Origin of the sequence: Ethanoligenens sp. (genome assembly GCF_047718355.1) — a bacterium.
Lineage (GTDB): Bacteria > Bacillota > Clostridia > Oscillospirales > Ethanoligenentaceae > Ethanoligenens.
In genome coordinates, this window is the sequence record NZ_JBDNLG010000012.1 from 1 (window position 1) to 45,509 (window position 45,509).

General features: G+C 50.8%; 41 protein-coding genes. 10 read left to right on the forward strand and 31 right to left on the reverse strand.

The window, feature by feature from the left end; genetic code table 11:
• The 6 genes from ABF463_RS03225 to rlmD form a co-directional block, all read right to left on the reverse strand.
• Positions 1-618 (reverse strand): (deoxy)nucleoside triphosphate pyrophosphohydrolase (locus tag ABF463_RS03225; RefSeq protein ID WP_415532109.1); only part of this gene is annotated, 618 nt, incomplete at its 3' end.
• Positions 611-1,381 (reverse strand): hypothetical protein, encoded by a 771-nt coding sequence (locus ABF463_RS03230; RefSeq protein WP_415532110.1) that lies wholly within the window; start codon positions 1,379-1,381, stop codon positions 611-613. The genes ABF463_RS03225 and ABF463_RS03230, both read right to left, overlap by 8 nt.
• Positions 1,382-1,963: 582 nt before the next feature.
• Positions 1,964-2,518 carry a GNAT family N-acetyltransferase gene (locus tag ABF463_RS03235; protein ID WP_415532111.1) on the reverse strand — a complete coding sequence of 185 codons (555 nt, stop codon included), beginning with the start codon at positions 2,516-2,518 and terminating at the stop codon, positions 1,964-1,966.
• Between the two features lie 27 nt (positions 2,519-2,545).
• Positions 2,546-3,466: a recombinase family protein gene (locus ABF463_RS03240; RefSeq protein ID WP_415532112.1), complete on the reverse strand. Its 921-nt coding sequence runs from the start codon at positions 3,464-3,466 to the stop codon at positions 2,546-2,548.
• 36 nt (positions 3,467-3,502) lie between these two features.
• The gene (locus ABF463_RS03245; RefSeq protein WP_415532113.1) at positions 3,503-3,751 is read right to left on the reverse strand and encodes a hypothetical protein; all 249 of its coding nucleotides are present in this window, start codon (positions 3,749-3,751) and stop codon (positions 3,503-3,505) included.
• 202 nt (positions 3,752-3,953) lie between these two features.
• Positions 3,954-5,318, reverse strand: a complete 1,365-nt coding sequence (gene rlmD / locus ABF463_RS03250) for a 23S rRNA (uracil(1939)-C(5))-methyltransferase RlmD (RefSeq protein WP_415532114.1) — start codon at positions 5,316-5,318, stop codon at positions 3,954-3,956.
• Between the two features lie 199 nt (positions 5,319-5,517).
• On the opposite strand from rlmD, the gene ABF463_RS03255 reads away from it, so the two are divergent.
• The 3 genes from ABF463_RS03255 to ABF463_RS03265 are packed head-to-tail and all read left to right on the forward strand — an operon-like array spanning position 5,518 to position 8,926.
• The gene (locus tag ABF463_RS03255; RefSeq protein WP_415532115.1) at positions 5,518-5,916 is read left to right on the forward strand and encodes a GntR family transcriptional regulator; all 399 of its coding nucleotides are present in this window, start codon (positions 5,518-5,520) and stop codon (positions 5,914-5,916) included.
• On the forward strand, positions 5,913-6,830 hold the full coding sequence (locus ABF463_RS03260) for an ABC transporter ATP-binding protein (protein WP_415532116.1): 918 nt from the start codon (positions 5,913-5,915) through the stop codon (positions 6,828-6,830). The genes ABF463_RS03255 and ABF463_RS03260 overlap by 4 nt, the downstream gene beginning before the upstream one ends.
• The gene (locus tag ABF463_RS03265; RefSeq protein ID WP_415532117.1) at positions 6,827-8,926 is read left to right on the forward strand and encodes a hypothetical protein; all 2,100 of its coding nucleotides are present in this window, start codon (positions 6,827-6,829) and stop codon (positions 8,924-8,926) included. The genes ABF463_RS03260 and ABF463_RS03265 overlap by 4 nt, the downstream gene beginning before the upstream one ends.
• 100 nt (positions 8,927-9,026) lie before the next feature.
• On the opposite strand, the gene ABF463_RS03270 is transcribed toward ABF463_RS03265, so the two are convergent.
• From ABF463_RS03270 to ABF463_RS03295, 6 genes are all read right to left on the reverse strand, one after another.
• Positions 9,027-10,142: a D-alanyl-D-alanine carboxypeptidase family protein gene (locus ABF463_RS03270; RefSeq protein WP_415532118.1), complete on the reverse strand. Its 1,116-nt coding sequence runs from the start codon at positions 10,140-10,142 to the stop codon at positions 9,027-9,029.
• 174 nt (positions 10,143-10,316) lie between these two features.
• Entirely contained in the window at positions 10,317-11,192 is an 876-nt protein-coding gene (locus ABF463_RS03275; RefSeq protein WP_415532119.1) for a putative RNA methyltransferase, read from the reverse strand.
• A gap of 96 nt (positions 11,193-11,288) precedes the next feature.
• Positions 11,289-14,156, reverse strand: a complete 2,868-nt coding sequence (gene uvrA / locus ABF463_RS03280; RefSeq protein WP_415532120.1) for an excinuclease ABC subunit UvrA — start codon at positions 14,154-14,156, stop codon at positions 11,289-11,291.
• A gap of 53 nt (positions 14,157-14,209) precedes the next feature.
• On the reverse strand, positions 14,210-15,001 hold the full coding sequence (locus ABF463_RS03285) for a hypothetical protein (RefSeq protein ID WP_415532121.1): 792 nt from the start codon (positions 14,999-15,001) through the stop codon (positions 14,210-14,212).
• 33 nt (positions 15,002-15,034) lie between these two features.
• Positions 15,035-17,068 (reverse strand): excinuclease ABC subunit UvrB, encoded by a 2,034-nt coding sequence (gene uvrB / locus ABF463_RS03290; protein ID WP_415532122.1) that lies wholly within the window; start codon positions 17,066-17,068, stop codon positions 15,035-15,037.
• 133 nt (positions 17,069-17,201) lie between these two features.
• Positions 17,202-17,930, reverse strand: a complete 729-nt coding sequence (locus ABF463_RS03295) for a JAB domain-containing protein (protein WP_415532123.1) — start codon at positions 17,928-17,930, stop codon at positions 17,202-17,204.
• Positions 17,931-18,078: 148 nt separating this feature from the next.
• Here ABF463_RS03295 and ABF463_RS03300 point away from each other — a divergent pair, with 148 nt between their 5' ends.
• Positions 18,079-19,056, forward strand: coding sequence for an RluA family pseudouridine synthase (locus ABF463_RS03300; protein ID WP_415532124.1), 978 nt, complete (start codon positions 18,079-18,081; stop codon positions 19,054-19,056).
• Positions 19,057-19,118: 62 nt separating this feature from the next.
• On the opposite strand, the gene ABF463_RS03305 is transcribed toward ABF463_RS03300, so the two are convergent.
• Positions 19,119-20,825, reverse strand: coding sequence for a putative polysaccharide biosynthesis protein (locus ABF463_RS03305; RefSeq protein ID WP_415532125.1), 1,707 nt, complete (start codon positions 20,823-20,825; stop codon positions 19,119-19,121).
• A gap of 218 nt (positions 20,826-21,043) precedes the next feature.
• Between ABF463_RS03305 and ABF463_RS03310 the strand changes: the two genes are divergently transcribed.
• Complete coding sequence (locus ABF463_RS03310; protein ID WP_415532126.1) at positions 21,044-21,685, forward strand: VTT domain-containing protein; 642 nt, start codon at positions 21,044-21,046, stop codon at positions 21,683-21,685.
• On the opposite strand, the gene ABF463_RS03315 is transcribed toward ABF463_RS03310, so the two are convergent.
• From ABF463_RS03315 to ABF463_RS03375, 13 genes are all read right to left on the reverse strand, one after another.
• Positions 21,682-22,875: a class I SAM-dependent rRNA methyltransferase gene (locus tag ABF463_RS03315; protein ID WP_415532127.1), complete on the reverse strand. Its 1,194-nt coding sequence runs from the start codon at positions 22,873-22,875 to the stop codon at positions 21,682-21,684. The genes ABF463_RS03310 and ABF463_RS03315 overlap by 4 nt on opposite strands.
• Positions 22,869-23,936, reverse strand: a complete 1,068-nt coding sequence (gene pyrB / locus ABF463_RS03320; protein ID WP_415532128.1) for an aspartate carbamoyltransferase — start codon at positions 23,934-23,936, stop codon at positions 22,869-22,871. Before pyrB ends, ABF463_RS03315 begins: the two co-directional genes overlap by 7 nt.
• 113 nt (positions 23,937-24,049) lie before the next feature.
• Complete coding sequence (locus ABF463_RS03325; protein WP_415532129.1) at positions 24,050-25,282, reverse strand: glycosyltransferase family 4 protein; 1,233 nt, start codon at positions 25,280-25,282, stop codon at positions 24,050-24,052.
• A 66-nt stretch (positions 25,283-25,348) separates the two neighbouring features.
• The gene (locus ABF463_RS03330) at positions 25,349-27,595 is read right to left on the reverse strand and encodes a glycosyltransferase (RefSeq protein WP_415532130.1); all 2,247 of its coding nucleotides are present in this window, start codon (positions 27,593-27,595) and stop codon (positions 25,349-25,351) included.
• 19 nt (positions 27,596-27,614) lie between these two features.
• Positions 27,615-30,260 (reverse strand): glycosyltransferase, encoded by a 2,646-nt coding sequence (locus ABF463_RS03335; RefSeq protein WP_415532131.1) that lies wholly within the window; start codon positions 30,258-30,260, stop codon positions 27,615-27,617.
• A gap of 52 nt (positions 30,261-30,312) precedes the next feature.
• Positions 30,313-31,029: an ABC transporter ATP-binding protein gene (locus ABF463_RS03340; RefSeq protein WP_415532146.1), complete on the reverse strand. Its 717-nt coding sequence runs from the start codon at positions 31,027-31,029 to the stop codon at positions 30,313-30,315.
• A 70-nt stretch (positions 31,030-31,099) separates the two neighbouring features.
• Positions 31,100-31,903, reverse strand: a complete 804-nt coding sequence (locus ABF463_RS03345; RefSeq protein ID WP_415532132.1) for an ABC transporter permease — start codon at positions 31,901-31,903, stop codon at positions 31,100-31,102.
• 87 nt (positions 31,904-31,990) lie between these two features.
• Positions 31,991-33,010, reverse strand: a complete 1,020-nt coding sequence (rfbB, locus tag ABF463_RS03350) for a dTDP-glucose 4,6-dehydratase (protein ID WP_415532133.1) — start codon at positions 33,008-33,010, stop codon at positions 31,991-31,993.
• 27 nt (positions 33,011-33,037) lie between these two features.
• A complete protein-coding gene (rfbC, locus tag ABF463_RS03355; RefSeq protein ID WP_415532134.1) occupies positions 33,038-33,598 on the reverse strand; it encodes a dTDP-4-dehydrorhamnose 3,5-epimerase in 561 nt (186 codons plus the stop codon).
• Positions 33,599-33,652: 54 nt separating this feature from the next.
• On the reverse strand, positions 33,653-34,507 hold the full coding sequence (gene rfbD, locus ABF463_RS03360; protein ID WP_415532135.1) for a dTDP-4-dehydrorhamnose reductase: 855 nt from the start codon (positions 34,505-34,507) through the stop codon (positions 33,653-33,655).
• A 20-nt stretch (positions 34,508-34,527) separates the two neighbouring features.
• Positions 34,528-35,412: a glycosyltransferase family 2 protein gene (locus ABF463_RS03365; RefSeq protein ID WP_415532136.1), complete on the reverse strand. Its 885-nt coding sequence runs from the start codon at positions 35,410-35,412 to the stop codon at positions 34,528-34,530.
• A gap of 2 nt (positions 35,413-35,414) precedes the next feature.
• Positions 35,415-36,281, reverse strand: a complete 867-nt coding sequence (gene rfbA, locus ABF463_RS03370; RefSeq protein ID WP_415532137.1) for a glucose-1-phosphate thymidylyltransferase RfbA — start codon at positions 36,279-36,281, stop codon at positions 35,415-35,417.
• 13 nt (positions 36,282-36,294) lie between these two features.
• Positions 36,295-37,335, reverse strand: coding sequence for a glycosyltransferase family 2 protein (locus ABF463_RS03375; protein WP_415532138.1), 1,041 nt, complete (start codon positions 37,333-37,335; stop codon positions 36,295-36,297).
• Between the two features lie 208 nt (positions 37,336-37,543).
• On the opposite strand from ABF463_RS03375, the gene ABF463_RS03380 reads away from it, so the two are divergent.
• On the forward strand, positions 37,544-38,614 hold the full coding sequence (locus ABF463_RS03380; RefSeq protein WP_415532139.1) for a glycosyltransferase family 2 protein: 1,071 nt from the start codon (positions 37,544-37,546) through the stop codon (positions 38,612-38,614).
• Positions 38,615-38,619: 5 nt separating this feature from the next.
• Here ABF463_RS03380 and ABF463_RS03385 read toward each other — a convergent pair whose 3' ends face one another.
• Positions 38,620-38,994, reverse strand: coding sequence for an EamA family transporter (locus tag ABF463_RS03385; protein WP_415532140.1), 375 nt, complete (start codon positions 38,992-38,994; stop codon positions 38,620-38,622).
• Positions 38,987-39,337 (reverse strand): EamA family transporter, encoded by a 351-nt coding sequence (locus ABF463_RS03390; RefSeq protein WP_415532141.1) that lies wholly within the window; start codon positions 39,335-39,337, stop codon positions 38,987-38,989. Before ABF463_RS03390 ends, ABF463_RS03385 begins: the two co-directional genes overlap by 8 nt.
• 374 nt (positions 39,338-39,711) lie before the next feature.
• Between ABF463_RS03390 and ABF463_RS03395 the strand changes: the two genes are divergently transcribed.
• The 4 genes from ABF463_RS03395 (at position 39,712) to gpmI (ending at position 44,132) form a co-directional block, all read left to right on the forward strand.
• Complete coding sequence (locus tag ABF463_RS03395) at positions 39,712-40,242, forward strand: tRNA (cytidine(34)-2'-O)-methyltransferase (protein WP_415532147.1); 531 nt, start codon at positions 39,712-39,714, stop codon at positions 40,240-40,242.
• A gap of 160 nt (positions 40,243-40,402) precedes the next feature.
• Positions 40,403-41,596, forward strand: a complete 1,194-nt coding sequence (locus ABF463_RS03400; protein WP_415532142.1) for a phosphoglycerate kinase — start codon at positions 40,403-40,405, stop codon at positions 41,594-41,596.
• A 160-nt stretch (positions 41,597-41,756) separates the two neighbouring features.
• Positions 41,757-42,515 (forward strand): triose-phosphate isomerase, encoded by a 759-nt coding sequence (gene tpiA, locus ABF463_RS03405; RefSeq protein ID WP_415532143.1) that lies wholly within the window; start codon positions 41,757-41,759, stop codon positions 42,513-42,515.
• A 99-nt stretch (positions 42,516-42,614) separates the two neighbouring features.
• Positions 42,615-44,132, forward strand: a complete 1,518-nt coding sequence (gpmI, locus tag ABF463_RS03410; RefSeq protein ID WP_415532144.1) for a 2,3-bisphosphoglycerate-independent phosphoglycerate mutase — start codon at positions 42,615-42,617, stop codon at positions 44,130-44,132.
• A gap of 93 nt (positions 44,133-44,225) precedes the next feature.
• Here the strand turns inward: gpmI and ABF463_RS03415 are convergent, their stop codons facing one another.
• The 3 genes from ABF463_RS03415 to ABF463_RS03425 form a co-directional block, all read right to left on the reverse strand.
• The gene (locus ABF463_RS03415; RefSeq protein WP_415532145.1) at positions 44,226-44,747 is read right to left on the reverse strand and encodes a spore maturation protein; all 522 of its coding nucleotides are present in this window, start codon (positions 44,745-44,747) and stop codon (positions 44,226-44,228) included.
• The gene (locus tag ABF463_RS03420) at positions 44,740-45,165 is read right to left on the reverse strand and encodes a spore maturation protein A (protein WP_415532148.1); all 426 of its coding nucleotides are present in this window, start codon (positions 45,163-45,165) and stop codon (positions 44,740-44,742) included. The genes ABF463_RS03415 and ABF463_RS03420 overlap by 8 nt, the downstream gene beginning before the upstream one ends.
• The coding region (locus ABF463_RS03425) for a hypothetical protein (RefSeq protein ID WP_415532149.1) at positions 45,122-45,509 on the reverse strand (388 nt) is incomplete at its 5' end. The genes ABF463_RS03420 and ABF463_RS03425, both read right to left, overlap by 44 nt.

Below are 45,509 nucleotides of genomic sequence, written 5' to 3' on the forward strand. Positions count from 1 at the left end.
TTTTCTAATTATTTTATATTCAGATGCAATATTTTTACTGAAAAATATTATTTTTCCCCAACTGCACAATCCATCTTGTGCTAATTTAATGGTTAGCCCATCAACCTCGCATTCGTAAAATGACGACTTATCAGGGTCATAATATTTATCATATGCTTTCTCTCTAAAATTACAGATATTATAATCAACTGTTTCATCGTACTTTTGTTTTGCAATATTAAATTGCATGATTCTTCGCATATCTTCTGCCGCCAATTCCAGCATCTTTTTATCGGCAGGGCATAGAGGTAATTTCAATATTTTATCCAGTGTACGCCACCGAATATCGTTATGCTCTATGCAAGTTGGCTCGTCAACAATGAGCTTACAAAAATAAAAACGGATATTGACGGTGATTTCTGGATACTCATATTCTACTTTTCGAAGCAGCTGCTCTATTTCAATTGTAACGCCTAATTCTTCGCGGCATTCGCGCATGAGGCATTCTTCTGGCGTTTCTCCGGCCTCAATCTTTCCTCCGGGAAATTCCCACAACAATTCACAGCGTTTTCCTTCGGGCCTCTGACAGACGAGCAGCTTTTCGTCTTTATGTATTACTGCTGCAGTTACTTCAATCAAAATCTGCACCTCGGTCTGCTTTTCTTAGTCTAAACTTATACTCTTTTCTTGTATTTCCGTTCTCATCTAGATCATCTTCATAAGTGTATTCAACAAGTTCAAACACGCTTTGGTAGTAATACTCTTGCGGTGAGAACTTAACAAACAGGTGAATATCTTTTCCTTCTTCTACAGCATTTACTATGGCTGTATTGCCAGATGACATTGTTTGGTCACCGGCTTTTCCTTCGCCGGAATAAATATACTCACCAGCTGTGGTCCAATGGTCGTGATACACGAAGCCAGTCTTTTTCTTATCAACAGAAGATATAAGAACTACTGTTGACGGTGTTTTATTAATGCCTCTGCCAAAGCCGGAAATCCTAATACCAAACTGTTCTTCAACCTGTTGATAAGTTAAAATTGGTTGTCTTGCTAGATGCTCAACATTATAATCAGCACCAAAACCATCCTCGATATTTTTCACTTTTTTCGCCGGAGAAGAAGTCTGCCTTTCAGCGGCTCGTCTTTCTTCTTCGGCTTTACGGTCAGCAAGCTCTGCTAGACGTCTTTCTTCCTCTGCACGCCTTGCAACGACTATGTCATTTAGTATCGTTTCCTGTATGGCTGAATTCTCAGCTTTAATAAACTTTTCAAAAGCATCTGGATATGCAAATTTGCTACTCTTTGCAGCAAACTGAACAGTGATATATTTGTCGTCTACCTCAGTGACAGTGCCTACTCCGAACACAGTATGTTTCACTTTTATATTCAATAAGTCCATGTTTTCTCAACTCCTTGCTTATCACAATCAATTCGTAACTATAATAATCTTTTTATTAGCTTAAATACGTTTTATCGATCAAACCGCAAAAGCATCGCATTTTTGGCTGAAAAACCTCCGAGTAAAAAAATTCATAGTCCACATTTTCGCCCTGTTTCCACGCGCACCTAAAAGCCCTCAAAAACATCTATCCTGTTCTCTCACCAAGCCCCAAAAACACAAAACATCTATTCTGTCCTGTCGTGAAAGCCCGTTATCAATCCTGTTCTCTCGCGAACGGAATCCGACTCGATAGACTGATTCCCATGCACAGGTAAAATCACGCTTTGAGTGTGCAGTTTGAAAACTGCAAAACCATAGAAATGGCTTATTTACTGGGCTTTCTGTACACTCAGTCTTTTACCCTTGACATCAATACTACCGTCTCCACATGTGATAGTGAGGCTGTGCAGGGAAATATGTCCATAAAGGCGTGAAACCCTTTATCTATCAGGGTTTTCGGCCATTCCGTAAATTAATGGCATACATCTCGCTTGCACGCAAAAGTAGGCTATTTGCTTTTTATACTTGGCAAATTGATATTTACCCGTGCCATTCTTTTTTCAGAATGGCATACTGCATAGTGTTTTCATAGCGAGGTGTGCCGTCTGGGTTATTGACAAAGGATACGAATTCTATAAATAATCCTTCCCGGCGCATACCGAGTTTTTCACAAAGGTGCTGGCTCGATAAATTGTAATCCTCGGTATAGGCGTAGATGCGTCTCGCACCTTTCTCACGGAACAGATAATCAAAAAAAGCATGCGCTGCTTCATATGCATAGCCTTTGCCTTGATAATCTGCGTTCAGCATCCAGCACGGGCTGAAGGTATCCAAGGGCAAACTTGTATCATGAGGTTCGCCACGCTCGGGATAGGCGTCTATCTCACCGATGACCTTTCCCGTCTCTTTCAGAACGATGGCGAAATAGTATTCAGTTTCACTGACTTGACTTTTCATTTTTGCTTTGGCTTCCTCGAGTGAGTTCAGTTTCATACTGGCAAAGCAGTTTACCGTTGGTTCTCTCAAATATTCCAATACATCTGTTGCATCGCTTTCAAGGAAAGGACGCAGAATCAATCTTTCTGTTTCAATCATGACTTCACCTCAATACATTATGATTTCTTATTTTTCTTTGGAACTGTATTTTTCCCCTTTACGATGGGTGCCGTTTTCATCTGTAATGACATTCGACCTGTGCTTTTTCGCTTCCTGTGCATCCCGAAATACATCCTCCGTGATGATGGGCGGATGATTGTCCTTTGCCAAGTACTCATATTTTCCGGTAACCGAATCTGTCAGTCTGATGGTGCCGATATACTTCTCATTGGTAAGAATGTTCTCAACGGACCGCTTGCTCCATTTTGGTTTGCCGGTTGGGGAAGGAGTGCCTTTCTTTTCAAGTTCCTTGATGATTCCAAGGACGCTTTTCCCATCATTGTACCAGCGGAAAATATCACGGACAACCTGTGCCTGCTCTTTATTTAAAACCAACTCGCCCTCGGCGGTTTTGTCGTATCCGTACAGTCTGCGTCTGTATAAACCCGATGTCCCCTGGGCGGCGCGAAAATTCAGACCCATACGGATGTTATCACTTCTGGTTTCGTTTTCAGCCTGAGCGAAAGATTCAATCACGGATATCATCAAATTGCTGTCCGTATTATCCGTATCCAGGTTTTCCTGCTCGAATATAACCCGTGTGCCGGCAGCCTTTAATCGGCGTAGGGCCTCCAGTGTATCTACGGTGTCTCTGCCGAACCGGCTAATGCTTTTTGTCAGAATGACAGAAATGTTGTGTGCTTCGCACTCCTGTAGCATTCGCTCGAATTCCTTGCGTGGAACTTCTGATTTTGCGGAACTGATGTCGATAAAAGTATCACGCAGTTTCCACTGCTCAACATGGGATACCGCTTTTGTCACTGCAGAGATCTGGACAGCAAGGCTGTTCAACTGGTCTTTGTCGGAAGTACTGACCCGGCAGTATATACCGACGTTCTTCACAATTTTATCCGATTTTGCCGGTATAAAAAATACCTTTGGATCCACTTCAATCCCTCCTTATGAACAGTCTGCCCAGATAAATTATACTTCTTCGGCAGGGTCTTTCTTCAACAGCTCATCTTCCAACTCGCATGCTGTCTCTAAGCAGGTGTCACAAATTTCTGCCGCTTCAATAGAGGAAGCACAGGCGCCTAATTCATAGAGAAATCCCGCAGGTTCGGGAACCGGAACCATCTGTCCGCACTTCTTGCAGAGAATATAAACATTGTTGTCCTTGATGGGGTGGAATGTATCTTTGCCATTTTCGCCGACGCTTTTTACATATAACATAGTAGTACCTCCTGTAAAATCGTACTACTATATACGCTCTAAAAAAGAACACAGTCAAGCAATATAATGACCAATTCCGACCCCTTTTTGATAACCATTATAGCCTAACTATATCATGGAATATCGCGAATGAAAAGTAGGCTATTTCCTTTTTTCAATTCAGCCAAAACACAATATGTTGCGTCATCGCTGCCGCGATTTGCTATATATTGCGCGACATCAATACGACCGTCTCAACGTGCGCCGTTCTTGGAAACAAGTCAAATGGGCGGACACGTGTACATTGATAGCCTCTTTCTGCAAACAGTGCCAAATCACGCACAAGTGTTTCCGGATTGCAAGAGATATAGACCAACCGAGACGGCGACATCCGGGCAATTGCATCAATAGCCGCTACATCCAATCCTTTGCGTGGCGGATCTACCACCACCACATCCGGTACAAGCCCCTCCTTTTGCAAACGTGCGGCAGCTTCTCCTGCATCCGCACAGTAAAAGACAGCATTTGTAATGCTGTTCTGCGCCGCATTGTACTTAGCATCGGTGACCGCGTCCGCAACCACCTCCACACCAATCAATCGCCCGACTTGCCTTGCCATGGACAGCCCAATTGTACCTACACCGCAGTACAAATCCAGTAAAACATCCGTACTGCGCAGGTCTGCAAATTCTGCCGCCATATGATAGAGTCTCTCTGCCTGTCGGCTGTTGACCTGATAAAACGACAAGGGCGACAGAGAAAATCGCAGTCCACAGAGTATATCCGTGATATGATCGTCGCCCCACAGAGTCTCACAACGTGCTCCAAGAATGACGTTGGTACGCGCCGTGTTGCGGTTAAGCACAATGCTTCGGGTCTGGGGCGCCGCCTGCCGACAATACTGAATAAGCTGTTTTTTATTTGGCAGGCTGCCTGCGCCGCCGTTGGCAACAACGCAGATCATCAGTTCCCCTGTCGCGGGCGCCTGCCGCAGAAACACATGTCGCAGCAGTCCCTTTCCCGTTTGCTCATCATAAGCGGAAACATCATTTTCCAGCATCCAGCGTCCAAAAGCATCCAGCACCTGTTGGAAAACAGGCGGTTGGAGCAAACAGTTCTCTGCGGGAACAATACGATGACTGCGCGGTGCGTAAAAGCCAAAGACCGGTCTGCCCTCCTGCCAACCGACCGGAAACTGTGCCTTATTACGATAGCCAAGCGTTTGTTCACAGCCCACAATAGGCTCCGGTACAATATCCAATTTGGCAATACGGCGCAGTGCATCCCCCACCCGTTCTTCTTTGATGCGCAGTTCTTCCGCATACTGGATATGCCTGAACACACAACCGCCACATTGAAAAAAAGTCGGACAGTCCACCGGAATACGCGCCGGAGACGGTTGCTCCACTTGCAACAATTTGCCGAATGCATACCGCGCGCGCACCCCGACAATTTTGATGCGCGCCACATCCCCGCGCACGCAGCCCGGTGTAAACACGACCGTGTCATCCGCCCGTCCCACACCGTTTCCGTCCTGTGTGACACCGGTGATATGCAGTGTCCACTCGGTATTCTTTTTCAGTTCCATGCTGTACTCTCTTTTATCTTCATTCCCATATCCAAAGGGAACCATTTACACATACCGAACGATTGTATACCCTATCTATTTTACAGTGAACCGCCGTGAAATACAAGCGCGAGACTATCTCTTGACAAAAATGGAATTTCCATGTACCATGTGTGTATTACCAATAATAGTACAGTTAATATGGAAAGGAGGTGCGAATTTGATTACCATCAGCAAGCAGTCCCCCGTCCCGGTCTATGAGCAAATCATTACGCAGTTTCAGCGGCTGATTCTGCTGGGCGACCTTCCGGAAAATACGCGCATTCCATCGGTGCGCGCACTGTCTCTAAAACTGTCCGTCAACCCCAACACCGTGCAAAAAGCCTACAATGAGCTTGAGCTGAAACATATCACCTACTCGGTGCCGGGTGTGGGGCGATACGTGCATCCGCAAGCACGCGGTATTATAGAAAAGCAATATGAAGCACATCTTGGCACCCTATACAATGCGGCATATGCGCTGGCGCTTGCCGGTATCCCAAAAGAGAAAGCGGAGCAGCAGGTTGAAGCAGCCTACCGCGCCGTACAAAATTATCTGGAAAAGAGGGAAAAACCATGATTGCCATTGAGCAAGTGACCAAAACATTTGAAACGTTCGCCGCAGTCAAAAAATTGAGCTGCACCATTGGCGCAGGCAGTGTCTATGGGCTGGTGGGTTCAAATGGCGCTGGCAAATCCACGCTACTGCGGCTCATCACCGGCATCTACCGGCCCGACAGCGGGTGCATCACACTGGACGGCGCGCCCGTCTACGAAAACCCGGAAGCAAAGTGCCGAATGGCATTCGTGCCGGATGATCTATACTTTCTGCCGCAGGCCAACATGGAACGTATGGCGCTGCTGTATGCGTCGATCTATGAGCGGTTCAGCGACAAGCGGTTCCGCAAGCTGGCAAAGGCGTTTCGGTTGGACACCAAAAAGAAAATCGGTTCTTTTTCCAAAGGAATGCGGCGGCAGGCGGCAACGATCCTCGCACTGGCGGCCCAGCCTGATTACCTGTTTTTCGACGAAACATTTGACGGGCTGGACCCCATCATGCGCGAGCTTGTGAAAAAGGTAATCTATTCCGATATCTGCGAGCGAAACGCAACTGCCGTCATCACCTCACACAGCCTGCGCGAGCTGGAAGACACCTGCGACCAGTTGGCGCTGCTACATCAGGGCGGGTTGGTGTTTGAACAGGATGTGGAACATCTCAAGACTGCACTGTTCAAGGTGCAGATCGCTTTTCCAGATTCCTTTGACCGAAACCGTTTTGCGGACATCATACTACGGCATTACGAGCAGAACGGGCGGGTTGCCAACATGATTGTGGCGGACGACCGTGAAAAAACCATAGAAAAGCTAAAAGCTATGAGCCCCACCCTGTTGGATGTGCTGTCGCTCAGTCTGGAAGAAGTCTGCTTGTATGAAATGGACGCGCTGGGTTACAGTCTGCAAGGAGTTCTGGACAACGAGGGGGAAGATATATGAAAAAGAGAATGTTCGACCCCGCCCTGTTTTGGGAAGGGATCCGCCAATTAAAGCTTAGCGGAGTTGCCTTACTGGTAGTTTCACTGATTTTGAACGCTTTGCCACCGCTTTTTGGCTGGATGAGCATATTGAACCAACAGCGAATGACACGTCTGTATCCAAACGCATACAGTGCACAGGATATCTCCTTCCATGTTTCCGCAATCAGGCTCGCACCAACCTTTATTCCGTTGATGTATCTCATTCCCATCATCTTGTGCATGGTGCTGTTTGGCTCTTTCCACACCCGCAAAGGTTCTGATTTCTATCATTCGCTTTCGAATACACGCGGCAGTATCTTCCTTAGCTTCGGCGCGGCGGCGCTTGCATGGTATGCTGTCATCGCCGCACTGTCTGTTTTGCTGCCAACGTTACTCTATAGCATCTTGGGCGCGGCGGTCATTCCTTCTTATATTGTTCAGGTGTTTTTTACTTATCTTGCAGGCGGCATATTGGTCGCCGCCGTGATGCTGCTTGCCATGTCGCTGACAGGCACACCCGTGGCCAATTTGATTGTTGCCGCGATGATTTTGTTCCTACCACGTGTAATCAACACATTTTTCACCATGGCCATATCGTCTTCTCTGACCATCATTAGACCGCAGTGGATCGGTGTCCTCGGAAATATGGCCTACAATATCCCTGCTAAATTTCCATTGTATTTTTTACTTCACTCCAATGGCAATTCACTCATACAAAACAGCGATGATTTATTCCTGATGAACAGTGCCATTCCCTATACGCTGGTTTTGGCAGCAATCTATTTCGTACTGGGCTGGCTGGCTTTTCGCGCGCGGCGATCAGAAAGCGCGGGGCGCAGTGCACCCAGCCGCCTTCTCCAGCATATCTACCGCTGTGCGTTTACATTGCCTGTCGCCATGCTGATTCCGTTTGACGCAATCTACCACCCAGGAACAGATCAGATAGGCAATGATATCATCATTTCCATCGTTGCTCTGCTGGTCTACTTCCTTTTTGAACTGATCTCCACCAAAAAGTTCAAAAATCTGCTAACCGCCGCTCCTGTTTTGCTGGTGCTGGTCGCCCTCGATGTCTTGCTTTGGCTGGGAGCCAACGGGATACGCAATCAGGTATTGAATGTCCATCTCACGGCGAATGACATCCAATCTGTCACGATTGACTGGACAGAGTCTAACTATAACTCATCACGAATACAGTACAATGATCTTTTAACAAAAGGCATCCGCTACACGGAGGCAGATGTACGCCAACGGGTGGCCACCGACTTGGACAGCGCAATTAAAATCGTCAAGCACAATCTGCGTGCGGGAAGCAGCAATATGCAATACCTGCAGTTAAATTACAGTGCAGTCATCCGCACCAAGGACGGACGCACACTCACACGATATCTGGGAAACAATAGTAATCTGGATAGCACCTCCAAAGTACCTTCCACCATGGAACTGGACGCTGCCATGCAGAAAAACCCTGCATACGCCGCTGCATCCACCATATTGCCCACAGATGCAGAAATCGAAAACGTTTCTCTTTCTGAAATGTATAATGGTTCAAATACTGCACAGGCAAAAAACATTTGGACCATGTATCGGACGGAATATGAAAAACTCTCCAACGCTCAGCGCACATCCCTGCTGTTCCGTTACACATCAGCAAATGACACCGAATCCATCGGCACCATCAACATCGGCGGCTCGCACGGACTGCAATATTATTACGGTCTGTATGGCATCACCCCGCTCACGCCCAAAACAGCCACCGCCTGTATCGACCTGTCTAATACCACATCCAACCTTCAAAGGGCACAAGCAGCCATGACGCAATACAACGGCAAAACCACCCATTTGCAAGCATCTGTCTTCAATACAAATAGTGACAGCGTAAAAGCAATGTCTGTATCAAGCACCGATGCTATAACGATATTGCCCATTTTGCAAAACAATCTGGGAAAACCCGTTGATGTCGCCGAACCGTTTGTAAAACTACAAGTTTTTCTCACCAATCCCACCATAACGGTTTATCTGCCACTGACAGCCGAAGACTTGAATACAATGCGACAATCTGGATTTTTGAACTGATGTTCCTCACCGCATAACCCAGCCAAACGAAAAACGACACCCTTGTTCTCTTTACAGAAACAAAGGTGTCGTTTTTCTATAGAAACAACCACTTAAACAATCATTCCAAAAAACCGCGGCGACGGACACGCCAGCACACCAGCGCCACCAGCGTACAAATAAGCAGCCCAAGGCAGGTAACAGCCAGCACCTCTGGCATCAAGCCGCCGTCTGCACTGGATGTATGGGGCTTTTGCACGGGTTTCGCTGCCAGCGGCACATCAATATCCGCCGTCTTAGACTGTGCAAACGCCAACTTTTCTGCGGCCGGATTGGCGGGTTGTGCAAACGCATAATTAAGCAGATGCTGCGTGTCACCATAAATTGCTTCTGAATTTACACCGTTCATCACCACGGCCACTAACGTACGCCCATTCTTCTTTGCTATAGTCACCAGTGTGTTGCCGGACATGGTTTCCCATCCTGTTTTGCCCGCTACCACATCCGCGTCATAATACGCAGTCTTTTTCATCATCTTGTGTAATGTGGTGAAAGTCTGCGCATTTTTCCGCAGTGCGGAAGCCGGTAAGGTGAACGTGCGGGCGCCAAAATACCGCATCACGGTAGGATTCTGTGCCGCCGCACGTGCAATGAGCGCCATATCATACGCGGTGGTATAGTTATTCGGATCAGGCAAACCGTTAGGCGTACTGAAGTGACTGTCCGTCGCGCCAAGCGCGGCTGCCTTCTCATTCATCATATCCACAAAGCCGCTCACCGAGCCACCGATATGGTCGGCAATTACAACCGCCGAATCATTGGCCGATGCCAGAAACATCGTATATTCCAGTTGCTCCAGCGTGATGGTATCGCCCGGCACCAGCGCGATGTTTGCCACACTTTTTCCTTGTGCCTGTACCACATCCTGCGGCACCGTGACCACATCAGACGGGCTGCCCTTCTCCACTGAAACCAATGCGGTCAGGATTTTAGTGATACTGGCCGGGAACATCCGTGTATGCATACCTTTTTCGTAATATATCTGCCCGGAGTCCGCGTCGGCAACTAACCCAGTGGTCGATTGCAAAACCGGCTGTTCATTCGCATCCGCCGAAACGGTAGACTCCACGCTTTTTTCTTTTGAAGTTGATTTTGCCTGCGCGGGTAACGCCATAAAAGCTATCAGCCCCGCCATGGCCAAGGCACAGGCCACCCTGCTTAATGAACCACATTTCATATAACCAATCCAGACCCTATTTAAAGTTTGTCAAATCAACGTGAGCAAACAAAAAGCGATCACAATCATTACATTTCCGTTACAGCACTGTAACTTATTGTAACGCAGCCCTCACCACGATGCAAGTGTTTTTTTATTATTCCCAACATTTTTGACAAATAATAAGCAGATTCCTTATGGGTTATACATGGACAACGCACAAGAAGTCGATTCCCTCTCGCCATCCTCCAGCCTTTGATAAACATCCACATGAAAATCAAGTGACGTACACAGTGTCGGCAAGTGTACCAGCCGGGCAGAGGCATCCGCAGGCGTTTTCCAGTAATACGGCGTCATTGCAAACAAATCGTTCATCTGACTGCCGCGCACCAATATCTCCCGCTTTTCGGAAAACTGTGTAGCCTGTGTAAAGCCGGGCAGATAATACGTATTCGGAGGATTCTCATAAGGATTTTCGTACAAAATCTCTTTCAGCCCAAACAAATGTTTAGGGCCGGGCGAAACAATGCAGAGCAGACCGCCCGGTTTCAGAACACGGGCGCATTCCGCGCCACAAACCGGTGCAAATACGCTGAGGACAATGTCAGCGCTTGCAGGGAATAGCGGCAATCTAAATAGGCTTGCCACCGCAAAGGAGATGTCCTCCCCGCGTTTGGCGCCGGTGCGCACGGCAGCCTTGGAAATATCCACCCCAGCGACCTGTGCGGCAATCCCTTTCCGGTGGAGATGTGCGGCAATACCCGCGGTATAATATCCCTCACCGCATCCGGCATCTACAACGAGCGGTTTTTCCACATCCCGTTCTCGCAAAAAAGCGGCTGCGTCAGCGCAAAGGCGATTCAGCAAAAATCCATATGCGCCGCTCTCCAAAAAGCGATGTCTTGCGGTCACCATTCCTTTGCTGTCCCCTGCATGGGTGCGGTTAGTCACCCAAAGGTTCACATAGCCGCCGGAAGCGATATCAAAACTGTGTCCAGCGGAGCAGCGCAGAGTTTGGCCCTCTTGAATCAACGCCTGCCCACAAACAGGGCAGCAAAAACATTCAAACATGTTGGTTCCTTTGTCTGCCGGGAAAACGGTAACCAGTGCCCGTCCAACCCGGTCTTCTCACTTGATGCTATGCATGGCATTCATCATTTATTACGTTCACATTTGTGCATTCTCGCCCGCTTGCGCCGTGGAAACGGGCAGCGGCAGAACCTTTTTCAAATACTGTCCGGTATAGGATGCCGGACAAGCGGCCACTTCCTCCGGCGTACCGGATGCCACCAGCGTCCCGCCGCCGTCTCCGCCTTCCGGCCCGAGGTCGATGAGATGATCCGCCGTTTTGATGACATCCAGATTGTGTTCGATAACCAAAACTGTGTTGCCGCCGTCCACCAGCTTCTGCAATACATCAATCAACCGGTGTACATCGGCCACATGCAGTCCGGTGGTCGGCTCGTCGAGGATATAGATGGTTTTGCCGGTGGAACGGCGCGCCAATTCGGTCGCCAATTTCACACGCTGTGCTTCACCGCCGGACAGAGTGGTGGCAGGCTGTCCGATCTTCACATAACCCAAACCGACATCGAACAGTGTTTGCAGCTTCCGCTGGATACGCGGCACGTTTTCAAAAAACGCCAGCCCCTCTTCCACCGTCATTTCCAATACGTCATAAATGCTTTTACCCTTGTATTTGACCTCAAGGGTTTCACGGTTATAGCGGTGGCCTTTGCAGACATCGCATGGCACATACACATCCGGCAGAAAATGCATTTCAATTTTAATGATGCCGTCGCCTTGGCAGGCCTCGCACCGTCCGCCTTTGACATTAAATGAGAACCGGCTGGCGGAATAACCGCGCATTTTCGCATCCTGCGTAGAAGCAAACAACGTGCGGATATCCGTGAACACCCCGGTATACGTTGCGGGATTGGAGCGCGGTGTGCGTCCGATGGGCGACTGATTGATATCAATAACTTTATCCAGATATTCGATGCCGGTCATTCCGCTGTGTGCGCCGGGACGCGTCTTTGCCCCGTTGAGTTCAGCAGCCAAGCGCTTGTGGATGATTTCATTGACCAGCGAGCTTTTTCCCGAGCCGGACACCCCTGTCACACAGGTGAACGTACCCAGCGGAATTTTGACGCGGATGCCCTTCAAGTTGTTTTCTTTCGCGCCCTTAACCACCAGTTCGTTTCCGTTGCCTTTTCGGCGGGCTTCCGGCACTTCAATTTTCTTCACGCCGGAGAGATACTGTCCTGTAATCGAATCGGGACAGGCCTTGATGTCCTCCACCGTACCGGCACAAATAATATTGCCGCCGTGCACCCCCGCACCGGGGCCGACATCTACAACCCAATCGGCGGCGTACATCGTGTCCTCATCGTGCTCGACGACGATGAGCGTGTTGCCGATATCCCGCAGGTGCCGCAATGTTGCCAGCAGCTTGTCATTATCGCGCTGATGCAGCCCAATACTCGGTTCGTCCAGAATATACAGCACGCCCACCAGTGAGGAACCAATCTGCGTGGCAAGCCGGATGCGCTGGCTTTCACCGCCCGACAGCGTCGCCGCCGTGCGGGAAAGCGTCAGGTATTCCAACCCGACATTTTTCAAAAAGCCCAGCCGCTCGCGCACTTCTTTGAGGATACGCCCGGCAATCAGCTGTTCTTTCTCCGTTAGCGTTAACGTATCCAGAAACACCAGTGCCTTCGTAATGGACAGCCGACAGAATGCATCAATGTTGATGCCGCCAACCGTCACCCCCAGAATTTCCGGCTTCAAACGGGCGCCGTGACAGGCTGGGCAAGGTTCGCGTGTCATGCAGCCTTCAATTTCAGCGCGCATCCAATCGCTCTGTGTTTCTTTGTACCGGCGCTCAAGGTTGTTCACCACGCCCTCAAACGGGGCATGGAACGTGCCGGAACCAAACGCACCCTCCCGACGCAAGGTGATTTTTTCTTCGCCGGTGCCGTACAGAATCACATCCAGCGCCTTTTGGGGCAGGTCCTTAACCGGCACGGAAAGTGAGAATCCATAATGCTCCGCCAGCCCGATATAATACATATGTGAAATGGAGCCGCCGTCCAGTGCATTCCATCCGCTGGCCTGTACCGCGCCGCCCTCAATGCTGCGGTTTTTGTCAGGGATGATGCGCGCCGGGTCGATCTTCATCTGAAAACCCAGTCCGCCGCAGCTCTCGCACGCGCCGTATGGGTTATTAAACGAAAACATGCGGGGCGACAGTTCCTCCATGCTGATGCCATGCTCCGGGCAGGCGTAATTCTGCGAAAACAGAATTTCCTCCCCGTCCACCACATCCGCAATCGCCAGTCCGCCGGACAGGCCGGTCGCGGTTTCCAGCGAATCCGCCAGTCGGGCGCGCACTTCCGATTTGACCACCAGACGGTCCACCACGATCTCAATGTTATGCTTTTGATTTTTGGACGGCTTGATTTCTTCCGTCAAGTCATACAAGCTGCCATCCACCCGCACACGGGCGAAGCCACCGCGGCGCGCCGCTTCAAATTCCTTCTGGTGTTCTCCCTTGCGCGCGCGCACAACCGGAGCCAGAATTTGAATCTTGGTTCCCTGCGGCAATGCCAGAACCTGATCGACGATCTGGTCAATGGTCTGCTGCTTGATTTCCCGTCCGCATACCGGGCAATGCGGAATGCCAACCCGCGCATACAGCAGGCGCAGATAATCATAAATCTCGGTCACCGTTCCAACCGTGGAACGCGGGTTGTTGGATGTGGTTTTCTGGTCGATGGAAATTGCCGGTGACAAACCCTCGATGTAATCGACATCCGGTTTGTCCATCTGTCCCAAAAACTGGCGGGCATACGAGGACAGCGATTCCACATATCGGCGCTGCCCCTCGGCATAGATGGTATCAAATGCCAACGAGGATTTCCCGCTGCCGGAAAGACCGGTGAAAACAATGAGTTTATCGCGCGGCAGTTCTAAATCGACATTTTTGAGATTGTGCGCGCGCGCGCCTTTGATATAAATGGTGTTTTTAGGCATACGGTTTTCCCCTCCGGTCTATGATACGATGAAAGCGCCTTGTGACGCAAAACTTAGTACTTGGATACAGATACGTCCCCTACGCGCGCGGAAGCATCCAGCGACAGACTGGGCAAAAGCGTCCCCGACAAAGCCGCTCCCGTGGTAGTCGTCGTTTCGTTCCGGGACTGTAGGGTACCATCCTGTGTCCGAATCTTGACATCTCCCACATCGCTGCACAGCTTCAGTGTACCGTTGCCGGCAAGTGCAGCCATAAATCCGCAATCCACATCGCCCACTCGCGCCTGCAGCACGCTGTTACCTGAAAAAACGGAATTTTCAACATCCACATCCCCCACATCGGCCTGCGCGTTGACCACACCATTCAAAGCCTCCGTGCGGATATCGCCCACTTTCGTATTTAACCGGAATACATGCAACGTCTGCGGCACAATCAGCTGCAAATCGACCGAATAATCCGTGTTCGGCCGGTTGGCCTTGATCCACTTCCACATATCCGTATGAGTCTTGCGGTTCTGCACTGCCACCGTCAGCTTGCCGCCGGCCTGTGACAGTACAAAATTCGTCAAGTCAAGCAATTCATTGGAATCCGACACGGAAATGCCATGATTGGCTTTTACGGTTGCCTGAAGTTCCACCGCCTGATTGGACCCATAACCTACGGTCATATCCCCAACAGAAGTCCCGGCTTCCATAACCGTGACGCCGTCCTGCAATTGCACCGATTGTGCAAATGTCTTGGTACGCTCATTTTTAGGAGACAGCGCTTGATGGCGTATACCGCATCCTGTCAATAACAGCAAACCGGCAATTGCAACAGCAGCCACGCAATGGATCGTTTTCATGCCACCACAACTTTCTGTCAAATCACGAATCGGTCAAGATGCCTGTCCTTTGCGTTTACGCGACCCGGATGCTTTCTTGGTTTTGGGTTTTTCCTCCACGCCGGTGCCTTCGCCGCGCAATTCTTTGATCTTGTCACGCAGGAACGCCGCCTGCTCAAATTCAAGCATCCGCGCAGCCTCTTTCATCTCGGTACTCAGCTTGCGGATGATCTTGTCGCGCTCCGGTTTGGACAACTTCTTGAACGATTTACGATCCTGCGTATCATCTTTAGAGGAAATCTCAATGATGTCGCGCACATCCTTGACAATCGTTTTTGGCGTGATGCCGTGTTCCGTATTATATTTTGTCTGAATACCGCGGCGGCGATCCGTTTCCTCAATGGCGCGTTCCATGGAGGGCGTAACATGGTCGGCATACATGATGACGATGCCGTTGGCATTCCGCGCCGCCCGCCCGATAATCTGCACCAAAGACGTTTCGCTGCGCAGGAATCCCTCTTTGTCCGCGTCCAAAATTGCCACCAGCGAAACTTCCGGAATATCCAGTCCCTCACGCAACAGGTTAATGCCCACCAGCACATCGAACTCACCCAGCCGCAAATCGCGAATAATCTCCATCCGCTCAATGGCCTCGATGTCGTGGTGCATATAGCGTACTTTCACACCCATACCGTCGAAATAGCGTGTCAGGTCTTCCGCCATCCTTTTGGTCAGCGTGGTGACCAATACGCGTTCATGCCGCTCGACCCGCTGATTGATTTCCGAAAGCAGATCGTCGATTTGTCCATCGGTGGGCCGCACCTGCACCTCCGGATCGATCAGTCCGGTTGGGCGGATGACCTGTTCCACGATCTGGGCACTTTCCCCGCGTTCAAATTCGCCGGGGGTCGCGCTCACAAAAACAGCCTGATGGACATGGTCAAGAAATTCGGTAAAATTGAGCGGACGGTTGTCCAGCGCAGACGGCAATCGGAAGCCAAAGTCAATCAGTGTCTGCTTGCGTGCACGGTCGCCCGCCGACATCCCGCGCACCTGCGGCAATGTGACATGGGACTCGTCCACAAACAACAGATAGTCATCCGGAAAATAATCAAGCAGCGTACACGGTGTACTGCCCGGCGGACGGCGCAGCAGCACACGTGAATAGTTTTCGATCCCGCTGCAAAACCCGATTTCCCGCAGCATTTCAAGATCGTATTTGGTGCGCTGTTCAATGCGCTGTGCCTCCAGCAGTTTATCGTGCGCTTTAAACCACTTGACCCGCTCCTCCAGTTCCTGCTCCAAATCCGCAATCGCAGGAATGATTTTTTCCGGTGCCACAATATAATGGGATGCCGGATAGATAGCAATATGCCCCAATACGCCTTTGACTTCGCCGGTCACGGTACTGATCTCCGTGATGCGTTCCACCTCATCGCCGAAAAATTCAATGCGCACCGCGCTTTCGCCTGAATATGCCGGGAACACTTCCACCACGTCCCCCCGCACACGAAACTTGTTGCGCACAAAATTCACGTCATTGCGCTCGTATTGCAGGGAAACCAGTTTTTTCAGCACCTCGTCGCGGTCCTTCTGCATTCCCGGACGCAACGAAATCACCATGCTCCGATAATCGATTGGGTCACCGAGGTTGTAGATACAGGATACCGACGCCACGATGATAACATCCCGCCGCTCCGACAGCGCCGATGTGGCAGAGTGGCGCAATTTATCAATTTCATCGTTGATCGCACTGTCTTTTTCAATATAGGTGTCCGTTGAGGGTACATACGCCTCCGGCTGATAATAGTCGTAATAACTCACGAAATACTCAACGGCGTTATCCGGAAAAAACTCCTTGAACTCACTGCAAAGCTGTGCGGCCAACGTCTTGTTGTGCGCCAATACCAAGGCAGGACGATTCGCTTTCGCAATGATATTCGCCATTGTGAACGTCTTGCCCGAACCAGTCACACCCAGCAGTGTCTGTGCCTGATCGCCGCGCAGAACGCCATTTACAAGCTGCTCAATGGCCTGGGGCTGATCGCCGGTTGGCTGATAAGGAGATACAAGATGAAAGGTATCCATAGAAAGCCCTCCTGGGCAGAACAACATGCGCGGAGTCCGCGAAACGCGCCCTCGCGCAACCTGCGGCCGCATCAAAACAGCAAATGCCTATGGGAATAGTATAGCACAAAACACACCGGCGTGCAGGCAAAATTCAAAAAACTACAAACCCGTCGCGTGTGGCAAACAACTTGTTGGTTGTCGGCGTTGCAGCGAGAGAAACCCAATCCTTGCCTGCAATAATCAGGTGGTCGAGCAAACGGATGCCGACCGTGTGCAGCGCGTTTGCCACCTGTTCGGTCACGCGGACATCCTCACCGGATGGCACCGCGATGCCGCCCGGATGATTGTGTGCCAGAATCACGTCGGTGGCGGCATAATGCACCACGATTTCCACAATGCGGCGCACACTGACCGACGCGGCGTTCACACTGCCCTCAAACACCTGCCCGCAGAACAGCACTTTCCCTTTGCCATCAATGCACATCAGCGCAACAATCTCATTGGTACGTCCCATAAAGAACGGCAGCAAGTATTTGGCGGCATCCTCCGAATCCTTGACAATACGGCCCGCATCACTGAGATCCATCAAGTAACGGCGGCACACTTCCGGAAATAATTTGAGGAGGATTGCGGCGTTTTCCCCGATGCCTTTGACCTTTTGCAGTTCTTCCAGCGGGGCGTCGAGCACATTGGACAGCGAACCACCGAATGCGTTCAACAGCCGATGAGAGAGTTCGTTGGTATCCCGCCGGGGCAGCGCATAAAAGAGGATCATTTCCAAAATGACGTGCGGCTCAAAATGGTCAATTCCCTCCGCCGCAAATCGGGATTTCAGCCGCTCGCGGTGCCCTTCGTGCGCATTTTTGTCAGTCGTTTTCACTGGATGTTCCCCTCGCTGCCTTTGCTATACCCGCTGCTACCCTTATCATACCAAAAAAGAGTCTATTTGAAAAGTACCACGCGACGACGAAACATGGTATACTATATCTATATGCCCGAAACTGAACGCCATTTAAAGGAGAACCCACGTGAAAGCATTTACCATTGGAGCAAACGACGCCGGTATGCGCGTAGACAAGTTTGTTGCAAAAGTCGCACCCTGCCTCCCAAAAAGTCTGCTGTATAAATATATCCGTCTCAAACGCATTAAGGTAGATGGCAAACGCACGGCCATTTCCCAGCGCCTGATCGTGGACAGTCTGGTAGAACTTTACGTCAACGACGAATTTTTCGAGGCAAAGGCGCCCACTTTTCTGGATGCGCCCACGCACGTTGAAATTTTATATGAAGACGAAAATATTCTTATCGTGGACAAAAAGCCCGGGCTGGTCGTGCACGAGGATGAATCCGGCTCACCGGATACGTTGATTGGACGCATCCAGCATCTGCTTTATGAACGCGGTGAATATGACCCTGAACAGGAAAACAGCTTTGCGCCCGCTCTCTGCAACCGCATCGACCGCAACACCGGCGGCATTGTTCTGGCTGCAAAAAATGCACCCGCTCTGCGCATCCTCAACGAAAAAATCAAGGTGCGGGAAGTACTCAAACGTTATTTATGCATCGTGCATGGGCATCTAAAAGAGAAAACCGGCACGCTCACAACCTATCAAGTCAAGGATGAGGCCCAAAAGAAAGTACACGTGTATGACCGCCCGATGCCAAATGGGCTGACCGCCGTCACCAAATACCATGTGCTGGATGAACAAGGCGCGCTCTCCCTGTTGGAGGTGGAGCTGGTGACCGGACGTACACACCAAATCCGCGCAGCGTTTGCACACATCAGGCATCCGCTGCTGGGTGACAGCAAATACGGTGATAACGAGTGCAACCGTCCGTATAAGCTGCGATATCAGGCACTCTACGCCTATCAGACCACCTTTGCCTTTTCCACAGACGCAGGGCCTCTCAACTACCTGAAAGGGAAAACGTTCAACGTCGAGGAAATCTGGTTTGCCCGGAAAACCCATTCCGGTTTTTGCATTCAAGACAGCCTGCGCCGTTAATCCGCATTGTTTTATATTGCTGTACGGCCTCCGTTTCACTTGTTGGAACAGAGGCTGTCATATTATTCGCCCTTATTTTCTCCCAACGGTTTTGGACGCAAGTTTTCTTTTAAAAACGGGATCTTACGCAGCAGGCGCAGCAGCCGGGTGCCCAGCGGCAATTTGGTGATGTCCTGAGCCGTCACGCCACCAATCTTTATCATGACTGAGAAGTAGATGAAAATACCGGCCACAACGGTTATCAACAGTGCCGCATCATTGGCGGCGATATTGATCTGCGTGGAATGACGCGGCGCAAACGGTAAATACAGCGCGGAATAAATTCCCCAGCACGCCAGGCCCATCACCGCCGAACCGAATACCGGTGCGCGCAGACTGCGCAGCCCACAGGAGCCGACATGCAGACGCTGACGGGCCACGCGGTCATTGAGTATGATCGTTATCAGCCAGCCCATGGCGTTGCCAATGATAGCGCCCTTGATATTGACCGCATGGAGCGGAATCAGCAATACATTGCACAAAATCTTTGGAATCATGCCAATGATAGTGTTCAGCGGGCCTGCCAACGGCGCACCGCCGGCCAGCAGCAAGCCGGACTGTACAGCGGCAATAACGGAAAGCACCGCCGTCCAGACACCGAAAACGATCAAATCCGACCCGTTGTTCCGATGGAAAAAGACCAATGTAATCGTCGGTTTTGCGAGGAACATCATGCCGAACACAATTGGAATCATCAGCATATAGACCAGCTTGTAACTTTCCGTCAGCCGATGGCGGAACAGCTTGTGGTTTTGCACCGCCAATGCGGACGCGATTGCTGGCACCATTGTGATAACCAATGGATTGGTAAACCCGATTGCCACCGTAAACAGGCGGCTGAACTGCGTGGAGTACACCCCATATAGGCCGCTTGCCACAAAGTCAGACAATCCGCTTTGCATGAGGCTTCGTTTGCAGGTAAACGCATCAATCAGGCCGGGAGCGTTGGCTGCAAACGAACCGATGACTGCCGGGATGGCGTACCGCGTAATTTCCCTGTAGATGTCCCGGTTATACAGCACTGGTCCGTCATACGTTTGCTCTTTTAACTCGCGATGACGCTGCTCACGAAACAGCACGGTGAACAAATAACTCAAAAACAGCGCGGAAGCAATGGCGCCAAGCACGGTGCCGACCGACGATCCGGCAGCACCAAAGATATACGGTATTTGCGGATCTGTGCTCGCGTGTTTGGCCACATTAAACAGAAGCCAGATAAACAAGGCGGTAAAAACCGTATTGACCAACTGTTCCAGCAACTGCGCAATCGCGGTGGGCACCATATTCTGCCGCCCTTGAAAATAGCCACGCAACGCACACGACACACAGGAAAACAGAAAAGTAGGCGCAATCACCTGAAACATCAGTACGGCCTCTTTGGGAAATGCCACGTAATCCGCTAAAGCCCCAGCACCCAGATACGTAAACAGCGTGGCGCAAAGGCCCAAGACCCCCAAGATGATGGAGGCACATCGAAGAACACGTTGCGTGCTGCGGTAATCGCCCAAAGCCGAGCGCTCGGCCACCATTTTGGAGATGATGCTCGGCAGTCCGACATTGGTCAATGAATAAATAAATGTATATAAATACATTCCCGCCGCAATAATGCCGTTGCCGTAGTCGTGCATAACTGCCGATTGAATGGGCAGATACACCAGCGCCAACACCTTAATCAGCATGGTGGACACGCTTAAAATGGCAAACCCTTTGGAAGTTGATTGCTGTTTCATATCGTTCCCCGAACATTGAAATCCAATTTTTTCAAACGGCATCTCAATGAAAATTTACAAAAAAATTGTTTGTGTCAAAAAGAGTATGGTATAATGAAATACGTATCGGCACCCGGCAACAGGTGCCATGAAAGCAGGCGCGTCGCCCGGAATACGCTTTTCAACATGCGGCATGGCAGGCGCACTGTTACACAAAATAAACAAAAAGGGAGTTAACAATGGCTACCATACAGACCCTGATCGATATTTTTCTGCATATCGACAAACATCTAAGCGTCTTCATGCATTCCTATGGCATGGTCGCTTACGTCCTCATGTTCCTCATTATTTTCTGTGAAACCGGTTTGGTCGTCACACCGTTTCTGCCGGGCGATTCCTTGATCTTTGCCGCCGGTGCGCTGGCCGCGAAAAACATCGTTTCTCCTTGGGCTATCCTGATGTTCTGTGCTGCGGCAGTGCTTGGCAACATGTGCAACTACCAAATCGGGCGTGCGTTGAAACATCGGGTCGAACATGGGCACATCCGGTTTATCAAGAAAGAATACATTGAACGGACACACCATTTCTTTGAAAAATACGGTGCAGTCACCGTCATTATCACACGTTTTATGCCGATTATCCGCACCTTTGCCCCATTTGTCGCGGGCGTTGGTGAGATGCCTTATCGCAAATTCTTACTGTTTAACCTAATCGGCGGTGTAATTTGGGCGTCTTTCTTCTTCAGTGTAGGCTTTTTCTTTGGCAACCTGCCATTTTTCAAAGCGCATTTCAGCATGGTCGTTGTCCTCATTGTGTGTATTTCTCTGCTTCCGGCGGTTATCGGTTTCCTAAAAACCCGCTTCGGAAAGAAAAGCGTTTAATCCAACTGCAAGATAACGCACTTAAGGTACAAAGATTCATCCGCACCCATTCCAATGGGATGGTCTTTCGCTTGATATCGAATTTCCAAGATACGCGCGGTTTTGCCAACATCGGCAACCGCGCGTTTTATCATATCCAAAAACAGGAGCGGCGTCATAAAATGGGAGCAGGAGCAAGTCACCAGAAAACCACCCGGACGCACCAGTGTCATCCCGCGCAAATTGATTTCCTTATAGCCGCGTGCCGCACTTTTCAGTGCCGATTTGGACTTTGCAAAAGCGGGCGGGTCAAGAATGACCAAGTCATACTGCCGCTTCTCCTGCTGATAAGTTTTGAGCAAATCGAAGACATTGGCTTCAGTCGCGGTGATGTTGGTCAGCCCATTGAGCGCCGCATTTTTGCGCACCATCTCCAAAGCGGAAGCTGAAATATCCACTGCTTCTACCGAATCTGCGCCATATTGGGCGGCGTGCAGCGCAAACCCCCCGGTATGACAAAAGCAATCCAACACCCTGCCGTGCGAAAACGGCGCAAGTGCTGCCCGATTTTCCCGTTGGTCGAGAAAATAGCCGGTCTTCTGCCCATTTTCTACATCCACCAGCATACGCAGACCGTTTTCAGCAATCTCCACCAGTCCGGGCGCTTCCCCATAGAGAACGCCTTTCTGCTGCGGCAATCCCTCTTTTTCGCGCGTGGGCAGGTCGTCACGCTCATAAATGGCGCGTGGATGCAGCAATTCCACCAGGCAATCCACAATGGTGTCCTGAAACAGCGCCATCCCCAGCGCCGCAATCTGCATGACCAGCACATCGTCAAATTTGTCCACTGTCAATCCCGGCAGACCGTCCGCCTCGCCAAAGACCAGACGGCAGGCACCAAAGTGCCCCAAACGTCGGCGTAAATCGATTGCCCGTGACAACCGGCGCAGAAAGAACGCACGGTCAATTTCTTCACGTTTCCGTGTGAGCAGCCGCACACGGATTCTTGACCGCATATTGCAGAACCCGCGCCCCACAAACACGTCCCGTGCAGAAAAGATATCCACCAGCCCGCCTTGTGAAACTTCACCCTTGATCCCGGCAATTTCATTGTCAAACACCCAGAGCCGACCCATCCGCAGGTCCTTTTCTTCACCGGGTTTCAAGGATACGACGGGTAGCGTCCCGCTGTTTTCCATGGTATTCAGCATTTTTCCTCACAGTACAGGCAAATCTCCTGCCCGTTTTCATCCGGGCAGACGTTATGCGGCAGGTACTTTTCCGTATGGGTAATACAGCGCGGATTTGAACAATCCGCCGCATGCACATGATAATTCCGCTCGGAGTGGATGTTGATGTCCTCTTCCAGCATCCGTAAAATCAGCGCCATCCGGCCAAACATGCCCAACCGTGCCTGTGTAAAATACAGGGCGCGCGGGTCGTCGTCGATGGCAAGATCTATTTCATCCACGCGCGGCAGCGGGTGCAGAACGGCAAGATCTTTGCGCGCTCTGCTGAGTTTTTCCGGCGTAAGAACAAAAACACCGCGTTGTTTCTCATAGGCCTCTGGCGTGGCAAACCGTTCTTGTTGGATGCGCGTCATATACAGCACATCCAGTTCCCCGATGCATTCGTCAAGCGCCCCCACTTCCTCATAAGGGCAGCCGGCATGATCGAGTATTTCCTTGCAGTAATCCGGCACAGCCAGTTCCGGCGTAGAAATCAAATAGAACCGGTTGCCTTCAAAGCGGCTCATTGCCTTGAGCAAAGAATGCACCGTGCGGCCAAATTTCAAATCACCGCAAACACCGATACGCAAGCCGGTCAGTTTGCCCTTAACCGTAGAGAGCGTCACCAGATCGGTCAGCGTCTGGGTAGGATGCAAATGCCCGCCGTCTCCCGCATTGATGACCGGGCAGCGCGCATAGAGCGACGCCGCACGCGCCGCGCCCTCCTGCGGATGGCGCACCACAATAATGTCGGCATAATTGCTGACGATGCGCATGGTGTCCATCAGCGTTTCCCCTTTGGAAACGGACGAATTGACCGGGTTGTCAAACCCGATAATCTGCCCGCCAAGACGCAGCATGGCCGCCTGAAAGGACATCTGTGTGCGGGTACTCGGCTCATAAAACAGCGTGGCCAGCACCTTGCCTTCGCACCGGCGCATATAATCGCGCGGGTTAAGACGGATGTCATCCGCCAGTTTGATGAGGTGTGTCCATTCTGTCACGCTACAATCGTTTAAATCCAGCAAATCCCCACAGGACATTTTCTATCATCTTCCTTATCGACTATTTCCCCGTTTTGCGGTAACCATCCTCCCCAAGGCTTCTTTTTATTGTATCATACCACCCGCCATGGGGCAAGCCGCTGCATGATCTCCTACATTTTCAGGATTGTACGATACGCCTCCAATGCTTCCCGGGCAATAGAGGGCGGTGTGTACCGTGCAAGTGCATCCGCTTTAGCCGCCCGCCGGATGCGTGTACGCAGATCTTCCCTTTCAATCAAAGACCGGACAGCCGCATACCACTCGTCCTCCGTTTCCGCAAGCAAGCCGTTTTCTCCAGAGCGGATACATTTGCAAAATGTGTCCGTAGGGGAAGCCACAGTAGGTACGCCCACCAGTGCCGCCTCAAAATATTTCAATTCACTTTTGGCATGGCAGAATGGGCTGGACGTGTCCAGCGGCGCGATATTCACATCACAACCGGCGCAATAGGACAGCAATTCCTGCCATGGCATATATGGCGCACGCGACACTTGGTTGGGAAACTGAGCGGATAGGTCTTCATCTAGATATCCCGCAACGCACAGGCACACCGACGGATATTCCGCCAGAATGCGCGCGATCGCAGGCTTAGCCTGCGCAAAATCAATATTATGTGATTTACTGCCGCTCATATAGCAGATACGAAAAGTGTCGCCCCGTTCTCTTTCCGGCAGCCCGCGCGCCACAGCAAGCTGTGTATGATTCAATCCGTTGTGAATAACCACAGCCCTTTTTTCCGCCTGCATCCGCTCCGCAATATATGGCGTGCTTGCGGTAGCAAAATCACACTGTGCGAATGCTTCGTGAAATTTCGCGAACATGTCCGCGTACATCTCTTTTTCAAAGCTATCCGTTACAGACAGTGCTTTGCAGAATCCATCATAATACTGCGGCAGAAAAATCAAGTCATCGATATCAAAAACCGCAGGCTTGCCGTACCGTTTGGCAAGCGCAAGCAGACGGCGAAGCTGCGGTGTATCAAACACACGCATACAGACAAGGATATCCGCGTGCGCCACTTGCCAATCATCCAGATAAACGCCGTTTTCCAGCATGGCATATGTTGTTTCCGCCTGCCCCGACAATGCTTCCATCAAATTAAACACCCGGTAGCGCACAGTTTGCCCGCCGGACATCTCCACTTCATTGACGATATACAGCACACGGAGTTGCCTGCTCGTTTTTATCCGCAGCAAATGGGTGCGCAGCAGCAGTCCGCGCATCCGATGTGCCATGCGCCGTACCGCACGCACAGCTTTACCGGAAAAAACCATCCACACACCGGAAACACCCTGTTCTTTCAGCAAACCCACTGCCGTTTTCAGCTTGTGTGCAATATCCATGCTTGTACCCCTTTTCACACAAAGCAGCAGTTTCGCGAACCGGTTAGCGACCAGTCACCCGATCATTCACCGGCGCAGCCGGCGCAATACGTCCCCCGCCAACACCGCTACCCGTTTTATCTGCTTTTTAAACGGATATTGTCCGCGCAGCAATGCGTCGGCCATTGGACGGGGCAGGATTTTTCGCAGCTTTTGCCGCAAGCCTTCCAGCTGTGCGCCATACGCTAATCCCATCGTCTCCGTCCCTTTGGCGGCAGCTTCAACCGCCGATACAATCAATGCACGGTCGTATCCCTGGCAAATCTGCGGTTTGCCAAACAATCGCTCATACAGTTGGGCATAACTCTTCCCCATCTCTTCAAGCGATACAGCATGGAACTGCTCCAGGGCATTCAACCGCGTGGCGTATTCGGCCGCATCCCCACGAATCCGCTGGATTTCCCGCACAATTTCTGTCGCTCCGGCATCCGGCGGCAGCACCCACCCGCATCCGGTCTTTCGGATACGGTTGCCCACCGCACCCAAATCATATGCAAGTACCGGCACACCGGCCAACCAGCATTCCGTCAGCACATAGCTGTAGGTTTCCGGCCAGACCGGCAGAAAACAGACCAGTCGAATGCGATATTGACGCAGAAGCGCCAGAATTTCAGCACCCTGATAGGGCCCGTGAAGATGCGCGTGCATGGGACGAAACGACTTATCCTCTACATTGCCAAAGACGTGCCAATCAATCTGAGTGCCGCCTTGTGCAATCACTTTCGCAATCCGGGCGCTGCCTTTATGCTGCGCGACATTCCCTACAAAAGCGACCGGAAAAAGCTCTGTATCGGCAGAATCAACTGTTTGCACCGGACGGGACAATTCCGGAATGCATATCCCGTGTTCGTGTACCTCGACAGGCAGTCCGGGGAACATTTGCTCAAACCGACGCTGTACCGATTCGTCCGGTACCACGACCGCCTGCACAGAGGAAAGCGCCTTGCCCATCTGTTGGCGCCAATCGGCAATCGAAATACCGGCACAGGCGGGGCAATCCGCACATTGCGCCGCATCCCCGCCGCAATATACACCATTTTTCAATAAGTTTATCTGCGGGCAAAACAGATAATAGTCATGCGCGGTGAATACACACGGAATCCCTGCCCGCCGCACGGTATCAAACATAGCAGGTGTCAAACCTAATATGTGATGTATATGTACCAAGTCAATGCAGAACGCTTTGAGGACCTCGCTCAGTACCTGCCGGATTTTATCCTCATAGGACAACGAGGTAACCAATTTGAGCGAAAAAAACAGTTCCTTCCACTCACTGCCGTTGCTGCCAATCAGGCATAAACCGTCTTCCTTTTCCGGCCACAAGATAAACACATTGTAGCGCTTGTCCAGTGCCCGACAGAGTTCCAACACATGCTTTTGCGTACCGCCCATCTGCGAATCGCCCTGCCGGTAAGGCACGGGCATATGCAAAACAAACAATAGATTTCGCCGTCCGTTGGCAAATGCCCGAAACACATCAATGTTATCCCAAAAGCGACGCAACGGCTGCATCCGGCAAAACAAATCCGTCTGGCGTTTCTCCTCGGGGTACCTATTGGCAAGAATTTCAAGATTTTTCTGTATCTGCGTCTGTTTGCGCACATCGCCGAATGAAGCGCTGCCTTTATGATAAACAAAGACATCGTCACAAAGCACATGGCGATATCCCGCGCGCAAAGCACGATAGCAAAAATCGTTTTCCTCGCCATAGCCTTTTCCAAAGGCATCTTCGTCGAACAAGCCGATTTGATTGAGTACGGCACGACGGATATACATACAGAAACCGACTGCTGTCGGAATCTCCGGATACGCGCGCAGACTCACCCGTTCGATCAGTGCTGCATACGCGTCGGCTGTCAGCCTCTCCGGCAACGGGTTGTCCTGGCAAAACACCGGGACAGAGCAAATGGTTCCTGCGTTGGTAAATGGCGTGGCCGTTGCGACACGCGAGTCATGGCAGGCACAAGCCGTCAGTCTTTCCAGCCAGTGCGGTGTCACTTCGGTATCACTGTTGAGCAACACCACATCGTTTTCGGATGCCTGTATTCCGCGGTTGACCGAATGTACAAACCCCTGATTCGTTTCATTCCGAAGTACAATCACATTGCCGTTCTCCAGAGAGTGCAAATACGGCAGAATGCGCACGTCGGTGCTGCAATCCTCAACCAAAATCAGCCGATACGGCTGCACCCCGGCGTTGCGGCGGATACTTTCCACGCAGGCCAGCAGATAGTCGAATGCGTTATAAACAGGAATAATGATATCAATCGTCATGCCGCCACCCAATATACCGTCATCTCCGTCTGAACAGCCGCTTCAGGAATTTAAATGGATTGGCAAATCCTTTGAACTTGTTAAAGCGGTCATTCATCATATAGGACCATGTTTGCAATTCTGCCAAACGCTCATTTGCGTTGCTCCCGTCACGAGCAATATGACGCATGGTTTTTTGCAATTCGATCTGCTGCTGTTCAATCTCATACAACGTCTGTTGAACAGAGCCCCGGCGGGCACGGCGGGAGGACGGAGATACCGACAGGCTGTCCAGATCGTTTCCATCACTTTCTTTATCCGAAGGTTCCATCTCGGCAATCGGGAAGGTCAACTCACGCATATGCACCGGATTATTGCAGAAATCAACAATCGGTTTAGTGACCCGACTCCAACGGTATTGCTCCGCCACCGGCAGCATGTTTTCTTTGCAGCGCGCGTAGAACTCCTTATCGTCGGCCAACTTGCGAACCGCTTCCACAATATCGTCCACATTTTTAAATCCAACGGTCACGCCCAGATCTTTGGCCTGCACAAGTTCGGCAAAGAAATCGCCTTCTGTACCGATAATAGGCAAGTTGGCCCATAAGTAATCCAGAATGCGTGTACGGAATGAAAAATGTGTCTCTACTGTGTCGAAATGAAAACTGACGCCCGCATCTGCTTCCAGCAAATAATTCTGCCGGTCATTATAATCGACCCAATCAAAATTGAAAAAGACGTATTTATCATACACGCCCAATTCTTTTGCGAGCGCGACCGCATCGTTGAGCATTGCAATCTCCGGAGTCGTCGGATTCGGACGCTTTACGCCTAAGAAAAACAGTTTGATATCCGAGCGTTTTTCAGATAAGATCTTGACTGCCTGAATAATGGACAGTGGATCAAACCAATTCCACACGCCGCCGCCCCAAATCAAGACGAAGTCTTCCTTATTGATACCAGGCCAAACGCCCTTCAGCACATTGCGCGTATGAACGGGAGGCTCATCTGCGATGCCAAACGGCACCAAATCAATCATTTTGTTGAAGCTTGGACTCACGTCATATGTTTCCGGAGAAATGCGGTTGACCGAAGTCAGCATCCCCATCCAATAATCGCGCTGCACATCATTCGCCGCAACGAAAAAATCACCCAAACGCAGCTGCCGCAGCAACGCTTTCAAGGTATACGCCGCATTTTCTCTGCGCGCACCCCAGGAATGGTCCTTCAACGCCTCGATATTTTCAATAACCAACGGATCATAAAGATCAAAAATCAAATAGCGCTGACTGGCAATTTTGGCAAAATCTTTTGTGTTTTCTAAAATAAATCCCTGTGCGATAATCACATCCGCTTCAACGGCAGCTTTGCATAGCTGCTCTTCCTGACCAAATGCGTATTGCACAGACTTAAAGTATGAACTTTCTAATCCACCGGTGCCACAAGATGCCAGCACAACATCACAGGTTTTGCTCAGCGCTTTGGCAAACTCAAAATAGCGAATAGCCGGCCCCGCCATTTTCTTACCGATTTGATCGGCAGTTACCAGCAATACACGCCGTTTAATTGGCTTGTGAAATGCCTGATCCATCCCAAACAGTTCAACCAAATCGTATTTAAGCGCATGATACGCATAGGAATCTGCACCCACACAGGCAAACGGGTCGGTAAAAAACGTGGCAATCTTATTATCATCCACTTTGCGATGGCTTTGGATATACGCCCGTTTTTCCGACATGGTCCGCAGGTTTTTTAAAAATGCGTTCTGCGCTGCCAAATGTGCTGCCGCCACATGATTGATGTGCGCATCCTGATGATCAAAGTTGCCCCGCGCAATCCGCAGGTCATAATCTTCTTCATTCAAGCCGGATTCTTTAAAAATCAAAGCGCTGTTCATGAGGATCGTCGGCCAGAAAGCCTTGTTGAGCATTGCATCGCTGGAATTCTTGTAGATGGTATATAGGCTGTTGCGGAAATACAGATAGCGCATCCGTTCGCGTGCAAAGGTAGCCCCCGTACTGTGGTGCTTATGATTCACGCGCGACTTGACCGAGAGGATCACCCTGTACCCCAGCGTGTTCAGCCGCCATCCCAAATCTGAATCCTCAAAGTAGGCAAAAAAATCTTCGTCAAATCCGCCGACTTCCAGAAAAACCTGCCGGTTGACCAACATGGCACCGCCGCAGGCAAAAAACAGGTCTCTATCCTGTGATAGCTGTGCCTCAATCTGCTTGACCGGTTCATGAAAATGGTATTGAAATCCCATGCCATAAAACGTCATGCTACCGCCCGCAAAATCCAGCAGTTCTCCATTCCAGTTGAGGATGACCGAGCCGGCACAAGTGGCCTGATTCACCTCAATGGAGTGCACCAATTCAGCCAGCCAACGGCGATGTACGCGCATATCGTTGTTCAAAAATGCCACATATTCGCCAGTCGCCGCGCGCGCGCCATCATTGCTTGGTTTCGCAAATCCTTCATTTTTAGAATTGCGAATCAGCTTAACCCAACTGTACTTTTTGCGCATGAACTCTACGGATCCATCGGTTGAACCGTTGTCCACCATCACAACTTCGATTTTGTCTTTGGGATAGTCCAACCGTTGGATTGATTTAAAGCATTCATCCAGATGCCGCAAACCGTTCAGATTTACAATCACAATGGAGACTGTTGGTTCAAAAGGCATTACATTTCCACCCATTCCTTATTCTCTTTTTTATCAAAATTTCTGTCTTATCTCATTCTTTATCCAAATGGCAAAAATCTGCATATGCTTCCAGCACCGTATCGGTATCACCCAACATTTTCATCTGTCCATGGTCAAGCCACATAACCTGTTTGCATAGCCGTTTGATATCCTGCATGGAATGCGACACAAAAACCACCGTTGCCCCGCCATGGATCATATCCATCATTTTGTGCTGACTTTTCTGCTGGAAGGGTGGGTCACCCACCGAAAGAATTTCATCCACAATCAAAATCTGCGGTGCAACCAACGTGGCAATGGCAAAAGCCAACCTGGCAACCATACCGGAAGAAAAGTTGCGTACCGGCACGTCCATAAATGCGGACAGCTCTGCGAAATCCACGATTTCCTGATACTTGTCTTCCAAAAACGCCTTCCTATAGCCGAGGATGGAACCATTCAAAAAGACATTTTCCTTGGCGGTCAGCTCCAAATCAAACCCCGCGCCCAATTCGATCATCGGGGCAATGGAACCATGTAACGCCACTGTCCCAACGGTCGGTTTCATCACGCCCGAAATTACTTTAAGCAAGGTGCTTTTACCGGCGCCATTCGTACCCACCAGCCCCAGCACCTCGCCTTTGGGTACTTCAAATGAGATATCCCGCAGCGCCCAAAATTCTTCTTTTTTTTCCAGATCGCGCTTCATGGCGCGGATAAGAAATTCCTTGAGCGTATTCACCCGATCCTTGCCCAAATTAAATTTCATCGACACATTTTCTACTTTAATCAAAGGAAAACCCCCATGGCAAAGCGACCCTTAAAAACGGACGGCTTTCTTAGATATGATAAATGAACCGGTCCTGCTGCCAGCGGAAAAAGAGTCCGCCTATCAGCAATGTCAGCAGAGACGCGCCTAAACAGACCAGATTCATATGGAGCGTCGGCATCTGCCCATACAAAATGATCTGCCTTGCATACGTGATATAATAATACATCGGATTGATTTTGACAATCGGCATCATGAACCAGTGATATTTGCTCCGCTCGATGGTATCGATGGTATAGATAATCGGCGTCATATACATCCACATGGTGATAAGCACGCCATAGATATAGAACATATCGCGGAAAAAGACCGTTATGGCAGAAAGGAACAATGACACACCCATTGCAAAAATTACCGTATAGATCATATCAAGCGGTAAAAAGATATGCATCCATGAGAGTGGCACCGGCTGAAAAAAGATAATGGCATAAAGGGCCACCAGGGAAAACACAAAGTTAATCGCGCTGGAAAGCACTTTGGAAAGCGGAAAGATATATTTGGGCATGTAGACCTTGTTAATGAGGTTAAAATTATTAACTACAGAGCCCATCGCCAAACTGGACGCCTCAGAAAAATAGTTCCAAAACAGCAAGCCGGAAAGCAGGTAGACCGGATAACTTTTGATGGTCGCACTGCCCTTCAGCTGCATTACGCCTTCAAAAACCACGGTCAGCACGATCATGGTAAACAGCGGATTCAAAACGCTCCAAAGCACACCCAAAATTGACCGTTTGTATTTGACTTTAAAATCGCGAATGACCAGTTGCTGCAACAGGTAGGAATATTTTTTAAAATTCTTGAAAGTATTCAACATGTTAAAACTCCGACAGTTCATCAAAACTGTTCTTGTCCCGGCACAAACGGATGTCGGCCGGCAGAATCACGATTACACTCCAGCCAATCAGCGGTCTTGATACATCTTTTGATAGTACGCCTGATAGTCGCCCGAAATAATGTTTTCCCACCATGACTTGTTTTCCAAATACCACGCCACGGTCACCTTGATGCCTTCATCAAAGCGGTAGGTCGGCTGCCAGCCAAGTTCCTTTTCAATTTTGGTCGGATCAATCGCATAGCGGCGGTCATGCCCTTTGCGGTCGGTCACATAGGTAATCAGGCTCTCCGGTTTACCCAGTTCCCGCAGCACTGCCTTGACCACTTCCAGGTTGCTGCGCTCGTTGTGTCCGCCCACGTTATAGGTCTCGCCGACTTTGCCCTTTCGCAGCACCAAATCAATGGCGGAACAGTGGTCGCCCACATACAGCCAGTCACGCACATTCGCACCTGTACCGTAAACCGGAACAGGCTTCTCATCCAGCGCACGCGTGATGATGAGCGGGATGAGCTTTTCAGGAAAATGATAGGGACCGTAGTTGTTGGAGCAGCGTGTCAGCGTCACCGGCAGACCGTAGGTGCGGTGGTAGGCCATGACCAGCAGGTCGGCGCCCGCTTTTGACGAAGAATAAGGCGAAGAGGTATGGAGTGGCGTCTCCTCGGTAAACATCAAGTCGGGGCGGTCAAGCGGCAGATCCCCATACACTTCATCGGTGGAGATCTGATGATACCTCTGCACACCGAATTCACGGCTTGCGTCCATCAGCACGCTGGTGCCAAGGATGTTGGTGGTAAGGAAGATTTCAGGGTTTTCAATCGAGCGGTCCACATGCGACTCGGCGGCAAAATTGACGACCACTTCCGGTTTTTCTTTGCGGAACAGATCAAATACAAACGCGCGGTCGGCGATATCGCCTTTGACGAATTTGAATTTGGGGTTCTGCAACGCCGCGTCCAGCGTCTGCAAGTTGCCGGCATAAGTCAGCAGGTCAAGGCAGATGATCTCATCCTCGGGATGGTGCGCCAGCATATAATATACAAAGTTGGAGCCAATAAAGCCTGCTCCGCCCGTCACCAGAATCTTCATGTTTAATCTCCTTATATCACCGCGGCGTTACTGCGCCGGATAGGTAAAATTGCAGTCGCTGTCTTTGAGTAAGGGAGCGCTCAAATCTTTTTTGGACAAAACCGGATCGGCAACGCCCCAGTCCACACCGATGGCCGGGTCGTCGAACCGGATGCTGCGGTCGCAGTCCGGCGCGTAATATTCGTCAACTTTATACTGCACTTCCACGTCATCGGTAAGCGTCACAAAACCATGCGCGAAACCGGCTGGAATAAACAGCTGCTTTTTATTTTCAGCGCTCAATTCCACACCTACCCATTTGGTGTAGTTGGGCGAACCCTTGCGGATATCCACGGCAACGTCCAGAATTTTGCCCCGTGTGCAACGCAGCAGTTTGGACTGCGCTTTGGGGTGCATCTGGAAATGCAGCCCGCGCAGTGTGCCTTTTTGGGCGCTGAACGAATGGTTATCCTGCACAAAATCCACTGTGATACCCAGCGGTGCCATTTTCTCTTTGGAATAAGTTTCTGTAAACCAGCCTCTGTTATCTCCAAATACCTGCGGCTCCACGACCATCACGCCGTCGAGTTTTGTTTTGGTCACATTCATGCGTACACTTTCCTTTCTGTTCTGTACAACTCTACCAGTATGACAAAATTCACATCAAAAATCAACATTTCCCGCTTCATAATCGAAATATTCCCGCAATGCATCCTGCCAATCCGCAGGGCGATGGCCGGTCATAGCGGCCAATTTGTCTTTTGAGAGGACGGAATAAGATGGGCGGTGTGCCGGGCGGACAAATTCTTCGGAGGTCACATCCTTGACGCGCACGTTCACGCCCGCCTGCCGGAAAATTTCACGGGCAAACGCATTCCACGAGCAAACACCCTCACAGGTGGCGTGAAAAATGCCGGTTGCCCGGCTGGTGACGACTGCGTCGATGATGCGGACGAGTTCAAATGTGGAGGTCGGGTTGCCTACCTGATCGGTCACCACACTGATTTCATCATGTTCTTTGGCAAGCTTGAGCATCGTCTTGACAAAATTATTGCCGTGGGGACCGTACAGCCACGCCGTGCGCAGAATCGCATGGTTAGGGCAGAGCGCCTGCACATGCTGTTCACCCGAAAGTTTAGACGCGCCATAAACATTTTTGGGGGAAGGGCGGTCCGTCTCCACATACGGGAACTTACCGTCTCCCGCAAACACATAATCCGTTGAGATATGCACCAGATATGCCCCCACGCGGCTGGCAGCCAGTGCGACCAATCCCGCACCGTAGGCATTAACCCGATATGCCTGCTCCGCCTTCGCCTCACAGCCATCCACATTGGTCATGGCTGCGCAGTTGAGTACCACATCCGGTTTGACCGCCAAAATCGCTCCGTTCACGCGAATGGGGTCGGTGACATCCATGTCGGCTGTCTGAAATGCGGACACCTCATATTTCTTTGAAAAGTAAGAAACCGCATCGGTGCCAAGCTGTCCATCGGCAGCGATAATCAGCATACGCATAAAAAACTCCCTGTCTTTCATCATTTTTTGAAATGTAATGCAGATACTATCCTTTTCAAAATATTCTCACAAATGCCAAGCGCCGTGGCCGCATACAGTACCAATAGTGCGGCAGCGCTCGCGTGCCGATATACCTTGTGAAAATAGATACGGCTGTGCTGCATGATGCGATATTTTTGGAGAGAAACCTGCGTGGAAACCCCCTCCAGATGCCGGTAGGTACAGCCGGTACAAACCGCCTCTCCCAACCCCATGCGATGCAGTTTTTCACCCAGCATGTCCTCCTCATAAAAAAGGAACGAGTGTTCGTCAAAATAGCCACAGGTTTTAAAGGCTTTTGCCCGAATGAAAAAGCACGCACCCGCAACGCAGTCTACACGCACGAACGGCAGCTCGTCCCAATACGACGTAGGATATGCTTCACGCCGCATGCCAAGCAGCCGCGCAAGAATTCCCGAGCTATAGGCCAGATCCCCGCGTACTGTACGTCTGCACCAACCAGGCAAATCGTGAAACGTTCCATCTGCACGCAGCATACGGGGGGCCGCCAGAGCAATCGCCGGAACACTTTGCAGCAGACGGACACAACATTCCACACTAGCGCAGTCGATTTCGATATCAGGATTAGCCACCATGAAAAAATCCGGCAGACCATATTGTGATTCTACAGCCGAAATGCCCAGATTATTCCCTTTCGAGTATCCTTCGTTTGCCGTCTTCCGAAAAAGGATGTTTTCCGCCTGAAGCGGTTCTTCCTGCCCCGTTAGCCCGCCTGTTTCAGAATTATCCACCACACAGATGCAGCCAATCTCATCGCATCCTTGCAGCGTTGTTACCAGCTGCAGTGTGTTCTCATTGTCCCGAAAATTGAGAATGACTGCCGCAACACGGCCCGCCCGCCGCATCGTCATTCGCCCGCGATGGCGGCCAGATATTTGCCATAATCAGTCTTATGCAGAACCTCGGCAGCCTTTTTTACTTCCTCACGGCCGATAAAGCCCTTGACATAAGCGATTTCTTCCAGACAGGCGATATAAAGCCCCTGCCTGGTCTGTACGGCTTCCACAAAATTGGCCGCCTGCAACAGTCCCTGACAGGTGCCGGTATCCAGCCACGCCACGCCGCGGCCAAACAACTTGACCTTCAGTTTGCCCCGTTCCAGATAAGCAGTGTTGATACTGGTGATTTCCAGTTCGCCGCGCGGCGAGGGCTTAACCGCCTTTGCAATCTCCACCACTTGATTATCATAAAAGTACAAACCGGGCACCGCATAGTTCGACTTGGGGTTCTCCGGCTTTTCCTCAATGGACAGCACATTCCCCTGCTTGTCAAAATCAACCACGCCAAAAGCTTTCGGCTGTTTGACATAGCAGCCGAACACCACCGCGCCGTCACGCAAATCGAAAGCTTCCTGCAACAACTGGGTCAAACCCGCACCGTAGAAAAAATTATCGCCCAGCACCAGGCAGACACTGTCGCCCCCAATAAACTCCTCGCCCAAAATAAATGCTTCGGCAAGGCCGCGCGGTTGATCTTGCACCACATAGGAAAACTCTACGCCAAACTGGGTGCCATCCCCCAACAGGCTGCGGTACAACGGCAGATCACGCGGGGTGGAGATGATGAGAATGTCCCGAATACCCGCAAGCATCAGTACCGAAAGCGGATAGTAAATCAGGGGTTTGTCATAAATCGGCAGAAGTTGCTTTGATACTGCCTTGGTAATGGGATAAAGCCGGGTGCCGGAGCCACCCGCCAAAATAATACCTTTCACAATAATCCTCCATTCAATACGTAAATTTCCGTTTATTCTGGAAAAGGATGTTTAACAGCCGGTAGGCCCTGTTCATCAGTGCTTTGGAAAAAGCCGTGCGTAAAAAGAGAAATCGCGTGCGCCGCAACAGGCGCAGATAAGTATTCTCCGCCATCATGCCATATAATTTTGCGTCTGCTTTTTTCAGCCATGCGTCAAACCGGCGCGCGCGCCATCCGCCCCTTTTGAAATCCGGGTCGTAGAACGCCGCAATCATGTATTGGGTAAAGCAGAGTTTTTTCAGAACGGTATAGGCATACGCGGCACGCGCCTCATCCAGCGCCGTCTGCCGCACAAACCCGACCATCCGCTTCACCACCCGCTCATGGTCTCCGTAGCGGCGCACAAAGCTGTCGACAGCAATGGACTGCGTCGCGCGGCCCACAGCATACCGATAGACGATGTCGTCCAAAAAAGCCACCGTCTGGATATAGGGCACCGGCAGCAGCCCATATTCCACATCGACATAAAACGTATGCTCCTGCAACCGGATGTCGTTTCTGCGCAGGATATCGGTGCGGATCGTAATGGAATGGATGCCGAAATACAGGCCGCTGTCCAGCGGCAGTTCGGCAAACGGGTATACACGCCCGAACTCCACACCTTTAAAACGCATGGGCACGGGATGGGCGGAATCATTCGCCGGCACCTTCTCATAATGTGCCAGCACCAAATCCGCCTGCGATGTGTGCAGGCAGGTGAGCAGACGTGCAAAACCATCGGCGGCTAACGTATCATCCCCGTCCACCACTTTGAAATACCGCCCCAGCGCGGCGGCGATTCCCGTGTTCACCGCACCGCCATGCCCTTTGTTCTGCTGCGAAATCACCCGCACACTGTCGGGATATCGCTTCGCAAACGTGTTCGCCAGCTTAGCCGTGCCGTCTGTCGAGCCGTCATCCACCACAATGATGTCGAGGGCCGGTAACAGTTCCGGCAGACAAAGGGAGCGGAGCGTAGCCTCCAGTGTATCTTCCACATTGTAGGAAGGCACTGCAATGCTCAGCAGTTTCAAACAAGCCCCTCTTTCTTTCCACTGCGGCCTGCCTGTTGGGACAAACCCGTACAGGCGGCCGCAACCATGCAATCTGTATCAGTCAGAAAAGCGTATTAGAAAAAAGGTAAAGCATCCCTCGGCGGGAAATCCTTTCATTTTACAAGAAACTATTGTATCATAGAAATACTGTCATATTCAATACCCCGCAGCAGAAAGGAAGCCGCTCATGTCTGTTCCGGTCAGCATCATCGTCCCAGTTTACAATGCCGAAAAATCTTTGTCACGCTGCATAAACTCCCTTTTAAACCAAACCTGCCGCTCTATAGAACTTGTTCTGGTAGACGACGGTTCCACTGATAAAAGCCCGGCCATTTGTGACGCATTCGCCGCAAAAGACGCACGGGTGCGCGTACTGCACACCGCCAACGCCGGCCCCGCTGCCGCGCGCAATGCGGGCATGGATGCAGCAAGCGGGGTCTATCTCGGTTTCGCGGATGCAGATGACTGGACAGAACCCGATATGTTCGCCGCCCTTTACAGCCGCGCAAGAGAAACGGATGCCGATTTGGTCGTCTGCGACTACTGGATGGACAAGCCGGGGCAATCCGCCGTCTGCAAGACCTTTCCCGGCGGGAGCCGCGTCTTCACCAAAGATGACCTCCGTATGCACATCCTGCCGTATTTCTTCGGATATGCGCCTCAGGAATTGTCCGCTTTCACGGCGCTTTGTCCGTTTGCAGACGCCCGTTCTTATGTGTGGTGCTGCCTGTACCGCGCGGCGCCGCTCAAAGAACGTCACCTGCGTTTTCCCGATGAAAAGCGCTACTACACCGAAGACAACCTTTTTAATCTGCTGGTAACATTCCACGCCGAACGGGCAGCCTACCTCGCCCGCCCACTTTACCATTACGTGGAACAGGCTTCCACATTCACGGGACGCTTTCAACCGGCCTATTTCAGCTGTCGTCTGCACAAATACACATTTTTAGATACATTCGCCGCAGAAAACGGCTTGGAAGCGCTTGCAAAAGAGCGCCTGCCCCGCAAGATCTGCGCGGAGATTCCCACCCTGCTCAATTATTATGCCGCAAACGCACCAACATTTTCAAAAAAGTACCATTTTATTTGGAAAATCATTCAAGACCCGACCGTTACACATGCGTTGGCTGAAGTATCTGCGACCGAATGGCCTGCGGGGCGGCTGGGGACAACCCTTGCGTTTGCCAAACGGAAACAGGCGATATGCATCCTTCTTGCCTGCCTGGCACAAAAAGCGCTACGTTCACTTAAAAAATAAGATTCCTATTTGACCAACCCCGCAAACCCATCCATGCCGAAAAAGGCAGCGCCAATGATAATGGCAATGATGCCAATGAGTTTTTGCCGCGTAAATTTTTCTTTCAGAATCAGCCGCGAAAAGATCATCGACCATACGTAGGTGATGGCAGACATGGGGTAGACCACTGAATAGGGCAGCACTTTGAGTACTAGAATGTTCGCCACCGCGCCGGTCAGGTAGAACACCACCCCGATATAGACAAATTTGCTTTTGGCAATCTCCCAGACGGTCGCGCCGTTGGTGCTTTTTTTAAAGAAAAACCCGCCAAGAGAGCCGAGCAGCGTCATGATAAGAATGCCGCCGACCGTGGTCAGCACAAAAATAAACCCGTTATTCATCGCCGACCCCCACCATTGTTACACCGAACAGGATAAACAGCAGTCCGATGATTTTATAAGCATCAATCGTTTCCCCGAGAAGTCCCACGCTGATGACCATCCCAAAAATATAGCCCAGACTGAGCATGGGGTGCAGCACAGAGAAACTGCCATACCGAAATGCTAAAATCATGGTGAGTGCGCCAAACCCATAAAACACAAACCCTATGAACATGATGAGCAGGTTTGTCCCGTGAGAGGATTTCCAGAAATACTGCCCGAATGCCGTACAGGCCGCCGAGACGATCATAATTGCCATCCCGACCTTATTTTTTTGCAGAGAGGCCGCAAAGCGATTGTCCATACTGTCACCTTAACTTTCCATGCACAGGCGCATATTACGCCCGTGCCGTTTTTTGCCGGAGAGCATGTACCAGTATATCCCCGCATCTTGCTTTTTTCAAGGCGGTTCGATAAGAAAGATATGTCTGATCTATAAACTTTCGCGGAACCAGCATCCGAAAATGCTTAGCCAACCTAAAAGTTTATCAATCAAAGCGCGTTTGCTCCCCGTATATGTCCAGCAGACCTCCAAAACAGTATTTTTGAAAGAAAGCGCAGCAAACCATCTTGAAAAGCAGGCTTTGATGATGTAGAATTTGAAGGGACTGCGGAGTGAACACTCGCGTCCGGCCGCAGGCAGATTTCGGGCTGCCGGCAAAAGGGAGGAAATACGGATTGCTCAATATTGCACTCATCGAACCCGAAATTCCGCAGAACACCGGAAACATTGCACGTACCTGTGCCGCAACAGGCGCCCGTCTGCACTTGGTCAAGCCACTCGGGTTTGCCATCGACGACACCAAACTCAAGCGCGCCGGGCTGGATTACTGGCATTTGCTGGACATCACGTATTACGACAGTCTGGATGATTTTCTGTGCCATCTGCCCGGGCCTTGCACATTCTTTTCCTCTAAAGCACCCCGTGCCTATACCGAAGTCCGTTATCCGCAGGATGCCTGTCTGGTTTTTGGCAAGGAAACGGCCGGGCTTCCCGAAGATTTACTGCTCGCACACGCAGACGCAACCGTGCGGTTACCCATGCGGGCGGAGGCACGTTGCCTCAATCTGTCCAATGCGGTGGCTGTTGGCGCTTATGAAGTGTTGCGTCAGTGGGAGTTCTCCGGCTTGCGTGCGAACGGTGAACTGACGCGGCATACCTGGCCGGTGCGTCCTTCGGATGCGCCGACCCCGCACACAACTGCATAAAAATCGGGGGCGAGCTGCCGGAATATCCCATTTCCTTTGCAAACCACTTGAAAATCCCTCTGCCTTCGTTTACAATAAGAAAGGCTGATTGTTTTTTATTTAACAAACCAGCCTTATCCCCGTGATGAAGGTAAATTTAATATTCAGGGAGTGTTAATGAATGACTTACAACAAGAAAACCATTGAGGACGTAGATGTGGCGGGAAAACGTGTGTTTGCCCGTTTGGACTTCAACGTGCCCCTCGATGCCAATGGCAACATTACCGACGACAAGCGGATTACTGCTTCGCTGCCCACCATCCAGTATTTGCTGGAGCATGGCGCCAAAGTGGTGCTGTCCTCCCATCTGGGCCGCCCGAAGGGCGAATTCAACCCGAAATATTCCCTCGCACCAGTCGCAAAACGTCTTTCTGAATTGCTCGGCAAAGAAGTGAAGATTGCCAAAGATGTGATCGGCGATGACGCCAAAGCACTGGCCGCCAACTTGAAAGACGGCGAAGCCATTCTGCTTGAGAATGTTCGCTACCACAAAGAAGAAGAAAAGAACGATCCTGCTTTTGCCAAAGAGTTGGCCTCTTATGGCGAGATTTTCGTCAACGACGCGTTTGGCACCGCCCACCGCGCCCATGCATCCACCGAAGGTGTGTCCCATTTTATTCCGGTTTCCGTCGCCGGCTTTCTCATCGGCAAAGAACTCTCTGTGATGGGCAAAGCGTTGGATGACCCGAAACGCCCGTTTGTCGCTATCCTTGGCGGTGCAAAAGTGTCCGATAAGATCGCGGTTATCAAAAACCTGATTGAAAAAGTGGATACTCTCATCATCGGCGGCGGCATGGCCTACACCTTCATGAAGGCACAAGGCCATCACATTGGCAACTCCCTCTGTGAAGAAGACAAGCTGGACCTCGCCAAAGAACTGATTGCTTCCGCCAAAGCCAAGGGTATTAAATTCTTGCTGCCGGTAGACAACCGCATTGGCGATAAATACGATCCGGAATGTGAAAAACAGGTCGTGGAATCCGATGAGATTCCCAACGGCTGGATGGGCCTGGATATCGGACCTGCAACCGAAAAACTGTTTGCGGCGGCCGTCGCCAACGCAGGCACCGTGGTCTGGAATGGTCCTTTGGGTGTGAGCGAATGGGATTACTTCGCGGCCGGCACCCGTGCTATCGCCACCGCGATTGCTAACTCCAAAGCCATCTCCATCATCGGCGGCGGCGATTCCGCTGCGGCCATCGAAAAACTTGGTTTTGCCGATAAAATGACCCACATCTCCACCGGCGGCGGCGCTTCCCTCGAGTTCCTTGAAGGCAAAGTGCTGCCCGGTATCGCGTGCCTCAACGACAAATAAAGATTGCACTGTGCCGTATCTGCGGCACTCCCCGGTAAGACGCGAACAGGTAAGGCGGCGACGGCGAGCAGCCGCGCCGCCTTTGCTTATACATTTTCAATTGCGCGTATAAAGTACGCATAAAAACCGAATGGAACAACGATTTGGAGGAATTTAGAATATGAGCCGCAAAAAAGTCATCGCCGGTAACTGGAAAATGAACACCACTCCGGAAGAAGCTGCAAAACTCATCGCTGAGATTAAACCCGCCGCCGATAAATCCACCGCCGACGTGGTGCTCTGCGTACCGTATATCGACCTGCCCGCCGCACTTGAAGCTGCAAAAGGTTCTAAGATCGGTATCGGCGCTGAAAACGTGCACTGGGCGGAAAACGGTGCCTACACCGGTGAAATTTCCGCTCCTATGCTCAATGCTCTCGGCGTTAAATATGTCATCGTCGGTCACAGCGAACGCCGCCAATATTTTGGCGAGACGGACATCACCGTCAACAAACGCACCACCGCCGCGCTTGCGCACGGCTTAACCGTTCTGCTCTGTGTGGGTGAAACCCTTGAGCAGCGCGAGCAGGGCATCACCTTCGACGTGATTGCCATTCAGCTCAAGATCGCCCTGAGCGGCGTCTCGGCTGAAGCGCTGAAAAACGTCATCATCGCTTATGAGCCTGTCTGGGCCATCGGCACCGGCAAGACCGCCACGGCGGAACAAGCCAATGAAGTCAATAAATTCATCCGTGACACCGTTGCTTCACTGTATGGCGCAGCAGCCGCTGAAGAGACCATCGTGCAATACGGCGGTTCCATGAATGCCAAAAATGCGGCAGAACTGCTGGCGCAGCCTGACGTGGACGGCGGACTGATCGGCGGCGCTTCGCTCAAACCAGCCGATTTCGCTGTAATTCTGGAAGCCGCATCTAAATAAGGCTACTGCAATTTTACAATCTGGCTGTACACTCAAACTGCACACCACGAGTTGTTTTCTATACTGCATGTCAGCTTTCGCTGAAAGGGGAACCTCATTATGAAAAAACCGTTGGCTCTTGTGATTATGGACGGCTTCGGCATCAATCCGTCTGATTATGGCAATGCAATCGCGGCGGCAAAAAAACCGCACCTCGACAAATATTTCAAAGAATGCCCAAACACCACCATCGGTGCTTCTGGTCTGGCCGTCGGCCTGCCGGAAGGACAGATGGGCAACAGTGAGGTCGGCCACACCAACATCGGTGCGGGCCGTGTGGTCTATCAGGAATTGACCCGAATCACCAAATCCATTGCAGACGGTGATTTCTTCGACAATCAGGCGTTTACAGACGCCGTACAAAACTGCAAGAAAAACAACAGCGCGCTGCATCTGCTGGGTCTGCTGTCCAACGGCGGTGTGCACAGTCACAACGCGCATTTGTACGGTCTGATCGATCTGGCCAAACGCGCCGGACTGACCAAAGTCTATGTCCATGCTTTCCTTGACGGACGCGATGTGCCGCCCAGCTCCGCCAAAGCATTCATCACCGAACTGGAAGCCAAATTGAGCGAAGCCGGCGTGGGCAAAATCGCCACGCTTTCTGGTCGTTATTACGCCATGGACCGCGACAACCGCTGGGAACGCGTATCCAAAGCATACAATGCCATCGTCAATGGTGAGGGTGTACAGAATACGTCCGCGACCGCCGCTGTCGACGCTTCTTATGCCGCCGACAAAACGGATGAATTTGTGGAGCCGACAGTCGTAGACGCTGCGGGCACCATCAAGGAAAATGACTCTGTCATTTTCTTCAACTTCCGCCCTGACCGTGCACGTGAAATCACCCGCACACTGGTAGACCCCGCATTCGACGGGTTCGCACGTAAAAAAGGCTATTTCCCCACCCACTTTGTGTGTATGACGCAGTATGATGCGACAATGCCCAATGTCGATGTCGCATTCAAACCCCAGTCCCTGAAAAATACGTTTGGTGAATACATCAGCGATAAGGGTCTGACCCAGCTGCGCATTGCGGAAACAGAAAAGTACGCGCATGTCACATTCTTCTTCAACGGCGGCGTGGAAAAAATCTATCCCGGCGAGGAACGTGTACTGGTTCAATCCCCCAAAGTCGCCACCTACGACCTTCAGCCCGAAATGAGCGAGCCGGAGGTCACCGAAAAAGTGGTCGCCAACATCGAAAGCGGCAAATTTGACGTCATTATTTTGAATTTTGCCAACTGCGACATGGTCGGCCATACCGGCATACTTGACGCAGCGGTCAAAGCGGTTGAGGCAGTAGATGACGGCGTGGGCAAAGTAGTGGACGCTGTGACCAAACTGGGCGGTACCGTCCTCATCACTGCCGACCACGGCAACGCCGATCAGATGAAGGCAAAGGATGGCACCCCGTTCACCGCACATACCACACGTCCAGTGCCATTTATCGTGGTCGGACAGGATGTCAAACTGCGTGAAGGCGGGAAATTGGCTGATATTGCTCCCACCATGCTGAAAATTCTCGGTTTGCCTATTCCTGCCGAAATGACCGGCGAATCCCTCATTGCTGATTAAACCCTTGTTTCAGCCTATAGGATTGTTTATCAATCAGGCCCCAAAATAGAACAACTGTACTTTGCAGCATCCATTGATTTGGATGCTGCTTTTTTATTTTAAAAACAGACTTACCGTCAACACACTCATGACCAGCCCCGTGAAATCAGCGGCCAACGCGGCTGGAAGCGTGTGCCGCGTCTTTGAAATGCCGACCGAACCAAAGTATACGGCAATCGTGTAAAATGTCGTCTCACTGGAACCTTGCAGCACAGAGGCTACTCTGCCAATAAAGCTGTCCGGCCCGTTTTTTTGCAGGATATTTTGATAAAGCGAGAGCGAACCACTGCCGGAGATGGAACGCATAATCGCCAACGGCACCACATCTCCAGGCATATGCAAAAGACTCCAAAGCGGTGATAACGCCTGTGCAAGCATGGTAAATGCACCGGATGCGTTAAGCATGGCAATTGCCGTCATTAAACCGATCAGAGGGGGGACGATACTGACGGTAATGGGGATGCCCTCTTTTGCACCTTGTAAAAAAACATCAAATACATTCTGCTTTTTAAAAAGTCCAGCCAGAACAATAGACGCAATAATGAGAGGGACAATAAACGAACCCAGACTACCCATATCTTTTTCCCCTCCCACCTAATACGCAGGCAAACCCAATTCCTATTGCCAAACTGACCAGCGAGGAAATCCATGTGCACGGTAAAATATCAAACGGTGAAACGGAACCAAACCGAATGCGTATGGCAGCCGTTGTTGTGGGAATCAATTGCAGCGCCGCTGTATTAATGACCACAAACATCGCCATTGAATTGGTGGCTGTTCCTTTTTTATGACTAACAGCTGCCATCTCACGCATAGCACGAAGCCCGAGGGGTGTTGCGGCATTCCCTAACCCCAGCAGATTTGCCGTCATATTCATGCAAACTGCCTGCATACCGGCCCCATGCGGCGGCAAATCTGGAAACAAACGACGTGTCAAGGGCAAAAATAAGTTAGCCAGTACTCGTGTGATTCCCGCCGACTCCGCAATCTTCATCAACCCATTCCACAAACAAATCACACCCAAAAGTGTGATACAGAGCAGAATCGCATCCTGCGCCCCTTTGATTGCAGCCTGTGATACGGCCCCAATTCTTCCATTTGCTATCCCCAGAACTACTGATAACAAAATCATGCCTGACCAGACCCATTTCATCAATGCAATCACCCCTGCTTTGGTTTTTTACTTTGCCGTGGAAAGCGGCTGGGTCTTTTGGTGAATGGATGTAATACACAAAAAGGATAAAATCTGCGCATTCATCTATTGCTTTCATTATATCTATTTTACATTTATGTAATATTATTATAATATATTTATTTTTTGTAATATATTTATAATAT

Excerpts from the sequence above, each read along its gene's own strand:
- ABF463_RS03230 (WP_415532110.1), bottom strand. The coding sequence starts at position 1,381 with ATGGACTTATTGAATATAAAAGTGAAACATACTGTGTTCGGAGTAGGC.
- ABF463_RS03235 (WP_415532111.1), bottom strand. The coding sequence starts at position 2,518 with ATGATTGAAACAGAAAGATTGATTCTGCGTCCTTTCCTTGAAAGCGAT.
- ABF463_RS03245 (WP_415532113.1), bottom strand. The coding sequence starts at position 3,751 with ATGTTATATGTAAAAAGCGTCGGCGAAAATGGCAAAGATACATTCCAC.
- rlmD (WP_415532114.1), bottom strand. The coding sequence starts at position 5,318 with ATGGAACTGAAAAAGAATACCGAGTGGACACTGCATATCACCGGTGTC.
- ABF463_RS03260 (WP_415532116.1), top strand. The coding sequence starts at position 5,913 with ATGATTGCCATTGAGCAAGTGACCAAAACATTTGAAACGTTCGCCGCA.
- ABF463_RS03265 (WP_415532117.1), top strand. The coding sequence starts at position 6,827 with ATGAAAAAGAGAATGTTCGACCCCGCCCTGTTTTGGGAAGGGATCCGC.
- ABF463_RS03270 (WP_415532118.1), bottom strand. The coding sequence starts at position 10,142 with ATGAAATGTGGTTCATTAAGCAGGGTGGCCTGTGCCTTGGCCATGGCG.
- ABF463_RS03275 (WP_415532119.1), bottom strand. The coding sequence starts at position 11,192 with ATGTTTGAATGTTTTTGCTGCCCTGTTTGTGGGCAGGCGTTGATTCAA.
- uvrA (WP_415532120.1), bottom strand. The coding sequence starts at position 14,156 with ATGCCTAAAAACACCATTTATATCAAAGGCGCGCGCGCGCACAATCTC.
- ABF463_RS03285 (WP_415532121.1), bottom strand. The coding sequence starts at position 15,001 with ATGAAAACGATCCATTGCGTGGCTGCTGTTGCAATTGCCGGTTTGCTG.
- uvrB (WP_415532122.1), bottom strand. The coding sequence starts at position 17,068 with ATGGATACCTTTCATCTTGTATCTCCTTATCAGCCAACCGGCGATCAG.
- ABF463_RS03305 (WP_415532125.1), bottom strand. The coding sequence starts at position 20,825 with ATGAAACAGCAATCAACTTCCAAAGGGTTTGCCATTTTAAGCGTGTCC.
- ABF463_RS03310 (WP_415532126.1), top strand. The coding sequence starts at position 21,044 with ATGGCTACCATACAGACCCTGATCGATATTTTTCTGCATATCGACAAA.
- ABF463_RS03315 (WP_415532127.1), bottom strand. The coding sequence starts at position 22,875 with ATGCTGAATACCATGGAAAACAGCGGGACGCTACCCGTCGTATCCTTG.
- pyrB (WP_415532128.1), bottom strand. The coding sequence starts at position 23,936 with ATGTCCTGTGGGGATTTGCTGGATTTAAACGATTGTAGCGTGACAGAA.
- ABF463_RS03325 (WP_415532129.1), bottom strand. The coding sequence starts at position 25,282 with ATGGATATTGCACACAAGCTGAAAACGGCAGTGGGTTTGCTGAAAGAA.
- ABF463_RS03330 (WP_415532130.1), bottom strand. The coding sequence starts at position 27,595 with ATGACGATTGATATCATTATTCCTGTTTATAACGCATTCGACTATCTG.
- ABF463_RS03335 (WP_415532131.1), bottom strand. The coding sequence starts at position 30,260 with ATGCCTTTTGAACCAACAGTCTCCATTGTGATTGTAAATCTGAACGGT.
- ABF463_RS03340 (WP_415532146.1), bottom strand. The coding sequence starts at position 31,029 with ATGAAATTTAATTTGGGCAAGGATCGGGTGAATACGCTCAAGGAATTT.
- ABF463_RS03345 (WP_415532132.1), bottom strand. The coding sequence starts at position 31,903 with ATGTTGAATACTTTCAAGAATTTTAAAAAATATTCCTACCTGTTGCAG.
- rfbB (WP_415532133.1), bottom strand. The coding sequence starts at position 33,010 with ATGAAGATTCTGGTGACGGGCGGAGCAGGCTTTATTGGCTCCAACTTT.
- rfbC (WP_415532134.1), bottom strand. The coding sequence starts at position 33,598 with ATGAATGTGACCAAAACAAAACTCGACGGCGTGATGGTCGTGGAGCCG.
- rfbD (WP_415532135.1), bottom strand. The coding sequence starts at position 34,507 with ATGCGTATGCTGATTATCGCTGCCGATGGACAGCTTGGCACCGATGCG.
- ABF463_RS03365 (WP_415532136.1), bottom strand. The coding sequence starts at position 35,412 with ATGCGGCGGGCGGGCCGTGTTGCGGCAGTCATTCTCAATTTTCGGGAC.
- ABF463_RS03380 (WP_415532139.1), top strand. The coding sequence starts at position 37,544 with ATGTCTGTTCCGGTCAGCATCATCGTCCCAGTTTACAATGCCGAAAAA.
- ABF463_RS03385 (WP_415532140.1), bottom strand. The coding sequence starts at position 38,994 with ATGAATAACGGGTTTATTTTTGTGCTGACCACGGTCGGCGGCATTCTT.
- ABF463_RS03390 (WP_415532141.1), bottom strand. The coding sequence starts at position 39,337 with ATGGACAATCGCTTTGCGGCCTCTCTGCAAAAAAATAAGGTCGGGATG.
- ABF463_RS03400 (WP_415532142.1), top strand. The coding sequence starts at position 40,403 with ATGACTTACAACAAGAAAACCATTGAGGACGTAGATGTGGCGGGAAAA.
- tpiA (WP_415532143.1), top strand. The coding sequence starts at position 41,757 with ATGAGCCGCAAAAAAGTCATCGCCGGTAACTGGAAAATGAACACCACT.
- gpmI (WP_415532144.1), top strand. The coding sequence starts at position 42,615 with ATGAAAAAACCGTTGGCTCTTGTGATTATGGACGGCTTCGGCATCAAT.
- ABF463_RS03415 (WP_415532145.1), bottom strand. The coding sequence starts at position 44,747 with ATGGGTAGTCTGGGTTCGTTTATTGTCCCTCTCATTATTGCGTCTATT.
- ABF463_RS03420 (WP_415532148.1), bottom strand. The coding sequence starts at position 45,165 with ATGAAGATTGCGGAGTCGGCGGGAATCACACGAGTACTGGCTAACTTA.